This is a genomic window from Paenibacillus sp. sgz302148, assembly GCF_056120465.1.
In genome coordinates, this window is the sequence record NZ_JBVYOJ010000004.1 from 1 (window position 1) to 56,746 (window position 56,746).

Here is a 56,746-nt window from a genome sequence, read left to right on the forward strand (position 1 = left end):
CGCACCTGCGCCTCCAGCTGCCGCAGCTGCTCGTGCAGCGGCTTGCCGAACGCCGCCTGATGCAAGGCGCCGACGGTGGCCGGCGTTACCGGCAGGCCCCGCTTAAAAGCAAGCACCGCCGACTGCAGCCACTCCTCGCGGTCGACTTGCGAAGGGATCGCCGCCGCGGCTTCCTTCAATGCGTTCGCGTTCTCTTTCGTTACCGCGACGCCGTCCCGGTTCATTTGCTGGACGAGCATCCGGTTGTTTTTGTCGTCGGAGAGCCCGACGTTTCGCAGCAGGTCCGTTAACGATTCCTCGGCGATCTGCACATGCGGAGCGGAACCAAGCGGTTTCAGCACGATCGGCCCGTCCGCCGATTCCGGCTGTACCTGCAGCATCGTCGCTTGCCCTTGCTTCATCGGCGATTCCAGCCTCGCGCGAACTTGCATGCCGTTGATGTTGATCATCGCGTCATGCTCGTCCAGCATTTGCAGCAGGACGCCGCGAACCACCTGACCGATTTTCAGCTCCAGCTGCTTCGATTCGCTCACCTGCGCATCGCCGATGATGCTGCGCAGCATTGCGCCAATATTCATCACGGTTCCCCTTCCTATCCGTTTCCTATGACAACCTACTCCGTATATCGGACAAACGCCGCCGGATCATGAATTCCGACAATGGCTGCTCGCCGCCCCAATCAGAACAGCTGTTGCTGCACAGCCATGATTTTGCCGATAAAAGATCGCCGGTGCATCGGCGTCGCCCCGAACTCGAGGAGCCGCTCGCGATGCAGCTTGGTCGCATAACCTTTATGTATGCCGATCCCGTATTCCGGAAATTGCAAATCCCATTGCAAGCACAGCCTGTCCCGTGTGACCTTCGCGACGATCGAGGCCGCTGCGATCGATTGGCTGAGCGCGTCGCCGTGGATGATCGCGAGCTGCGGCGTATCCGCTTCGACCCGTTCTGCGTCAACGAGCAAATAGTCCGGTTTGACGTCCATCGACTCCAGCGCTTTTTTCATCGCCAGTCGGGATGCCTGCTTGATGTTGATCCGGTCGATAATGTCCGCCTCCACTCGTCCGACCCCAACCGCAATCGCCTTTTCCAGGATAATATCGTACAGTTCCTCGCGTTTTTTTTCGCTTAGCTTCTTCGAATCGTTAATTCCTTCAACGACAAGCCCTTCCGGCATAATGACGGCCGCCGCAACGACGTCCCCGAACAAGCAGCCCCGTCCGACTTCGTCAACGCCCGCGATATATGTAAATGACTTCGCCCATAAATCGTATTCATATTCCAGCATGAACTTCCCTCCCTACTCTATTGTAAAGGGTTGTCGAATTTTCGCCAACTCGAATCGAAAAATGTTCATCCGGACCCCACTTGCCGATTCATGAGTTACCTCCTACAATAGGCTTATCCTTATTCGAACGGAAGTGGACAAAATGGATCTGGAATCGTTGTACGAGCGATATTACAAGAAGTTGTTCGGCATCGCCTACCGGATGCTGGGCACCGTTACCGACGCGGAAGACCTTGTGCAGGACCTGTTTGTCGCATTAAAAAAGGTCGACTTCGGGTCGATCGACAACGCTGAAGCCTATTTGACCAAAATGATGACGAACCGGTGCCTGAATTTTCTCGGCTCGGCTGTCCGCCGGAGAGAGCTGTATACCGGTCCTTGGCTGCCGGAACCGTTATTCGGGCTAGCGGAATCTCCGGCCGAAACGATCGAACGAACCGAAACCGTATCCTACGCATTTATGGTTATGCTTGAACTTCTGACTCCGGTCGAACGGGCGGTATTCGTCTTGCGCGAAGCGTTCGGCTACGATTATGCGGATATTGCCGCCATCTTGGAGAAGTCCGAAGCGAATTGCCGCAAAATCATGAGCCGAGCCAAATCCAAACTACCTTCCGGCGTTATGCCGTCCATAAGCGAGCCCGACATCGTAACATCGCAGATGTCCGACATGGTTTCTGCGTTTATGGTCGCCGCGACGACGGGAAGCTTCGCGAACTTGCTCGGGCTGCTGACCGACGATGCGCAGCTGATCAGCGACGGCGGAGGCAAAGCCCGTGCGGCGCTGCGTCCGATATACGGGAAAGGCCGTGTCCAAGCCTTCCTGGAAGGCATTTCGTCCAAAGGCTCGCTCGGCAGCCTGCTCCGCATTTCAATGAACGGTCAAGAGGCCATCGCGATCGTGCAGGACGGACGTCCGACGAAGGTCATCGGCTTCGGGTACGATGTGCAAGCCCGCGCGTTCAGCCGTGTTTTTCTCATATCCAACCCCGATAAGCTGCATCATTTGCCGTTTTTCACAACACGATGAAAAGCATGTCACAAATCATTTCGCTGTTTTGTCTTACTTGTATAGCAAAGCAAATCACTTCATTTACGAGGAGAGAAACCGATGAAAACAAGAATGAACTACCGTACCGCCAATCCTGCCGCATTTCAAGCGATGCTGAAGCTGGAGCAATTCGGAAGCGTGAGCGGGATCGAAGCGAGCCTGAAGGAACTGATCAAAATCCGGGTTTCGCAAATAAACGGCTGCTCCTTCTGCCTGGATATGCACACTGCGGATTCGCGCAAGCAAGGCGAGACCGAGCAGCGCATTTATGTGCTCCCTGCCTGGCGCGAGGCTACTTTTTATACCGATCGGGAACGCGCGGCGCTTGCTTTGGCCGAAGCCGTTACGCTCGTCGCGGATCAAGGCGTCTCGCAACAGGTTTACGATCAGGCGATGAGCCAATTTACGGAAGCGGAGTACGTCGCATTAATCATGCTGATCAATACGATCAACAGCTGGAACCGTCTTGCGATCTCGACCGGCATGTTCCCGGGATGTTTTGACGAAACGAATTGACAGAAAACAAAAATCAAGTATAATATGTAACAATCTCATGATCAATTGGCAATGAAAGGGAGAGTACGCAGATCGGAAGTTGCAGAGAGCCGATGGTTGGTGCGAATCGGTACGGATGACATGCGGAAACACCCCCTGGAGCTGCGGCCCGAACATGATCCTTCAGTAGGCGCCGCCGGTATCTTCCTCCGTTATTCGGGAAGCGGGATTGTTAGATCCCTGTAGAGCGGTCGCGCTTCGAACGGAATGCGCGGCAAATTGGGTGGCACCGCGAGTAACCTCTCGTCCCTTTGTGGACGAGAGGTTTTTTGGCGTTGATGCGCTCCTCTGCTCGCTTGCCGATCTGCCGCCCCCCTTCTTGAGCATAACGGATCTTTTCTTTATACGACGAGGAGGCTTGTGTACGATGAAAATTTACCGATTAAGCGACTTGACGATGGAGCAACGAGAGCATTTCCGGCAGCGGTCCGCCAAGCAGTCGATGAACGAATCGATGTTTGAATCCGTTCGCGCTTTATTCGAACAGGTGAGGTTACACGGCGATGAAGCCGTGCTTGCGGCAACCGCGCAGTACGACGGCGTCCATTTGGAACGAAGCCAACTGCTCGTCGAGGCGGAAGAAATGAACCTTGCCTGGCGCCAACTGCCGGAGCAGCTTAAGCGCAGCCTGGAGCAAGCGATCGACAACCACCGGGCCTATAATGAAAAAATAAAGCCTCCCGCGCTCCGGATGCATGCGCTTCAACCCGGGGTCCTCGCCGGTCGCCGTGCGGTTCCGCTGGATCAGGTCGCATTGTATGTGCCGTCCGGCAAAGGCTCGTATCCGTCCACCTTCGTGACGCTTGCCGTCCCGGCTCTCGTCGCCGGCGTTCGCAACCTCAGCGTCATCGTCCCGCCCGGACCCGATGGCCGCGTCGACCCGGCTATTCTGGCAGCCGCCCAGATGCTCGGCATCGCGAATATTTACCGCGCGAACGGCGTAGCCGCAACGGCCGCCGTCACCTATGGCACGGCAACCTTTCCGCGCGTCGATCAAATCGTCGGCCCCGGCAGTCCCTTCATAATGGCGGCCCAGATGTTGGCGCAGCTGCATGGCGTAGCGGCGAAACCTTATTTCGGCCCTTCTGAATGCATGATTATCGCCGACGATAGCGCCGACCCGGAGCTCGCCGCAGCCGATTTAATCAATGAAGCGGAACACGGGATGGAAAGCTCGGCCATATTGATTACTGATAGTATGTCTTTCGCCGTCCGAACGGCCGAATGCATTCGCATGCAGCTTCCGCTGCTGCCGGAACGCCGCAGACAATTCGCCGAATCGGCGCTGGGCGTATATGGCGGCATCATCGTGGTCGACCGGTTGGACGAAGCGGTCGAACTCGCTAACGCATGGGGCAACGAGCATATTCAAGTAGCGACCGCCGACCCGTGGCCCGTCGCCGAACGAATCACAAGCGCAGCGGAGCTGCTGATCGGCCAACATACAACGTTTTCCGCCATCAGCTATGCCATCGGCGTCCCGGCATGTTTGCCGACCGGGGCGTTTACGCGAATCCACTCCGGCGTTACCGTCGATACGTTCTTGCGGTATAGCGCCGTAGCCGAACTCACCTCGCAAGGCTTGGCTCAGCTTGCGGAAACGATTGTGCATATGGCCGATCACGAGGGCTTCCCGGCACATCGCCGCTCGATCGACCTGCGTATCAGTAAAGGCTCGATTGCCATGCCGTAGAGCGCGCTTGCCGGAACCCGAACTTTTTTCCGATGCCATTATCCGCAAATCCAATATCAGGTCGCTCGTGAAAAGCATTATCGACATGCTTTTTTACCGATTTAGGTCACGAAGAAAGGAAACGACCTCCGACGAATAGAATCTATCCATCGATATAGCTATCTTCGATTCTGCTACAAACGCCAATAAGGAGGTGCCGCATGTTTGATCAATCGCCATACGCATGCCGCGTCGAGTGGGGGCAACGCGGTGCGAGGGAAGCCGCGGAGCGGGGAGATATTACGATCATCGTAGATGTGTTAAGCTTTTCTTCAACCGTTGTCACAGCTTTAAGCTTCGGGGCGATCGCTTATCCATTTCCGCCTCCGATCAACGACACAGCGAGAGCTTATGCCCTTCGTATCGGCGCGGAACTTGCTTTAGGCCGAGCGGAGGCGGCGAAATCCGGAGGACATTCGCTTTCCCCTGTGTCTTTTACTCCCGATGATAACGGCAAAAGTTTTGTACTGTGCTCCTTAAACGGCGCAGCCTGCTCCTGGATTGCTTCCAAAGTGCCGTCCCTACTTGTCGGGAGCTTCTTGAACGCGACGGCCACAGCTCGAGCCGCCAACCGAATCCAAGACGAAACCGGCGCCAATATCACCGTAGTTCCTTGCGGAGAACAATGGTCGAACGCTCTGGACAACGAAAATCGTTTGCGCCCCGGGATCGAGGACTATTTGGCCGCAGGCCTTATATTGTCCAGGCTGAATGGCGCCAAATCGCCGGAAGCCATAGTATGTATCGGCGCTTACGAATCGTGCAAAACCGATTTGCATGACCTGGTTTGGGACTGCGGAAGCGGACGCGAATTACGGGAACTAGCCTACGAGCAGGATGTACGGCATTGCATTCAGCTCGATGCTTTGGACCTAGTCCCTGTTTTGCAAAACAACCGATTCGTTCGCTTCTCCTAAGATAGAATGCCTTGTTCACGGTAGAAAGACTAATGCACGAAATTGTCCATTCAAATGTGGACACTGGCAGGTACGTTTCGATTCCGTTCGATAGTCCATACAGAACAATCACCGATTTTCGAGGCAGTTGTATCCCTATGATGGACAAATGCATGAAAATGTCCATTCAAATGTGGACACTGGCAGTACGTTTCGATTCCGTCCGACTGTCCGCGCCGTGTGAACAAATCGCCAATTATTGATGCAATTGTATCCCTATGATGGACAATTCGTTTGCATCTGCACCTCCTCCTTGTGTCCACCTTTCAAAAGACATTTACAATAATATGTCCACTCATCATGGACAAAAAGATATGCACTTGATCTCATTTTTCAATTACTTTGGTTATGCCGATTAGCTTCGGGTCGATGCCTCTTCTATGTAGATTTCATTCTGCGGAAAAACTTATGCATTAAATTCAATTTTGGTAACAAAAAAGCCTGGCAATCGCCAGGCTTTCACATTATTTATACAACTCAGGCGCCTATTTCAACCGCTTCTTACGGCAGCTCAAGCGTTACACGCCCGATTTTGCCTGCACGCAGCTCGCGAAGCAGCAATCCCGACGCTTTGTCCAGATCGATTCTTCCTCCGCTGACGACGCAGCCCCGCTTCCGGCCGATCTCTTCCATCACTTGTACGATTTCATTGATATCGGTCAAATCGTTCGGCTCGTTTTCCAGTGCAAAACGGTTCTGCAGCGCATCCCAATAATGCTCGCACAAATATTTCATCGCGTAGAAAGCAACCTCATCGACATGGAGCACATCTTCCTTAATGGCACCCGTAACGGCTAACCGGTAGCCCACGTCTTGATCCTCGAATTTAGGCCACAAAATTCCCGGCGTATCGAGCAGTTCCATTTCCGTGCCGACCTTGATCCATTGCTGTCCCTTCGTGACGCCCGGCTTGTCGCCTGTCGCCGCGATGCTTTTGCCGGCCAGCTTGTTGATCAGCGTGGACTTGCCGACATTCGGTATGCCCACGATCGATGCGCGGATCGCCCGCGGGTTGATGCCTTTGCGCAGCTGAGCTTCGATTTTGGCCTGCATCAGCTGCTTGGCGCGAACCGGAATTTCATTCACCTTCGTCCCCGAGGAAGCATCGATCGGCAGTGCGGTCAACCCTTCTTCGGCAAAAAATTGCAGCCACCGCTCCGTTGCCCGCGGATCGGCTAAATCTGCTTTGTTCAGCAGAACGAGCCGTGGCTTGCCTTTCAAAATCTCGTCAATCATCGGATTGCGGCTCGATAGCGGGATACGGGCATCCAGCAGCTCGATCACAAGGTCGATCAGCTTCAGCTTCTCCTCGATTTCTCTGCGAGCCCGTGTCATATGTCCGGGAAACCACTGAATTGTCATGCCGCTCACCTACTTTCGTCAATTTCATATTAGGATTAATGTTTCACAAAACGCAAATCTTGAATCGGCCAAAATACAAAATCTGCTCGGCCGACGATTTGATCCATCGGGATAAAGCCGAGATATCGGCTGTCTTTGCTGTTCGGCCGGTTATCTCCAAGTACGAATACTTTGCCTTCCGGCACTTTTGTTTCTTGGACGATATCGTTCGGGAACGAAAAATCCCCGCCGGTTCCGTTATAGGTTCCGCCGTTCGCGGCCGCTTCTTCTTCCACGCCTTTAATATAGCTTTCCTCAATCAATTTATCATTGACATATACGTTGTCGCCTTCGACCTTAACCGTTTCCCCAGGCAGCGCGATCACGCGTTTGATCAAATCGCGTTCCTCCTCGGGAACGTGAAATACGATGACCTCGCCGTGCTCAGGTTTGCGGATGTCGTATATGATTTTGTTCACGATTAGCCGTTCCCCGTTCTGGAAATTGGGGTGCATCGATTCCCCGTCGACGATGTAGGGGGTAAAAATAAACCAGCGAATGATAAACACCAGCACAGCCGCAATGGCCAGCGCTTTGATCCATTCCCACGCTTCTTTTTTAGCCGATTTGACGTGGGCCGAGGCAGCACTCGGTTCGGTTTGTTTGTGTTCCTGTTCCTGTTCCATCGACATCCATTGAACCTTCCTTCCTGAATCTCTACTATGTAAGAGATGAAAGAACCTAATATTGTTAAACGAAAAGGGGACTTGTATCCAACCAAGCCCCCTCTTGTTTATTAACGGATTTCTTTAATTCTTGCTGCCTTACCGCGAAGTTCACGAAGATAGTAGAGCTTCGCACGGCGAACTTTACCACGGCGAGCCACTTCGATCTTATCGATTTTCGGCGAATGAAGCGGGAACGTTCTCTCAACGCCTACGCCGTAAGAAATTTTTCTTACCGTAAACGTTTCGCTGATACCGCCGCCGCGGCGTTTAATGACAACACCTTCGAACAGCTGAATCCGCTCGCGAGATCCCTCGATAACTTTAACGTATACCTTCAGCGTGTCGCCTGGGCGAAAGCTTGGGATATCTTTGCGAAGTTGTTCCTGAGTAATCGCTTGAATGATATTCATATATGACTCCCTCCTTCCACAACAGGTGTTCGTACCGCTCTGACGAGCTTATTGCCCGTGCATCATCGCAAATAGAGGACCACCGTATTCGAACAAAACTGCAACAGAATTTATTCTACCATACAAATTCATGAAATTCAACGTTTGATATTGAACTTTTTGTTCAGAGCATTATAATAATGTAGTGCTTATTGTATCCTATAGATCCAATAAAGATGTGTTTCAAGCGGTTAGTATCCATATTTTATGACATCAAAGGTGGGAACACAATGAAAATGAAGAAAATGGTCGTATTCCTGGCAATTATGCTGCTCGCGGCACTTGCCGCAGGATGCGGAGGATCGTCGGACAAGCTTGCCGCGATCAAGGAAAAAGGAAAAATAACTCTCGGAACAAGCGCGGATTTCCCTCCTTTCGAGTTCCATCTGCCCGTGAACGGCAAAGATGAAGTCGTTGGCCTGGATATCGCTATCGCGAAAGAAGTAGCCAAGGAGCTCGGCGTGGAGCTGGAAATCAAAGACATGGATTTCGACAGCGTGCTGCTCGCTCTTGCATCCGGCAAAGTCGATTTTGCGATGTCGGGATTAAGCGTCACCGACGAACGCAAGCAAAGCGTCGATTTTACGAAAGATTATTATCAATCCGAGCAAGCGATCGTCGTCCGCGCGAACGATAAAGCCAATTATAAAACTTTGGCCGATTTTAAAGGCAAAACGATCGGTGCCCAGCTTGGTTCCGTACAAGAGGAAGTTGCCCATACGCAGCTGGCCGACGCAAAAACCGATACGCTGCCAAAAATCCCGGACCTGATTTTGAAGCTGAAAAGCGGCAAAGCAGACGGCGTAGTGCTTGATCTGCCGGTTGCCGAAGCGTTTGTTTCCAAAAACAGCGACCTGGTTATCGCCGACGCGAAACCGGACAACCAAGGCGGTTTTGCCGCTGCGGTGAAAAAAGGCGATGCCAAGCTGCTAACGGCGATCGATAACGTGCTGGACAAGCTTGCCAAAGAAAACAAGCTTGACGAGTTCAAAAAAGAAGCCGCCGAGCAAATGCTGCAGCAATAAGTTAACGGGAGGAACAGCGATTGGATTTTTCGTTTTGGAACAAATATTCCGACTTTTTCATTGAAGGCGTCAAGCTGACGATTCTGCTGTCGCTCGGAACGATCATCCTGAGCGTTGTTTGCGGCGTTCTGCTGGCGCTGATGAAGAGGTCAAGAATTGCGCCGCTCCGCTGGTTGGCCTCCTCTTATATCGAGATCATCCGCGGCACGCCGATTTTGCTGCAGGTTTACATTATCTTTTTCGGCTTGCCGTATTTGAATATTAACTTGCCGGATTACGTTTCCGGCGTTATGGCGCTGACGATTAACAGCTCGGCCTACGTCGCCGAAATATTCCGGGCCGGCATTCAAGCGGTCGACAAAGGGCAGATGGAAGCCGCTCGGTCACTTGGCATGCCGCAGCGATTAGCAATGACACATATCATATTGCCCCAGGCGGTACGTAAAATTTTGCCCGCGCTCGGCAATGAATTTGTCGTCGTTATCAAGGAATCCTCGATCGTTTCCGTCGTTGGGCTGCACGAGCTGATGTTCGGCACGAAAAACGTCGTAGCGGGCATTTATCGGCCGTTTGAGCCGCTTCTTATCGCGGCTGTGATGTATTTTGTCCTTACGTTTACGCTGACGAAGCTGCTCGGCGTTGCCGAAAGGAGGATGAGCTCCGGTGATTGAGGTACGTGGACTAAACAAATCGTTCGGCAAGCTCCATGTGTTGAAAGACGTTGGGATTCAAATTGAGCGCGGCGAGGTTGTTGTCGTGATCGGTCCGAGCGGCTCGGGCAAAAGCACCTTCTTGCGCTGCCTGAACCTGCTGGAACAGCCGACATCGGGAGAGGTACTCATTGAAGGCGAAGCCATAACAAGCAAAAAAACCGACGTCAACAAGCTGCGTCAGAAGATGGGCATGGTGTTTCAACAGTTCAATCTGTTTCCGCACCTTACCGTGCTGGACAACATTACGATTGCGCCTCGGAAGCTGAAAGGCAAAACAAAAGAGGAAGCGGAAGCAACGGCTCGCAAGCTGCTTGCGAGAGTCGGCTTGGCCGATAAAGCGTCAAACTACCCCGGACAGCTGTCAGGGGGACAAAAGCAGCGGATCGCGATTGCCCGCGCCCTTGCGATGGAGCCTGACGTCATGCTGTTCGACGAGCCGACGTCGGCGCTTGATCCGGAGATGGTCGGCGAAGTGCTCGACGTCATGAAACAGCTTGCCGGCGAAGGCATGACCATGGTCGTCGTCACGCATGAAATGGGCTTTGCCCGAGAAGTCGGCAGCCGTATCGTCTTTATGGACGGAGGCTCCATCGTGGAGCAAGGCGATCCGGCTCAATTGTTCGGCAATCCGCAGCATCCGCGGACCAAAGATTTTCTGAGCAAGGTATTGTAACATATCCAAGCGGCCTTTATTACGTTAAAAAGGATTCCTGCGTCTCTTGATTCCTTTTTAGCGTGAGGGGTCGCTTTTTTATGCAGGTTAGTTCGTTGACCAATTTGTTGATTTGTGGTCTGTTAGAGTAGCTTAGCCATTCAGCGGACAATGATGAAATGAGACGGGTTATTGCCTAAACATAAACGTGAACGTTCATAACTGCAAAACTACATTTATAAAATTGACTTTACCTCAAATAGTCGAAATAAATGTGATAATACATTTATTCTCCTCGATCCGGAACGCAAAAAGGAAATTCCCTGTAAATAGATGTACTTTTGCAGGCTTTCGTTCTTCTTATCATTCCCATCAGTAAATAACTGCATTTTATCATTTACTGGATTTTCCATTTGCTGTTTTCAACCCATATACAGTTGTCACATTAATAAAAGGACCTCATATCCCGCCAACATAGGGGAAACGAGGTCCTTCGCGTATATTTATTGTCCGCCGCCGTTTTTTATTTCCTCCAACCACTTTTTGTCCTTGGCGGTCAACGGCATATCATTCAGCAGATCGGGACGGCGTTCCCACGTCCTGCGCAAAGCTTGCTTGCGGCGCCATTCTTCGATCTTCACATGGTGGCCGGATAACAGTACCTCAGGGACCTCCCAATCCCGGAATACAGGGGGACGCGTATAATGCGGATGCTCAAGAAGCCCCGTGCTGAACGAATCCGTGATCGCCGACGTTTCGTTGCCGAGTACGCCTGGCAATAGCCGAACGACGCTATCGATAACGACCATCGCCGGCAGCTCGCCGCCGGTCAGCACGTAATCGCCGATCGACAGCTCGTCCGTCACCAAATATTGGCGAATCCGCTCGTCATAACCTTCGTAATGACCGCAAATAAAGACGAGATGCTCTTCCCGAGACAGCTCCTCCGCTTTACTCTGGGTAAATGTTTCTCCCTGCGGGCACATCAAAATAACGCGTGGCTTCTTTATCCGAACATGAACAGGCTGTTCGTGTTCTAGTGCGTGCTGCCGCTCAACATCCTGAACAAGCTGCTCATCGGCAGTCAGCGCATGCTGATCCCTATCTCTCGGCATGTGCTCCTTAGCATCATCTGCTTCTTGTCGCACGGCTCCCTGCGCAAGCGCCCGCGCCGAATCCGAAGTCACCGCCCCCTTGGAAACCTCGGCATCGAGCCACCCGATTTCCTGCCCTTGCTCCTGCCTAGCATCATGCGAATGTTGCAAAACTGCATCCCGCGAAAGATGATGTTCCGCGTCTTGCACGAGCTGCTCCACTGCGGCAAAAATCGGCTCCGGCTTCAATACCATGCCGCCGCCTCCGCCATAAGGATAATCGTCGACCGTATTGTGCTTGTTGTTGGCATAATCGCGAAAATTAACCGTATGTAACGAGACGATGCCTTTTTCCTTCGCTTTGCCCAAAATGCTGGCCCCGAATACGCCCTCGAACATTTCCGGAAACAACGTCAATACATCGATGCGCATCGTTACAGGAGCCCTTCCATGAGATGAACGAGCACCTTTTTGTTCGAAACATCGACGTCCAGCACAACTTCATCGATCACGGGAATGAGGAGCTGCTTGCCGTTCGGGCGGGTAATCGTCCATACGTGGTTGGCTCCCGGCGTTAAAATTTCCGTAATGGTGCCGAGCTCCTCGCCTTCCTCGGTTACGACCGTACAACCTACGATTTCATGGTAGTAATATTCGCCCTCGTCCAGCTTGGCCAAATCGCGTTCGGATACTTTCAGCATCCAGCCTTTATACGGTTCGACCTGGTTGATGTCCGCATATTGCTTGAACTTGACGATGAACACGTTCTTATGCTCCCTGGCCGACTCCACTTCGACAGGAACCGTCGTTTTCAAGTCCGGTGACTGCATGATCAGCTTGCTTTTGGGTTTGAATCGAATATCCGGAAAATCCGTCTGCGAAAGTATTTTAAGCTCGCCCCGAAGGCCGTGCGTATTGACGATTTTTCCAACCGAATATAAAAGTTCGGACATGACGCCCTCCTAATCAAGACAAATACAATATATAAAATCGTTCTGTTACAAGCATGTACGAAAAAAGGCTAGGAAATTCATCCTAACCTAATCTCTTCATTCTGTTAAGAATCGTTATGAAACGATTTCCACGGTAACCCGTTTAGTTTCTTTCACTGCTGCTGATGTGACGACCGTGCGCAGCGCTTTGGCGATACGCCCCTGTTTGCCGATCACTTTGCCGACATCGTCGGGGTGAACGGATAATTCGTAAACAATGGCGCTATCGCTTTCCACAGCCAGAACGCGCACGTCTTCCGGATGATCGACTAAAGCTTTGGCGATAACCGTTACTAACTCCTTCATCTCGGACCCTCCGCACAACAGTTTACATCTTACTTCTGTTGCTTCAGCTCGTGGAATTTCGTCATAATTCCAGCTTTGCTGAACAGGTTACGAACCGTATCGGACGCTTGCGCCCCGGTTTGCAGCCATTTCAACGCTTTTTCTTCGTCAAGCGAAACTTGAGCCGGTTGAGCTACCGGATTGTAAGTTCCGATTTCTTCAATAAAACGTCCATCGCGCGGGGAACGGGAATCCGAAACAACGACGCGGTAGAACGGAGCTTTATGAGCACCCATGCGTTTCAAACGAATACGTACTGCCATGAAGTTCACCTCCTTTAAAAAATATGAAAAGCTTCTATTCGAAGCCTTCTCCACGAAGAATGACCCTGCGTAAGAGGAAGCTTTTCATGCCAATAAGAATTTCGGTTCCCGTAAAGCTCGGAAACTATAAATTCTTATGTGGTAAACATGCTTTTCAATTACCCGAACGGGAACTTGAAGCCTTTGCCGACTTTATTCTTCAGGCTCTTCATCATTTTGTTGCCTTTAGGCCCCATCATCGACGACAGCTGTTTCATCATTTTGCGCATATCCTCGAATTGCTTGATCAGTCGGTTTACGTCGGCGATCGACGTGCCCGATCCGGCGGCAATCCGTTTTTTGCGGCTGATGTTGATGATTTCCGGCTTTTGCTTTTCTTCCTTGGTCATCGATTTGACGATCGCTTCGACGCGGCCCATCTGCTTCGGATCGATCTTCGCATCCTTCAGCCCTTTCATGTTGCCCATGCCGGGCATCATGTCCAGCAGCTGATCGATCGGCCCCATCTTCTTGATTTGTTCCATCTGATCAAGGAAATCCTCGAACGTAAATTCGGCGTTGCGCATTTTGCGTTCCATCTCGGCCGCTTTTTCCGCGTCGATGTTCGCTTGCGCCTTCTCGATCAGCGACAGCATGTCGCCCATGCCGAGAATCCGCGACGCCATCCGCTCCGGATGGAACGGCTCCAGCGCCGAGTCCATCTTCTCGCCCATGCCGGCGAACTTGATCGGACAGCCGGTTACTGCCCGTACCGACAAGGCGGCGCCGCCGCGCGTATCGCTGTCCAGCTTCGTCAGCACGACGCCGGTCAGCGTCAGCTGCTGGTTGAAGCTTTCGGCCACGTTCACGGCCTCTTGCCCCGTCATGGCGTCTACGACGAGCAGCACTTCATCGGGACTTGCGAGCTTGTGGATTTCTTTAAGCTCTTCCATCATCGTCTCGTCGATATGCAGGCGTCCCGCCGTATCGATAATGACGTAGTCATTGTTATGCTCTTTCGCATGCTGGAGACCCGCTCTCGCAATTTCAACCGGGCTCACCTGGTCGCCCATCGCAAAAACCGGCACCTTGATCTGCTCACCGAGCACCTGCAGCTGTTTGATCGCCGCAGGACGGTAAATATCGCCTGCAATAAGCAGCGGACGGTTATTTTGCTTCAGGAGCAGCTTCGCCAGCTTGCCGCTTGCCGTCGTTTTGCCGGCGCCTTGCAAACCAACCATCATAATGACCGTCGGCGGTTTGTTCGCCTTCGCCAGCTTGCTTTGCGTGCCGCCCATCAGAGCGGTTAACTCTTTGTTTACGATATCGATGACGACCATGCCCGGCGTGAAGCTCTTCATCACTTCTTGCCCGACGGCGCGTTCCTTCACCTTGGCGATGAAATCTTTGACGACTTTGAAGTTAACGTCCGCTTCCAGCAAAGCCAGGCGCACCTCGCGCATCGCTTCGTTAACGTCATCCTCGCTGACCTTGCCTTTGCCTCTCAGCTTATTGAATACGCTTTGCAGTCTGCCTGATAATCCTTCGAAGGCCATGCCCGCTTCACCTCCAGATCGATCGTACGTTAATCGATGTCAAGCAGCATCCGAATCGTAACCTTCAACTCTTCCGCTTGCTTGCTTTCTATATGTTGAATCTGATCGTTTAATTCTCGTATCAACTGCGTCCGCCGCTCATGCTTGCCAAGCAGCTGCAGCTTCTGTTCGTAATCCTCCAGTACATGCTCGGCCCGCTTCACATGCTCGTACACGGCCTGTCGGCTAATGTCGAACTCAGCGGCAATTTCGCCAAGCGAGAAATCCTCATGAAAATAATGCCGGAGCACCGTACGTTGTTTCTCTGTCAGCAGCGGTTCATAAAAGTCGAACAGCAGATTAATTCGGTTCGTCTTCTCAAGCACGTTGTCTTCCGCCATAAGTGCGCTCCCTTCTGTCAAGGAAAAACACTTTACACAATTCAACCTTCATCATCATACTGAAAATAAAAAGAGATGTCAAGCATTTGTACTTGTCATCTCTTCGATTCTTTCGACGCTATCGAATTACGATTCGGATTCGCCCGAAGCTTCCGTTTCTTCCTGGATCAAGCCGGCGAATAGCGCATGCACGAACTGTTCGGAGTCGAACTGCTGCAGGTCGCCCATCTTCTCGCCCAAGCCCACGAACTTCACAGGCAGGTTCAGCTCTTGGCGGATCGCGACGACGATACCGCCCTTCGCCGTGCCGTCGAGCTTCGTCAGAACGAGGCCGGTGACGCCGCTTTTTTCTCCGAACAGCTTCGCTTGGCTAAGCGCGTTTTGCCCGGTCGTTGCATCCAGCACTAGCAGCACCTCGTGAGGCGCCGTCGGAATTTCCCGCTGAATGACGCGGTAAATTTTGTTCAGCTCCTCCATCAGGTTCGTCTTGTTCTGCAACCGACCCGCCGTATCGCACAGCAGAATGTCCACACCGCGCTGCTTCGCCGCCTGTACCGCGTCGTACATGACCGCGGCAGGGTCCGAGCCGGCCTGCTGCTTGATCACGTCAACGCCGACGCGCTGCCCCCATACTTCGAGCTGCTCGATCGCCCCTGCCCGGAATGTGTCGCCCGCGGCGAGCAGCACCTTTTTCCCTTGCTGCTTGTAGCGGTGCGCCAGCTTGCCGATCGTCGTCGTTTTGCCGACGCCGTTGACGCCAACGAACAAATAGACCGTAATGCCGGATTCGGCGACTTTCATCGAATTGTCCTGATCGCCGCGCAGCAAGCCGACAAGCTTCTCCGACAGGATCGGCTGAAGCTCCGAGGCCTCCTCGATTCTGCGTTTGCGCACTTCGGTGCGAAGCTCGTCGATGAGCTTCAGCACCGTATTCACGCCAACGTCGGCGCCAATAAGGATTTCCTCCAGCTCCTCATAGAACTCCTCGTCGATTTTTTTGCGGCGCATGATCAAATCGCTTACTTTTTCGACCAAGGCGGTTCTCGTCTTGCTGAGACCGTCCTTGAAAATATTCGTGACCGCTTCGGTTTTGGCCGCGATGCTTTCTTTTAATTTTTTGAAAAAGCTCATAGTTTCCCTCCATCTATCAATTACGATCCAATAAGGATGATTGCTTTATTCGGCCTGGACGATCAAGCGGATACCGGCTCGTCGTCTTCGAGTCGGACGGATACGAGCTTGGACACGCCGCCTTCCTCCATCGTTACCCCATACAAGACGTCGGCCTCTTCCATCGTTCCTTTGCGGTGCGTAACGACGATAAACTGCGTCTGCTGCGAGAAATCGCGGAGATACTGGGCGAATCGGGAAACGTTCGCTTCGTCGAGCGCCGCTTCCACCTCGTCGAGCACGCAGAAAGGCACCGGCTTCACGAGCAAAATCGCGAACAACAGCGCAATGGCCGTCAAAGCCCGCTCTCCGCCGGATAGCAGCTGCAAGTTTTGCAGCTTCTTGCCTGGGGGCTGAGCGACGATATCTACACCGGATTCCAGGATGTTATCCGGCTCCGCGAGCACGAGATCGGCACGGCCGCCGCCGAACAACCTGGCGAATACGACGACAAAATGGCCGCGGATCGCCTCGAACGTCGTGCGGAACCGTTTCGACATTTCGTCGTCCATTTCCCGGATGACTTGGTACAGCGTCGTTTTCGCTTCGATAAGATCCTGCTTCTGCTCGCTTAGGAACGAATAACGCTCGCTCACGCGCTCATATTCTTCAATCGCTCCGAGGTTGACGATGCCGAGCGAAGCTATTTGCCGCTTCAGATCGCGCACGCTGTTCTGCGTGCCGAGAACATCCTCGGGAACCGGATAACGTTCCTTGGCCAGCTCGAAGCTCAAGTCGTATTCTTCGGCCAGCTTCTTCAGCAGGTTCTCGAGCTCGACGTCAAGCCGTCCGGCACTGACTTCGGCATGACGGAGCTTGTCTTCGACTTGGCGCAGTTCGGTCCGCTGCTCTTTCGTTTCGTTTTCACCCTGCTCCAGCTCACTCAGCCAATCGGCCCGCTCCGCACGCTTGAAGTCGATCTGTTCGGTATATTGCTGTCTCTTGATCCGGTAATGGTTCAGGTCCTCGATTTGTTTGACGCTTTCCTTCTCGTTCGTTTCCGCATCCGAATCGGCCTGCTTAAGCAAATGCTTCGTCCGTTCCAGCTCCTGCTCCTCATGACGAAGCTCTTCCTTGATCCGGGCGAGCTGCTCCGACAGCGATTGCTGCTCCTGGCTGAGAGCGGCGACCTTGACCTTCATGTCGGTCATTTGCGTCTGCAGCTCTTCCTTCGCCGACTCGTTCGCCTTCCGCGACAATTCCGCATCGCGAATCATCTGGTGCAGCCTCTGCTCGCTAGCTTGATGCTCGGCCAGCTTCGCCTCGGCTGCCGCTTTAGCACGCGCATGCTCGGCAATTTCCTGCTCATAGACGCCGCGATCTTGCGCGTACAACAGCAGCTGCTCCTCGGCATGGCGCATTTCGGTTTCGAGCTGGTTCAGCTCGGCCCGCAGTTGTTGCTCCTCAAGCCGCTTCTGCTCGCTCGATTCGCGAAGCTGCTCGATGGATTGGCCCGCTAACGACAAATCCTTCTTCAGATCGAACAGCTTATTGCGCAGCTCGGAAATTTGCTTCGTCGTCGTGGCGATTTCGTCCTCCAGCTGGTCGATCTGCCGTTGTCTGCCGAGCAGGCTCGCGCCTTTCTTCTGCACGCTGCCGCCCGTCATCGAACCGCCCGCGTTGACAACGTCGCCGTCGAGCGTAACGATCCGGAACCGGTATTGGCACTTCGCCGCAATCCGGTTCGCCTGCTCCAGCGTTTGCGCGATAACGACATTGCCGAGCAAGCTGTAGACGATCCCTTCGTAGGTCCGGTCGAACGAAACGAGCTCCGCACCGATGCCGACGAATCCTTCCGCGCTTGCGATCGACCGCTTGTCCGCGTCGCTGATGTATCGGCCTTTGATGACATCAAGCGGCAGGAACGTCGCCCGACCGAGCTGGCGTTTCTTCAGGAAGCCGATCGCTTCCCGGGCCGTCAGCTCGTTTTCCATGACGATATGCTGCAACGCCGCGCCAAGCGCCGTCTCCATCGCGGTTTCGAGCTCCTGAGGCACTTTGACCAGCTCGGCTACCGCACCGCGGACGCCTTTAAGCCCACCGTCCTTGCCGCGCGCCTTCAGCACTTCCTTGACCCCATGCATAAAGCCGTCATAGTCGTTCTGCATCTCCTGCATCGTGTCTTTGCGAGAAACGAGTGCATCCATCTTCTGCTCCCATTTGCGCAGCGTCTGCTGCACTTGATCGAGCATCGTTTGCGTATTCCGCTGCGTGTCGCCCAGCGCTATGTATTTGTTGCGCATCTCGCTTAGTTCGGCGGCGGTTGCGGAGATCGCGGCTTCGAGTTCCTTCTTGCGCTTCTCCACCGTATCCTTCTGCTCTGTCCATTTACCACCGTCTTCATTCAGACGCTCAACCCTGCGGCCGATCGTCTCCGTCTGCTGCTCCGCGTAGCGAATCTCGTTGCGGAACTGGGCCATCTCGTTCAGCATTTCCAGCAATTCGCCTTTGAGACGCTCCTCGGTTTCGCTGCTTGTCCCGCCCGCGACGCCAAGCAACCTTTCCTCTTCGGCATATAAGCTCGCCTTTAGCTTCGTCAGCTCCGCTTGGATGGCCTGATGTTTCGTCTCATACAGCAACTGCTCGCTGTGTTTGTCTGCGATCCGCTTCGTGGCCGTAGCGGCCGCAATCGTCAGCTGCTCCCGATTCTGCTTCAGGTTTTTGCTTCGTTCCTTCAGCAGTTCGCCATAGCCTTCGCACTTCTCCAGCTCTTCGATGACTTGCACCATAGCCGTTTGGAGCTGTTCCAGCTCATCCTCCAACCGCCGTGTCTCCAGCCGATGCTTCTCCAGCTCGGCGTCATGCTTGTTGACGACGGAAGCCAGCTTCATTTGCTCTGACCTGAGCGCGGTCAACTTTTCATTCGTTTCCGTCCACGAACGGTGAATTTGCTCGATCTGAAACACGTACATCGAGATTTCTTTGGATTTTAACGTATCTTTAAGTTCAATGAAATGCCTTGCTTTCCCCGACTGTTCCTTTAGCGGCTCGATCTGGTCCTCCAGCTCGCTGACCAAATCGTGAATGCGCAGCAAATTTTGTTCCGTTTCCTCAAGCTTGCGGCGCGCATCTTTCTTGCGCGATTTATATTTAACAATGCCGGAAGCCTCTTCGAATATTCCGCGGCGATCTTCCGATCTTGTGCTTAAAATCTCTTCAATTCTCCCCTGTCCAATGATGGAATACGCTTCTTTCCCGATGCCCGTATCCATGAACAATTCGGTAATGTCCTTAAGCCGGCAAGGCTGCTTATTGATCAAATAATCGCTGTCGCCGTTCCGGTGCACGCGGCGCGTAACCGTCACTTCGCTATAATCGAGTGATAGCGCTTGATCGGTATTGTCGAGCGTGAGCGACACTTCGCCGTAATTAACCGCTTTCCGCGCGTCGCTGCCCGCAAAAATAATATCTTCCATTTTGCCGCCGCGCAAGCTTTTCGCGCTCTGCTCGCCGAGCACCCAGCGGATGGCGTCGGAAATGTTGCTTTTTCCGCTGCCGTTCGGGCCAACGACGCCTGTAATGCCTTGCACGAATTCAAGCTCCGTTTTATCGGCAAACGATTTAAAGCCCGAAAGTTCTAGACGTTTCAAAAACATCCTTCTTCTTCACCTCATTGCCTATTGTACCATAAGTACGGTATTTTCACAGCGGACCGGGAAAAGTAGGTCTGCGGGTCGCGTGGGATTGGTTCCATGGACGGAAGGGCTTTTTAGGGGATTGGGTTGCTCGTCGTTCGATAAAAAAAACAAGCCGCAGCGGCACTCGGGCCGAAACGGCTCTGACAAACGAATCGCCAATACCGTTAGGTATTGGCGGTCAGCTTTTCCAGCGCCATGGCTGCGGCTTGCTGCTCGGCTTCCTTCTTGGACCGTCCGGTTCCCGTGCCCAGACGATTGCCATCCATGTGCACTTCGGACACGAATTCCCGCTCATGGGCGGGACCCCGCTCATCGACGATCCGGTATTCTACGATTCCGAGTCCGTGCTGCTGCGTCAGTTCCTGCAGCTGCGTTTTGTAATCGTTCAGCTGCGTTTTGCCGTCGAATATAATCTGAGCGAACATGACCGACTGCAAAAACTGCTGCACGGCGGCAAAGCCTTGATCCAAATACAACGCGCCCACAAACGACTCGAATACGTCGGCCAGCAAGGCGGGACGCGTTCTTCCTCCCGTCAGCTCTTCCCCTTTGCCGAGAAGCACATAGGTGCCAAACTCCAACTGCTCGGCAAACCGGACGAGAGACGGCTCGCAGACGATCGCCGCACGCAGCTTCGTCAGTTCGCCCTCGGGCCGATTCGGATACGTACGGAACAAGTGCTCCGAAACGGCTAGTTCCAGTACCGCATCGCCTAAAAATTCCAAACGTTCGTTATCCTTAAACGAGCTTGCCCGATGTTCGTTTACGTAAGATGCATGCGTAAAAGCTTGCTTCAGCAGCACCTGATTCTGAAACCGGATTTGCAGCCTTTGCTGCAGCTTTTTTAAATCTGCACTCACTGCCATCACCGTCCTATCGTGAAACTTGAGAACCGTAAGCGATCCGCATCGCAGTTGCGGGACGAGATGCTACGGCAGGTTCGCTCATTAGGATACCCAACATCCAAGAATAAACGACTTTCGCCGTTCGATTCGGCGGATCCGAAACCGCCTACTGAACAAAAATCCCGGACCCGTATGCCGAGATCCGAGATTTCATTCATGCAGCGTTATTCCGCGAATTTCTTGAGCACGATCGTCGCATTATGCCCGCCGAACCCGAACGAGTTCGACATGACGATATTGAGGTCGGCTTTGCGCGGCACATTCGGAACATAATCGAGATCGCATTCCGGATCTTGATTGTCCAAATTAATCGTAGGCGGGATGACCCCGTTTTTGATCGCCAGTCCGCAAATCACCGCTTCAACGCCGCCCGCCGCGCCAAGCAAGTGGCCGGTCATCGATTTCGTCGAGCTGACAGCCACCTTGTAAGCGTGGTCGCCAAGCGCCAGCTTGATCGCCGTCGTTTCCGACTTGTCGCCTACCGGCGTCGACGTGCCGTGCGCATTGATATACTGCACGTCTTCAGGTTGGATGCCCGCGTGTTTGATCGCGCGAGTCATGCAACGCGCCGCGCCTTCCGGATCCGGCTCGGTCATGTGATGGGCGTCTCCGCTCATCCCGTAGCCGATCACCTCGGCGTAAATATATGCGCCGCGTTTTTTCGCATGTTCGAGCGACTCCAGCACGAGAACCCCTGCGCCTTCGCCCATAACGAAGCCGTCGCGGTCGATGTCGAACGGGCGGCTCGCTTTCTCCGGCTCGTCGTTGCGCGTGGACATCGCGCGCATCGCGCAGAAGCCGGCCATCCCCGTCGGGCGAATCGTCGCTTCCGCGCCGCCGCAAATCATGACGTCCGCATCGCCGTATTGGATCAGCTTCAGCGAATCGCCGATGGAATGCGTTCCGGTCGCGCATGCCGTCACCGCCGTTGTGTTCGGGCCTTTCGCGCCGGTAGCGATCGATACTTGTCCGCTCGCCATGTTCGCGATCATCATCGGAATGAAGAACGGGCTCACGCGCTTCGGACCTTTCTCCAGCAATATGCTGTGTTGGTCCTCCCAAGTGCCGAGACCGCCGATACCGGACCCGATCATAATGCCGACCCGCTCCGGATCGGTATCTTCCCGAACGTTCAGCTTGGCGTCTTTAAGCGCCTCCAAAGCCGCCGCCGTCGCGAACTGGACGAACCGGTCCATCCGGCGGGCTTCCTTCTTGTCGAGGAAATCTTCGGGATTAAAATCTTTTATAGAAGCCGCGATACGCGTCGGATATTCACTTACATCAAATGACTCCACTTCGGAAACGCCGGACTTGCCTTCCATGAGGCTGTTCCACAAAGTGTCCAAATCTTTGCCGAGCGATGTCATAACGCCCATGCCGGTAATGACCACTCTATTCTTCAAACCAGTCACCTCTATCTATGCACCGTCTACGACCCGCCTGTAAAGCTGGCTGATAACGAAAAATGTTTTGCCTGAGCGAAATGAGGAGAAGTCCCGTTACTTTCGAACGGGACTTGCAATCGATGTTACACGTGTGACTTTATGTAATTCACAACTTCTCCTACACTCGTAATTTTCTCTGCGTCTTCATCAGAGATTTCCAGGTCGAACTCATCTTCTAATTCCATCACCAATTCTACAACATCTAGAGAATCAGCGCCCAAATCATCTTTAAAAGATGCTTCTAGAGTGACTTCAGCTTCGTCGACTCCGAGGCGATCGATGACAATACGTTTCACTCGATCAAAAATATCGGACATCCGGCTCACCTCCTCTTTGGTATTATACGAGAATTGTGGACAAATTACCATAGTGCAAATTTTGTTGCCCGCAATTGCGGAAAACCCGCTTCCTACATGTACATTCCGCCATCGACGTGAATCGTTTGACCCGTCATGTAAGCGGCATCGTCGGACGCCAGGAAGCGCACCGTACGAGCGATATGCTCAGGTTGGCCAAGTCTCGCGAGCGGAATTTGTTTCAGCATTTGCTCCTTCAGCTCGTCTGTCAGCTTATCGGTCATATCGGTTTCGATGAACCCTGGAGCGACGCAGTTGACCGTAATGCCGCGGGAAGCCAGCTCGCGCGCCGAAGCCTTCGTCAGGCCGATGACGCCCGCTTTGGCCGCCACGTAATTCGCCTGGCCCGGATTGCCGAGCACCCCGACGACGGAAGAAATGTTGATGATTTTGCCCGAGCGCTGCTTCATCATCGGCCGGGTTACGGCTTTAATGCAGTTGAACACGCCCTTCAAGTTCGTATCGATCACGTCGTCGAATTCTTCTTCTTTCATGCGCATGATCAGATTGTCTCTTGTAATGCCGGCATTATTCACTAATATATCCAATTTCCCAAAATGGTCTAACGTAAACTTGACCATTTCTTCCACATCGTCGGCTTTTGCGACGTTGGCGCGAATTTTGACCGCTTTGCGGCCCATCGCTTCGATCTGCTGCACGACTTCGGCGGCAGCGGCTTCACTGCCCGCATAGTTCACGGCAACGTCGGCGCCGGCTTCCGCAAGGGTCAGCGCGATCGCCCTGCCGATGCCCCGGGAAGCGCCCGTGACGAGCGCTACTTTACCTTCCAGCATGAAAGTTCCTCCTCGCATGAATGGAGTTAATAAAATCGAAACGTCCGGTTAAACGGCAGAAGCGACGGCCTCGGCCGACTCCGCGCTGTTCACCGAGATGACGCGAACGTTGCGGTCGATCTTCTTGATCAGCCCGGCCAGAACCGTACCCGAGCCGATTTCGACGAAAGTGTCGACGCCTTCCGCGATCAGCCAAGCGATGCTATCCTCCCATAGTACAGGGGAATACACTTGCTCGACAAGCAGCTTGCGAATGTCAGCCGCCCCGGATACCGGACGTGCCGTCACGTTGGCGACGACATGAATTGCGGCTTCTTGCATCGATACGCCTTCGAGCTTCTCGCCAAGCTTCTCGGCGGCGGGCTTCATGAGCGAGGAATGGAACGGACCGCTCACTTCGAGCGGAATAACGCGCTTCGCTCCGGCTTCCTTGCCCCGTTCGACGACGGCTTGTACACCCGCTGCGCTGCCGGATACGACGATTTGCCCCGGGCAATTGACGTTCGCCAGCTCAACAAGGGCACCGCCCTCGGAAATGGAGGCGCACAATGCCGCGAGCGCTTCGCGTTCCGCCCCAAGCACGGCCGCCATCGCGCCTTGTCCGCTTGGCACGGCCTGCTCCATATATTCGCCGCGCGCCCGCACGATGCGGACGGCATCGTCGAAGGCGAGAACGCCGGCAACGACAAGCGCGCTGTATTCGCCCAAGCTGTGTCCGGCGACATAGTCCGGAGCAAGTCCTTTCGCCTTCATCGCCTCGTACAGCGCAATGCTCGTTGTAAGCAGCGCAGGCTGCGTGTTGTAAGTGATTTTCAACTGATCGTCTGGCCCATTAAAAATAATGTCCGTCAGCTTGAAGCCAAGCGCTTCGTCCGCACGATCGAATATTTGACGCGAGCCTTCGTATCCTTCGTACACGTCGCGTCCCATGCCGACCGCTTGGGCACCTTGGCCCGGGAATACAAATGCAATTTTACCCATTGATGATGAGGCTCCTTTCTTCTACCAAATCAATACGGACGCGCCCCAGGTCAGGCCGCCGCCGAAGCCTACGAAGACGAGGCAGTCGCCTTCCTTCACCCGGCCTTGCTCAACCGCTTCGGCAAGCGCGATCGGAATCGAGCCTGCCGATACGTTTCCGTACCGATCCAGATTGGTGACGCATTTCTCCGGCGGCAGCTCCAGGCGATTGATCGCCGATTCGATAATTCGGATATTCGCTTGGTGCGGGATCAGCAGGTCGATATCTTCCTTGCTCTTCCCGGCTTTGCGAAGCGCCTCTTCCGCCGCGGAGCCCATGATGCGGACGGCGAACTTGAACACGTCGCGGCCGTCCATGTGAATGTAGTGCAATTTGTTCTCCAAGCTTTCCGCCGAAGCCGGAACGCGCGAACCGCCGCCGCAAATTTTCAGCAGCTCTCCGCCGGAGCCGTCCGCGCCGAGCTCGAACGACTTGAAGCCGCGGCCTTCCGGGACGCGTCCGAGGATAACGGCCCCCGCGCCGTCGCCGAACAAGATACAGGTGTTGCGATCCGTATAATCGGTAATGCGGGATAACGTTTCAGCCCCGATGACGAGCGCGTATTGGTACGTGCCCGTAGCAATGAAATTCGCCGCGTTGGCCAATCCATAAATAAAGCCGGAGCAAGCCGCCGACAAATCGTAAGCCGCTGCTTTTTTCGCGCCTAGCTTATCCTGCAAAATGCAAGATACGGAAGGAAACGCCATGTCCGGCGTAATCGTCGCGACGACGATCAGGTCGAGCTGATCGGCCGTAATGCCCGCAGCCTTAAGTGCTTCTTCGGCAGCAGCCAGCGCCAGATCGGAGGTCGCTTGCTCGGGAGATGCAATTCTCCGTTCGCGGATGCCCGTACGGGTGACGATCCACTCATCGTTTGTTTCAACCATTTGTTCAAGCTCTGCATTCGTTAAAATACGTTCGGGCGCATATTTGCCCGTTCCAATAATGCCGACAGGATGCAAATTCATTATGACACACTCACTTCCCGCTGATTTCCTTTGAAATTGCTCGAACCAAGTCGCTCTGCACCGCTTCTCTCGCTTGCCGCACGGCGTTTTTGATCGCTCTAGCGTCAGAGGAGCCATGGCTTTTCATGCAGATGCCGTTAATGCCGAGAAGCGGTGCGGCGCCGTGTTCCTTGTAGTCGAGCTTTTTGAAAAATCGTTTTAAGCCCGGTTTTAGTATGGCCGCCGCAAGCTTCGTATACCACGTGCTCATAAATTGTTCCTTCAGCGCGGAGATGATAGCCCCAGCCGTTCCCTCCATCGCTTTCAGCAGGATGTTTCCGGCGAAGCCGTCGCATACGAGCACGTCGCAGTTGCCGTCCATGACGTCGCGCGCCTCGACGTTGCCCACAAAACGGATCGGCGCCTCGGACAAAACCGGAAACGCCGCTTTGGTCAGCTCGTTGCCTTTGTTCTCCTCCGTGCCTACGTTAAGCAATCCGATCCGCGGGTTGCTCACTCCGCCGACCTTCTGGCAGTACAGGCTGCCCATGATCGCGTATTGCCTCAGTTGCTCGGGCGTTGCATCCATATTGGCGCCAAGATCGAGCGCCAAAATGCCGCGGCCGTCCTTCGTCGGCAGCATCGGCGCGAGCGCCGGCCGGTCGATGCCGTCGATCCGCCCGACGATGAGCAGCCCCATCGTCATGAGCGCCCCGGTATTGCCGGCAGAGATCATCGCATCGGCCGCATTTTCCCGGACGAGCCTTCCGGCAACGACCATGGACGCGTCCTTCTTGCGGCGAACCGCCTTCACCGGCTCGTCGTCGGCGGATATGACTTCACTGCAATGATGGACGGTGACATTGACGGGCTTCGAAGTCAGCAGCGGCTCAATGCGCGCCGCGTCGCCGACGAGAATAATCTCGACATCGCTCCATTCGGCGGCGGCTTGCAATGCTCCAGCCACGTTCGCCTCAGGGCCGAGGTCCCCGCCCATTGCATCAATTGCGATCCGCATTCATGTCTCTCCCTTCGTCAGTATGTTCCTTTGCAGAACGATAAATGATGAAATTGCCCTGAAACACCATCTCTTCAACGACATATGTAAACACTTCGACCTTGGCTTTTCCCTTCTGACCCGAAATGGATCGTACGTAAGCTTTGGCGATACATTTCTCGCCCAGATGCACGGGACGGATGAATCGAATGTCCGCGGATGCGGTCAAAGCGATTTCTTCATTGATGATCGCGACGGCAAGCGAATTCGCTTGGGCGAATACATGATGCCCCCGCGCGATTTTCGTTCTGGAGAACACGTGCTCTTCGCGAATTTCGAATATGGATATGCCGCTTTTGTCCAGCTGCAAGTCGACGATTTCGCCGATCACCTCGTGGAGCGGCAGCGAGCGTACTTGGTCATACGATCGTTCGGCCATCATTTTAATGCGTTCCCGCAGCTCCGGAATGCCAAGCTCAAGCCGATCCAAGCGAATCGTCTGGATGCTTACCTTCAGTTGGCGCGTCAGTTCCTGGTCGGTTATAAACGGGTTGTCTTCGATCAGCTTTGTCAACTGTTGCTGGCGTTGTCGTTTTGGCAGCCGTTCGATGGCGGGCACCACCTTTTACTCGGATAATTTTCCAGGGTATTAACTTTTTGGGGTTTTTATTACCTGGTGCTAAAGGTAGTATATATAATTCCCCGCGAAAAGGAAAGCCGATTCTCAAATCCCCTCAGAACAGTCGGGCTTACGGCAAGTTCCGCACAAAAAAAATAGCACCTCACCAAAGATGAAGTACTATCATTGCGATTATTGCTTGATGATTTCTCTCGCTTTATACGTTCCGCAAACGCGGCATACGCGGTGAGAAAGTTTCAATTCTCCGCATTGCTCGCATTTTACCATGCCCGGAACTTCCAATTTGAAGTGAGTACGGCGCTTATCGCGGCGAGTTTTGGACACTTTTCTAAATGGTACTGCCATATTCCCACCTCCTTAACAAATATCCGAACGCTTCATTCCTTGAAAAAATCTTTGAGACCTGCAAGTCTCGGGTCGATTTTTTCGCCTTTGCAGCCGCAAGACTGCTCGTTTCGATTCTGTCCGCATTCCGGACATAAGCCCAAGCAGGCTTCGTCGCAAAGCGGAACGAACGGAAGGTTCATTAAAACACTCTCTTCAACAAAAGGCCGCAGATCGAATTGCTCGTCCGCAATTTCAATCACGTCGTCTTCGTCTTCTTCCTCGTCAGAGAGCTCACTGACTTGCTTGAATTGTTCGTGGAAAGGAATGTCTAGCGACTCCTTGACCGGATTCAAGCAGCGGGAGCAGACGAGCTCGACGTCAGCCTTAATTCGGCCGTCGATGTCGGCGATGCCGTCTACGACTCGAACGGATAAATCCGCCTCGACCGGTCCAATGCCGGTTATATCTCTGCGCCCGCTAATCAGCGAGGTCGCATCGATTCGTTCTTGAAACCGGACAACGTTCCCTTTGGAAGCTAAGTCACGAAAATGAATTCGCATAGGTTATCACTCCAAACAAACAAAAATAATTATAGCGATTTTGCCGGCCTTTTGTCAACATTTCCACGTTTTTTTGTAGATGAAAGTTTTCCAAACGTTCTGGCGCAGCATCCTTAATAGTAGTTTTGCTTCCTCCATGGTATAGTGTTGGCAGGAGGTGCCCCATGCGCACAGTAGGGATTATCGTAGAATATAACCCTTTACATAACGGACATTTGTATCATTTCCGGCAATCGAAAAAAGAATCCGGCGCCGACGCAGCCGTCGCGGTTATGAGCGGACATTTCCTGCAGCGCGGCGAACCGGCGATCGCGAGCAAATGGGCGCGGACGGAAATGGCGCTCGCCATGGGCGCCGATCTCGTCATCGAGCTGCCCGTCGCTTACGCTTCCCAGCCGGCGGAATGGTTCGCCTATGGCGCCGTGGCTTTGCTGGACGCGACAGGCGTCGTGGACAGCCTCTGCTTCGGCAGCGAAAGCGGAGATATCGATTCGCTGCGCAAGCTGGCGAAGGTGCTCGCGTCCGAGCCTGAACCGTTTCGCCAGCTCGTGCGGCAGCAGTTGAAAACCGGGGCGAGCTATCCCGCCGCCTACAGCGAAGCGGTCCGGCTGTACGCGCAGGAGCATGCCGTGCTGCCTCCCGAGCAGCAAGACGCGGCGGCGATGCTGGCGATGCCGAACAATTCGCTTGGCCTTCATTACTTGTTGGCTCTCGAGCGCATCGGGAGCCAAATCCAGCCGCTCACCATTACCCGGCAAAAGGCCGGATACAGCCAAACGGACATTACCGACCGGGATATCGCCAGCGCCACCGCGATACGCCGTTTAGTATTCGAGCGGGGCAACCTGGAGGAAGCCGCCGCTTATATGCCGGAAACGACGTTGGCGATTTTGCGCCGCGAACGGGACGCCAGACGCGGGCCGATGAGCTGGGACAACTATTTCTTGCCGCTGCTGCATCAGCTTGCGAGCAGGTCCGCAGAAGAGCTTACAGGCGTCTTCGAAGTCAATGAGGGGCTTGAGCACCGACTGAAAGCCGCCCTTCCGGAGCTGCGCGAGCAGATGACGTTCGAAGCGCTGCTAACCGCATTGAAGACGAAGCGGTACACGCGAACGAAGCTGCAGCGCACGCTGCTCCGCATCCTGCTGAACCATAGCAAATCCAGTTTAACGTCCGATTCGCTCCATAACGGAGCCAACTACTTGCGCGTACTCGGCTTTAGCTCAGCCGGCCGGGAGCTTCTGCATCGGATGAAAAAAACGGCTTCCGTGCCGGTGATCGCCAACGTGACGAACGAGGCTTGCGAACGTCATCCTTTCCTCGCAATGGACGTTGCCGCATCGCAAATTTATGCATTAGGGTACGCAACGCCACGCCGGGACGAAATGTTCCGCGACTATTTTCAGCCGCCGATCAAGTTCTAGCCGCTCAAGCTGCAAGCTCAAACTTCATGAAGCTTTGGGCTGCAGCTTCTCCAAGTAATTCAGCGCGTCGTCCATCTTATCCACGACGACGATTTTCATCTTCGTCCCCATTTTTTTCGCTTGATCGGTCGCTTCCTGCAAGTTTTTGCGCGGGGCGAAGAAAATTTCCGCTCCTTCGCGGTCGGATGCCATGATCTTGTACTTGATGCCGCCGATCGGGCCGACCGTGCCGTTGGCGTCGATCGTCCCGGTTCCCGCGATCTGGTAGCCCTTCGACAAGTCGCCCGGCGTCAGCCGATTGTACATTTCCAGCGAGAACATCAATCCGGCCGAAGGTCCGCCGATCGCCCCCGCGTCGATATGAATTTGCTTTTTGGCATCGTCGGCTTTGACCGACAGCATTTGCCCGATGACGATGCCGATCGCAGGCGTCTTGCTTGCCGGTTTTCCTTTCTCCGGAGGCAGCGTGGATAAAGGCAATGCAACGGTAACGTTCTTTCCTTTGCGCTCGACCGTGACGTTGACGGTGTCGCCGACTTTTTTCTTCTGCAAATACGCGTGCAAATCATCCGCGCTGACAATTTTGACATCGTCCACGCTAACGATGCGGTCTCCCGCTTTCAGCAACTTTTCGGCGGGCATACCCGCCGTCGCCTGCATGACCAGCACTCCTTCGGGAGTGAGCTTAAACGGCGTACCCGCTTTGCTGTAGGCGGCTTGCATCGCGTTCGTTTGCGAGCCCTGCATGATGAACACTTGCCGGGTGTCGTATTCCGCCGGCGACTCATCTTTGAAAATATCTTTTTTGTTATATACTTCGACATCGGGATTAAAGGCCGTCAACATGTAATTGAACAAGTTCGTGTACAGCATCCGCACCGTCGTCAGCATGAACGCCCCCTTCTCTTCGGGATCGTCCTTCTCGATCTTCACCATCGGCTTGATCGATTCGGCCGTTCCCGCCGTATAGATGACGTATGGCGTCGGCATGTAAAACAATACATAGAGGATCGCCGCACCCAATACGAACAGCGGTACGATCCGCAGCATTCGCTTCCTATTGTCTCTCTCCATGATCGTTTTGTCTCCCTATAGCTTGGTCTAAACGTCCCGCCGGACGCGTAAACATGTACAATCACGAACCCCTACGAAGAGGTGAAGCCATGATTCGCGCCGGTTTACACCGCGAAAGTCAGAATATTACGCTCCTGACGGGCATTTCGGCAGCCGTTCTCGTTGTTTGTATCGTCTTGTTCCCGGAACAAGCTTTTTCCGCATCGCTGCAAGGTTTAACCGTATGGTGGAAAATCGTCTTCCCGGCCTTGCTGCCGTTTATGGTTGCTTCTGAGCTGATGCTTGCATATGGACTGGCCCAAGGGCTTGGCACCTGGCTGGATCCGCTCATGCGCTTCTTGTTCAAGATTCCCGGCATTGGAGGCACCGCTCTCGTCATGGGGCTCGCGGCAGGAAGTCCTGCGGGCGCCGAAATGACGGTCAAGCTGCGCAAGCAGCAGCAGCTAAGCCAAAGCGAAGCGGAGAAGCTGCTCGCGCTGTCTCATGTAAGCAGCCCGGTATTTATCGTCCTGGTCGTCGTAACGGGATTTATGCAGAAGCCCCAATACGGGTTGTTTCTTGCCGTTGTTTATTATATTTCCGCGATCGTCATGGGATGCCTTATGCGGAATGTTTCTTCTGCTTCTCAAACGGACACGCTCCCCGGTGAAGCAAGCGGTGCACCGCCCGCCATTCCGACCAAGAGCAAAGCCGCAGCATTGTCGTTCCGAAGCGCAGGGGCCGCCATGCGCGATGCGCACCGGCTTGACGGCCGTACGTTCGGAAAGGTGCTTGGAGACGCCGTCGGAACAGGTGCGCAGAAGCTTTTTATGATCGGCGGACTCATGATGATGTTCGCTGTTCTCATTCGCGTGCTGCAAATATTGCTTACGCCGCTTCACATACCGGATGCTTGGCTGCAGCCGCTGTTATCCGGTTTGCTGGAGGTCCATATCGGCTCGTATTCGCTCAGTCAAGCTTCGGCCGAGCCTCTCGTCTGGCAAATGGCGGCAATCGCGGCGATTCTGGCCTGGAGCGGCATTTCTTCTCATGCGCAAGTCCAAAATTTGATTCAAGGTACCGACCTGCGATATTCGACGTTTCTTCGAGCGAGACTGGTCCATACTCTGATCGCCGCGATTTTGGCCGTCGTATGCTGGAAACCGTTTATCAGCTTCATCCAGCCGAAGTTGACCGGCTTTTTGACATCGAAGCTTGCAAGCTGGTCTATGCCAACCGGATTCGCGCTTGACGACTTTGCCGTCACCGCGTTTGCCGAGCCGGTCGACATTTGGCAGTGGAGCGGCTGGAAGCTGTTTTACCCCATGGCGCAAAGCTTGCTGTGGATCGTCCTTATTTTAACCGGATTGTCGTTATGTATCGCTTTCGTTCAAAAAATAACCCGTTTGTTCCGTTAAAATATTTCCGTTACGCTTTTGGGTATTTGCTCTTGAGCGCCTCTTGAACAACATCCGGCACCAATTCGTCGACCGGCCCGTGGAACCTTGCAATCTCCTTGACAATGCTCGAGCTTAAGTAAGAAAACTTCGGATTCGTCATCATAAAAATCGTTTCCACATCGCCGTTCAGCTTATGGTTCGTAGAGGCCATCTGCAGCTCATATTCAAAATCGGTGACCGAGCGGATGCCGCGGACGATCACTTGCGCCCGTTTCGAACGCATATAGTTTACGAGCAAATCGCGGAAACTGTCGATTTCCACATTCGGCATGTCTTGCGTTACTTGCTTCAACAAACGAACCCGCTCTTCCACCGTAAAAAGCGGATTTTTGCTGGAATTGTTCAATACGGCAACGATCAGACGGTCGAATTGCTTCGCGGCCCGTTGGATAATGTCCTCATGTCCGCAAGTTACCGGATCAAAGCTGCCTGGATATACTGCGATTCGTTCTACTGGATGTACCGAGTTCACGGTTCGTTCGCCTCGCTCTCAATCTTAGGATCGTGCGCCCTATGCGCGTCGTAATGATATATCGTAACGGCGATTTCGCCGTATACCGCCTTCTTGCCGCAACGGAAACCGGAGAAATTCTCCGGGTACACATGGTCCGAGTCATGCTCGACCATCATGATCGCCCCGTCGTTCAGAAGCTGCTTTTCGGCCATGTCGAGCATGAGCTCGTCGACGTTCTTCAATTTGTACGGAGGATCGAGAAATACAAGATCGAACCGCGCTTCGCGTTTCATCAGCGCCTTGAGCGCTTTCGTCGCTTCATTGCGGTAAATCTCGGCCCGATCCGCCACTCCCGCAGCTTGTACGTTGTGACGAATGACCTCGATGCTCTTCGGCTCCAAATCAACGAAAATCGCGCGATCGATTCCGCGGCTTAATGCTTCGATTCCTAAGCCTCCGGTTCCGGCGAACAAATCAAGCGCTTGTCCCCCATCGAAATACGGTCCGATCATGCTGAATATCGCTTCCTTGACCTTATCCGTCGTCGGCCTCGTCCCGCTGCCGGGCACCGCTTTTAACGGCCTGCCTTTGGCCGTGCCTGATATGACCCTCAACCTTTCGTTCCCCGCTTCCTTCTATGGATGTCAGTTTGCTTTCTGTATCGTATCACATTCGGAAAAAATTGAAAAACGCATCCTGCGATGCGCTTTCGTGAAAATTTTTTTTGGCCGATGTATAAAAGTGCTAATATCGGCAATGATATGATTATCGACATCACAAATGTCGTAGACAACCGCGGAGAAGACTTACGTTTCCCCATAAGTTCTTCGTCCGGTTTCTCCTCTCCCATGAATGGGCGTCCCGAAAGGGGCGCCTAATTCGTTTTATTCGAGTTAATCTTGCGCAAAAGGCTACCGATTTCCGGCAGCCTTTTGACGTATACTTCTGATTATTTTGTATAATGACGGTAAAACGCCGTATGCTTGTCAAACTTCCTTGATTGTTCAACTGCTTGTTCAAGCGTCATTCCTTGGACCAAAAAATAAAATAAATGCATACAAAAGAAAAGCGTAGCATCGCCACGAATACCTTCTGTCGGAGCGATATAATGATTGCATCCGCCATCAATAAACGCTTTGGCAATATGTTCTCTGCCTGTTTCGCAACCCATGTTGACAAAAAGTCGTCCAGGTAAATGAACAATACGCGATAATTCTTCAGCGCCGAGCGAAGGCTCTCCAGACCCTGGAATTATTCCATCCTCGTCACCGTGACAGTCCAAAACAATGATATTGTGTGTTGGAATCTCGCCGCTCAAAAGCCCGTACACGCGACCCCTTATTTCGGATCTAACAATGTTACTGTCTTATTCGACTTATCCCATTGCACCTTTAAGCCTAATGCTTCCGCTAACCGCCGCACCGGAACATAGCCGGTATTTTGAATGAGCCGCGTCTCGATCGGAACGCCGTTAATCAGAACCTGTTTCCCGTCCCATTCCACCAAGGCTCCCGCCGCTTGGCCAATCACCCTCGCGGGTACCCAAGTCAGCGAATCCAACAGTTGACCGCTTACGGTCATATCTTTATAGAATACGTCCACTTTTTGCTCGACTTCAGCTTCCTCCTCCGTCACGTCGAATCGCGTTAATTGATAACGGCGGACGACCGCCATTATTTTTTCGACGTAAGTCGGATCCGTTGCATATCCCGCTTTTTTAAGCGCATCCGCATACGCTTCCGGCGTTCTGGCTTCCCAAACCCCGGCTCTCACATATCTCGGTTTTTTCAGCAGCTGCAGCTGATCGTCGATCGATTCGCCATAATTGTGATACGCCTTGAACGTATCCATGATGAGCACTTCCGTTAATGCCGGATTTTTTTTGGCGGGACCAACAATTCTTACCAGCATTCCGGCTGACCGCACCCATTCGACTTGCCTTTGCGTGTAATACTCCCTCGTATAAATGACGACACTCCCCGCCGGACCTACCCCTTTTATATTGCCGAGGTTATATGATTCCCGTCCCGTAACGATATCTTTTGGCGTCTTCAGTTCAAAGCCGACCTCCAGGATCAGCTGACCGATCGCTCCCGAAGGACAAGGGTATTTGCCTTTGACAAGCGATGCGAGCAGCTCTATGACTTCCCACGGTTTCATTCCGCTTCCTCCTTCCATGACCGAATCTTGTTTAGAACAAGCTCTATGCATCATATTCGGAAAAAGGCAATGAGGAAACGGCGGATATGGGGTAAAGCTCATTCAGAAAAGATTTTCTTAAATTCAGCACTTTTTTTCTGAATTTTACGGCAAAAGTGCGATTCAGAGCATCATTCAGAAAATATTTTCTGATCTTAGCCAAAAATTTCTGTATTTAAGAAAAAATTTTCTGAACGATCGAGAAAGCGGGATTTCTGGGCATTATTTAAGCCAAAATTTTCTGATTTTCAGCCAAAATATTCTGAATTGGTGCCTGCCCAACTACCTCACTCAAGTCATCAGCATCCCTGCCGCTGCGGCAAGCAACACGACGATCCATGGCGGAGTCTTCCATAGCGTCAGCAGCGCAAAAGCGACAAGAGCGATGCAAAAATCCATCGGCGTGGAAATCGTGCTCGTCCATACCGGCGAATATAGGGCTGCAAGCAATATGCCGACAACCGATGCATTGACACCCATTAACGCGGATCGGAAGCCGGAATGTCTGCGAAGACTGCTCCAATAAGGCAAAGCTCCGACGATCAGCAAAAAGGACGGCATAAACACGGCCAAAACAGCTATTGCGGCAAGCAAGGCCCCCTCCCATCCCCCGGCCATCGATGCTCCTAAATAAGCCGAGAATGTAAACAACGGACCGGGTATCGCTTGGGCTGCGCCGTAACCGGCAACAAACTGGTCTTCGGTAATCCAGCCGGCAGCCACGGTTTCGTGCTCCAGCATCGGCAAAATGACATGCCCGCCGCCAAACACAAGCGCCCCAACGCGATAAAAGCTGTCGGTCAGCGCAATCCATAGACTGGGTACCGCAAACCGAAGAAGGGGCAGCGCCGCAAGTAAGCCAAAGCATAGGATCAATGATGCTTTTGCGGTTGTTCTGCTCATACGGCTCATACGGCCCTCATCCCGATCTTGCGAGGGGTCTGCCGTTTCTTCCGCACCAGGCTTGAAAATGAACCAGCCAAGCAGTCCCGATATCGCTAACGGCACGATTTGCCCCCAGCCTGCAGGTAGCAGCAAAGCGGCGATCGCTGTAGCGGCCGCAATCGACCCGCGCACCCGATCCGGCGCTAAGGTCCGGGCCATTCCCCACACGGCTTGCGCAACGACGGCAACGGCGACGATTTGCAGTCCGCGGATCCATCCGGCCCCGGCGAAATCCCCACTCCCGACCCAATATGCGAACAGCCCCATCGCCAGCGCCGAAGGGAGCGTAAAGCCAAGCCATGCGGCGATGCCGCCGGGAAGCCCGGCCCTGCCGATTCCGATGGCCATGCCCAACTGGCTGCTCGCCGGACCGGGTAAAAACTGGCATAGCGCAACGAGGTCGGCGAAGCTGCGTTCGTCAAGCCAGCGGCGGCGTTTGACATATTCGTCGCGGAAATAGCCGATATGGGCGATCGGCCCGCCGAACGAAGTTAACCCGAGCTTGAGGGCGACAAGAAAGGTTTCGATAAACGAGCCGCCTTCTTTTGCCGAAGCAGCTCCAATTTGATCATCCACTTGTTTTTCCAAAAGTTTCTCTCCCCACTTTGGTTGATCGGAAGGTCAATCTGTCTCTCCTAACGACGTCCTTCATTTTTAATTCCAGCCGAATTGATGTACAATGTGAAACGTGTGTAAATAGATGCCAATCCCATTAAACTTTGCAGGAGGAATTATCATGACAGAGCAACTGCCGCCAAAAACATGCTCCATCGACCGTCTGATCACCGTACAAGCCGATATCGAACGCGTACTTCGCGGCGAAAAAACCGCAACGCGCCGCAACGGGCGCTATGCCGATCCTGGCGAGGTCATGGAGCTGGAAGGCCGCTCCTTCGAAGTCTATAACGTCTTCCAGCAGCCGCTCGGCGAAATAACCGATGCGGATGCGCAAGCCGAAGGCTTCGCCGATTTTGAATCGTATAAGCAATATATTTTGTCCATGCACAAAGGCATGCCTTGGATTCCGCAAGCAAAAGTATGGGTTCACGAATTCCGTCCGGTGCAGCACGCGCAATAATCAACGAAACCGATCCGCGAGCCCGGAGGAAAGTCCTCTTTCCAGCCGGCTCGCATCCCTTACTTCATCATGCGGAGGTCATCTATGTCCATCGATTTGTGGCTGTACAAACTCATATTATACGTGCATATTGTTAGCGTTGTGTTATCGCTTGGTCCTTTTTTCGTCCTTTTTCCGCTGCTCAAAAAGCTGAAGACGATCCCGCAGGACTTTCTGGATACGTCCTTGCAGGCATTTACCGTCACGGTGACGCTGTCCAAGCATTCGGGCCATTTATTAACCGTATCCGGCGTGCTGTTATGGATGCTGGGCGGCTGGTCGTGGAGCGAGTCCTGGATTATCGTGACGCTGGCAATCCTGCTCGGATCTCTCTTCTTTATCGCCCGTGCTTTCTCGCCGATTATACGAAAAATGAAAAGCACGGAAGCAGAGAGGCACTTACTCGTTGCCAAACTGTCCCGCGCTGTTTTATGGTATGTGATCATTTTGCTCGTGATGATGTGGTTTATGGTCGCCAAGCCTACCTTATGGTAAATCCGGTTCAATCGGCGCTTAGGACCTTTGAGCCGCCTTGTGCGACCATTCCTCAACGTCCCAAACCTTCGTAATCCAATCCTCGTAAAAATCCGGTTCGTGCGATACGAGAATAATCGTGCCTTTATACTCTTGCAGCGCCCGCTTCAACTCCGCTTTGGCGACGACGTCCAGATGGTTCGTCGGTTCGTCGAACAGCAGCCAGTTGCTTTCGCGCATGAGCAGCTTGCACAGCCGGACTTTCGCTTGCTCTCCGCCGCTCAGCATGTTCAGCGGCCGCGTAATATGCTCGTTCTTGAGTCCGCAGCGCGCAAGCGCGGCACGAACTTCATGCTGGTTCAAGCTTGAATATTCATTCCATACGTCGTCGATCGGCGTAATATTTCCCGCTTTCACTTCTTGCTCGAAATACGCCGGGAACAGGAAATCGCCCAAATACGTTTTGCCGCTGAACGGCTCGATTTTTCCGAGAATCGTCTTGAGCAGCGTTGATTTGCCGACGCCGTTGCAGCCGACGATGGCGATTTTGTCGCCCCGCTCGATCGTCATGCTCATCTTAGGCAGCAGCGCATACGTGTAGCCGATTTCCATATCGACGCCTTCGAATACGATCCGGCCGCTTGCGCGCGATTCTTTGAATACGAAGGTCGGCTTCGGCGCCTCCTCCGGACGATCGATCCGTTCGATCCGGTCCAGCTGCTTCTCGCGGCTTTTGGCCCGGCCGGACGTCGAATATCTCGCTTTGTTCCGTTGAATGAAATCTTCCGTCTTTTTGATAAATTCCTGTTGTTTCTCGTAGGCGTCGATATGCTGCGATTTGTTCATATCGGCCATCTGGAGAAACTTCTCATAGTTCGCCGAATAACGGGTCAGCTTGGCAAATTCGAGATGGTAAATGACGTTAACGACATCGTTCATAAATTCCGTATCGTGAGAAATGAGCATGAACGCGTACGGATATTCCTTCAAGTACGTTTTCAGCCAATCGATATGTTCAACGTCCAAATAGTTCGTCGGCTCGTCGAGCAGCAGTACCATCGGCTTTTCGAGCAGCAGCTTCGCCAGCAGGACTTTGGTCCGCTGTCCGCCGCTTAATGCGGAAACGTCCCGTTCCAGCCCGATCGCGTTTAATCCGAGTCCGTTCGCCATCTCTTCGACTTTTACGTCGATCAAATAAAAATCGCCGATTTCCAGCTGCTCTTGAATATCGCCCATTTGCTCAAGCAGCAGCTCAAGCTCCTCGGGACTCGCATCGGCCATTTTGGCCGTAATGTCGTTTAATTCGTTCTCCAGCTCAAGCAGCGGCAAAAAAGCGTCCTTCAGCACGTCGCGGATCGTTTTGCCCGGCGTCAGCTTCGTATGCTGGTCCAAATATCCGTAGCGGACCTTCGGTGTCCATTCTACCTTGCCGTTATCTTTCAACAATTGACCTGTCAAAATATTCATCATCGTCGACTTGCCGACGCCGTTCGCCCCGACCAAACCGACATGCTCTCCGGCCAGCAGCCGGAACGATACGTCTTTGAACAACGTACGGCCGCCAAAGCTATGGGATAAATCTTCTACCGTTAAAAGACTCATGATTCGTTCGAATACCCCTATCCTATTAATCTATTCGCATTAATTCGCATTATAGCACAGGCTACTGCGATTCCGTGAGCAAAATTTCTTCCACACCGATTTCCGTCTTGAACAAGTTGTCATACGCCGTTACGCGAAGCCGCTGCGATTTGTCGATCGCATACGTCACGCGGATTCGGCTCAAGTCCATCGTTTGCTCGTGCGGCTTGATGTTCATCCGCCAACAGACGGGGCTGCCGTTCTGCCTCAGCGGTTCGAACCGGTCGCCTTTGCGTACCATCGGCACGATTTCGATGCGCGTCTGGTTCGATTTCGTCGTGGCGACCCGCTTTACCTTCTGCACCGGATACGGCTCGTTATGGTCGATCATGACGATCGTTTCTTTCCCTGCGTGGTTGTATATGCCGTAAGCGGCGCCGATGAAATCGCCGACCAGAATTTCGCCTTCGCTTCGCGTATAGCGGGCATTCCCACGGGCGATCCGCGTTTGCAGATGTTCTTCGTCCCAGACGATTCGCGCGTTCGGATATAGCTCTTCTAGCAAATCGGGCACGAACGAAACCAAGCTGCTCCCCCCCGACAACAGAACCGCTTCGATGCCTTCGCGGGATAATCCCGTTTGTTCGTGGAACAAGTCGTTCAGCTGCTTCAAACCGTGCAGCATACGTGCGCGGATCGACTCCGTCGCAAGCATAAACTGCTCGTAAGTGACGGTTACGCCTTTGATCCCTTCGTCTACGCCGGGAATAAGCGGCGGGATATTGACCGCGAACTGGTCGTTCGACGACAAATACCGCTTCGCTTGCTCGGCAATATGCTTCAATTGATAATAAAACGTAAACTTCGGATGGTTTTTCAGCTTGTGCAGCCGCTCCGGATCGTCGAATACATCGAGGCTGATGCTCTCGCACACCGGATTGCCCTGCGCCTTGCCTTGCTCGACGAATAGCTTGACGATGACGTCATCGAGATCGTCGCCGCCGAGGTCCAGCCCGATTTTGGCCGTCACTTTGCCTTTGTACCGGTTGTCGCCTTGTCCGGTCAGCTCGCGCAATGCACGGGAAGCTCCATCCTTCATATCTTCGGTTTCGTATTTATCGATGATCGCGAGGTCAAGCGTACCGCCGCCAAAATCAAAAATAAGCGCGTAATGGGCCTGAATCTGCTGGCAATCCCACAATACCGAAATCGGCTCGTCGAGAAACCAGACGTTTTCGACCGGTATGCCAAGGCGAACGGCGGCGCGCTCCATGACGCTTTTGCGATTGTCGTCAAAATTGACCGGAACGCTGAGCGCAAGACGCTCCACCCGCCGCGGATTGTCGATGCCCGCTTTGCGCAGCAGCTCGCGAATAAAAATTGCATATAGCTGTTCCAGATCGTACGTCTCGCCATCAACCGTTAACGTATATTTCATATCGCGGCGCAGCTCGGTTTTGATCGAAAAGACGGAACGGTTCCGCAGCCGGTCGATCGCCGCCGCTTGATTGCCGATCATCCATTCGCCGTTTTCGTCGATCGACAAAATCGAACGGATCAAGTTCGGCGTTTCGCCGACGTCGACCTTTTTGATTTCCACCTTATCCGAATGCGGGTCGAATACGGCTACCGACGAATTCGTCGTGCCGAGGTCGATGCCGACATAATATTTGTTCATGGGAACCTCCTAAAAGTTTTCCGTAGGAAAACTACTTCACCTATATCATACTCAAATCGTCAAGCACCTGCTGCACCTCGTCCGCCGATTTCGCGGAGTATAAAGCGATTTTCGCCTTCACGAGCGCAGCTTTATTTATCGTATCGCGAATGCCGGGGGCGACGACCTGGATGGTCGCCTCCTCCAGCCGAACGTCTGCATCATGCGTAATAATCGTATAATTCGCGGGATATCGGCCGATGTCTTCACGGATACGGGCTTCAAACGCCTTCTCGCCGGAAGCGTCATCCGTGCCGCCGGGAAACCATTCCCAGCCTACCCCGGATTGCCCGAGCAAGCGGACGGGAAACGCGATGTCCGGAAAATGCTTCTCGAGCTCCGCTTCGCGCAGTTTATAGCTTGCGAGAAGCTGAATCAAAGCTTCGGCCTGCGCCGTATTTAAACGCACAGTGCCTTGCCGATTCACGTCGCCCCGAAAAGCTTCCTTTCCCGCCTTCCACGCCCTTTTCCATCTTTCCAGCATATCGAACGTTCATCCTTCCCGGTTGCCTGCAAAATCGTCACGTTCTATTCTAAATGCTGCGCAAATCGTCCAACAAGTCTACAATTTGTTTTTTATCCGAAATTTCCGGCCGTACGATCATTCTGGCAATGACTTGCCCGCTCCATTCATCCAGCGCGCCCGGGCGAACGATGCGGTATTTCACCGAATGAGCCGAGCTTAACGCGCCGGCCGCATCCGTCTCGAACTTGATCCGTTCGCTATGTCGGTCAAGCCATTCGCGAACGAGCGAATCGTCGTCCCGCCGCGAATCGGGTTCTCCAAAAAAGCGGACGCCAAGCGCCTCCGCCAGAAGCTCCGCTTGGTCCGCCGGCCAGCGCAGCGGTTCGCCGTCTGCCGATAACCGGTCGAGCCACAAGGCCGCAAGCTTTTCTTTATCCTCCGCAAGAAGCTTGCCGAGGCGCAGCAAACGATTTCGATCGTCGCCGGAGGCTGATCCGCACCATTGCAGAAAAACATCCCAAACCGACTGCCGCGCGGACTGGGCCCGAATCCCTTCGCCCCCGAACAACGACGAAGCCGAGGGCATATCCAGCTCTAGCAGCGGAGCCAGTTCTGCCGGCTGCTTGATTTTATAAATATACGCATACACAGTATCTTTGCCGTGGGCCGTCAAGTAAGCGAATATCGGCACGATAAGGCTACTCGGCAGCCCCGCTTTGATCCCGTCCGCAAAAATATCGCAGCACCGTTCCATGATCGATTCCCGGTCGAACCGGCCCGATTGCCCGGTTGCACCCCGGTCAAGGCGGAGCAGCCGCTGCTCGATGCTGATCGGATCGAGACAAAGCACCCAGCTTAGCGAGTCGAAGGAATACTTCGGCTGCGCGAACAAACCCGCGAAGACGTTCCAGTGGCGCAGGATGATTTTGTCCTGCAGCCATTTGCGCCGTTTCTCGTCGTGCAGCGACCGGCGCACAAGCTCGGGGAAATAGGCTGGCAGCTCGTCGCCTGCGATTAGATAATCTTCGAAACCGATCGTTTCATAAATGGCGGCAAGACATTCGATATGTGCCTCTGGAAAACAGTAAAATGCATCCTTGTCGCCCAACAGCTTGTCGAAAGCCGACTGCCGGGGCTCAGGGTCGATCGTCCCGCGGGTCATGTTCGTCTTCGATGCGTACGCCGTCAGCCATCGCAAAAATCGTCTACGCTCCAGGTGCTGCGGAAAAATTTCCTCGCGCAGCTTCCCGTTGTTTTCCTGCCGGAGCGCATCGACATAAGACGGACTAGCGGCCGCATGAAGACGCTCGAGCAACCCTCGTATTCGTTCTTCCGGACGGTCCCATTGCTTTCTATGAATAAACGCGACGAAAGGCCACTCCGCAAAAGGTTTGGCAAGCAGCTTGCGCGGCGCCTCTTCTTTTTTCCGCTCATGCGACTCGAAAGCCGTACTCTTCCGCTCGCGCTGCTGCTCCTCATCCGCTGCGTACTCGATTTCGATTTGACGAATATGTTCTTTGTATTCGTTTTCCAATTTGTCATATTCCTTCTGCAGCTGCTGCGCGAAGGCGGCGTGTTTCTCCACCGATTCAGTCATGCGCTGTTCGAAGGCATCAACCGCCCGTTCCCAAATCAGGCTATGATAGTACGCCTTCATATCGAACAGGGCCGTATCCAGAAGCGGCTCTTCATCGGCATCGGCCATCGCCGCGAAAGCGATGTCGTACAGCAGCTGCTGGAAAAACACTTCATGGAAGGAAACGTAGCTGTTCTTCCACATTCCCGGCGAACGAGGATACCGAAGCTCCTCGACGATTGTAGACGAAGGCGGGAATAGCAGCCATTCCAACAAATAATAAGGGTTCTTCTCCGCCCGGATTTGGGCGAGCTTGTCGGCATACGAGGCATTGCGGTACAAATTCGTATATTTGCGAAGCCAATCGTACGTTATCCACCGTTCCATCCGTTCACCTCCGCATGATTGTCGCGATGCGAGTTCCCGTCGCCGCCCAGAAGCCGTTCCGCCGCCTCCGCAGCGCGGCGGTAAGCCGGCGCCAGCACCTGATGCAGCGGCGTCGGCTTGTTCCAGAACTTCGGCGGTGCCGCCAAGGCGAGCGGCGGCGCGGCTTGCGCTGCCGGAGCCGCTTCAGCCGGCGGCACGGCGGCGTCCTGCGCGGCCGGCACGTTCGCGCCGAAGGCGGCTGCGCCAGGCGCGTGCGCCTGCGCGGCGAGCTCGCTGCGACGGCGCCGGAGCGCCGCGGCGAACTGGCCGCGGCTTAGCCCGCGCAGCGCGAGCAGCCGGAGCGGCGATGCCGCCAGCTGCGGCGCAAGCGCGTGCAGCGCGGCGGCCGCGTGCGCGCACAGCTCCGGCGACGCCGCGCCGCAGGAGCAGCGGATGCGCCAGGCGGCGCGCTCCGCCGGAAACAGCGCCGCGCCCGCATCCTCGAGCCGGGCGGCGTGGCGCTCCAGCAGCCGCCCGTTCCACAGCGCGGCGCCAAAGGCCGCCTCGGCGGCGGTAACGCGGCATGCGGCATCCCGCTCCGCTTCCGTGAACGGGGCGAGCCCGATGTCCACGACATACGGCCGAGTCGCGTCGCCTTTCACCTTCGCGGAAACGGAAAACCATTCGCTCTCGGCGTCAAGCTGCACCTGGCCCTGCTCGGCTAAGCGCCGGCCCTCCTGCATGCGGCTCGTTCCCGTATAGGCAAGCGCGGCTTCGAACCAACGCTCCGCCCACCATGCGCCATGTTCCATCGTTAATCCTCCCCTTCCACGAACAACTCCCGCCTAAGCGTGACGATTTGCTTCAATTCCTCGGTCGACAGCTCCGTGAGCCATTGCTCGCCAGTGCCGACGACATGCTCGGCAAGTTCTTTTTTCGCTTCGATCATGCCGTCGATGTTCTCCTCAAGCGTACCGGAGCAAATAAACTTGTGCACCTGAACGTCCCTTTGCTGCCCGATGCGGTATGCACGATCGGTCGCCTGGTTCTCGACGGCGGGATTCCACCAGCGGTCGTAATGAAACACATGGTTCGCCCCGGTCAAATTCAATCCGTACCCACCCGCTTTGAGCGACAACACGAACAAACGCGGCGAATCGGGATCATTCTGAAAATGCGACACCATCTCGTCCCTGCGTTCTTTGCGCGTTCCTCCGTGTAGCAAATAAACTTCTTGCCCGAAACGCTGGGCCAGAAATTGCTGCAGCATTTCCGCCATCTTTGCATATTGCGTAAAAATCAATGCTTTTTCCCCGTTCGCGACGACTTCGTCAATCATTTCCGCCAGCCGGATCAGCTTGCCCGAACGCCCTTCGCTAACGCGCCCGTCCTGCAAATAATGCGCCGGATGGTTGCAAATTTGCTTCAGCTGCGTAATCGCCGACAGAATCGCCCCCCGGCGCTCCATCCCTTCCGCACGTTCGACGCTCTGCAGCATGCTGCGCACGCAAGCTTCATAGAGCGTGACCTGCTCCCGCGTTAACGGACAATATTCTTTCATTTCTTGTTTATCCGGCAAATCTTGAATGACATTTTTGTCCGTTTTCACTCTGCGCATGACGAACGGCTGAATCATCCGCTGCAGCGTTCGCGCACGCTCTTGATCACGCTGACGTTCGATCGGCTGCACGAATTTGTGCCGAAACTGCTCCTGCGAGCCGAGGTAGTCGGGATTAAGAAAATCAAGGATCGACCAAAGCTCCGACAACCGGTTTTCGACCGGGGTGCCCGTCAAAGCAATCCGGTGGCCGGCGCGCAGCTTGCGGATCGATTTCGTTTGCTTCGAAAAAATATTTTTAATGTTCTGCGCTTCGTCCAGCACGACGACGTCCCACACAACCGCTTCCAATTGTTCCGCATCCCGCTGAGCAATGGAATACGAGGTCATGACGATGTCGCACGACGCCAGCTTCTCCTCCAATTGCTCCCCGTACAAGCGGGAAGTACCGTAATGCAGCCATACGCGCAGCGACGGCGCAAACCGGGCCAGCTCTCGCTGCCAGTTGCCGAGCACCGAGGTAGGACATATAAGAAGAGCCGGTCCGTGAAGCTGTCCGGTTTCCTTTAAGCGCAGCATATAAGCGATCCACTGGATCGACTTGCCGAGCCCCATATCGTCGGCCAAGCAAGCGCCCATACCGAGCGTACGCATCGCCGCAAGCCAGGAATAGCCCTTCTGCTGGTAGGGACGCAGCAAACCTTGCAGCCCCGCAGGCTGTTCCAGCATCGGCACGGCATCCATCTCGCGCAGCTGCTCCATCCATGCGCCCAATTGCGCATCGGCCGTCACGCCGGCGAACGGCATGCGCGGCAAGGGCAGCTCGTCGACCAGCTCGTTCACCGCGAGCGGCTTGCTTCCCTCGGCGCGGCCGCCTTGCAGCGAAAGATGGAGTGCTTCCGCAAACGTCATCCTGCCGAATTCGTTGTTCGCCGCATATTCCAGCATTGCCTTCGCGACGTACGGCTGGAATTCCACCCATTGTCCGCGCAGCTGGACTAGCGGCATCTTCAGCTCGGCCAGCTGCTCCAGCTCCGATTGCGTCAAAGTGTCGCCGTCCATCGTCATTCGCCAGTCATAGTGGACCAGCGAATCGAATCCGACCATGCCGGGAGCGAAAGAACGGTCCGCAGAACGGTCTCCCGGCTCATCGGCGGTATCGGCCGCTTGCAGTCTCATCTGGAGGCCGAAACGAGATCCGCGGTTTCGCCACCAGGCGGGAACGTACACCGAGAAGCCTTCGTTTTGCAGAAGGGACGCCCCCTCGCGCAAAAATAAATACGCCTCCTCCTGCGTTAACGTGCAGGCTAGCGGAATCGCATCTCTCAAGCATCGCTCCAGCGGGGCAAATTTCCGTGCCGCGGCATCCAAATCACGCAGAAGCCGCTCCTGCGGTTCATGCCATAACGCGCTTGCCGCACGTCTGTCGCCACCGGCTTCCTCATCCCGCCAAATGGACTCGGCCGGATACAGCAGACCCGGATCATCCTTCGACTGAAGCATAAATTCGAGCCGCCATCCGGCCGAGCCGTCATTGCCGGAAGTTTGTTCATCACCGCGCGGCGGCTCTGCTAACCGAAAACACGTCGTAACCGTCCGTTCCGCCTCGGCATCGTTTAATCGCTGCCGCCATTCGGCCGCATCGCCCGCGATCCATTCCAGGGCTGGAACGTTAAGCGGCGCTTCCGGCGAGAGCAAGGCCGCCAGCCAATGCTCGATAGGGGTAAGCGGCGAAGCGTAACGGGGATTTAATGTTTTGATCATCTGCCGTGACTCTTCTTCCGATTGGGCACTTCGAACGACTGCATCTACGATCGTACGTACAAAATGCTTGACGGTATCCTCCCATGGTTCGGAATCGCCGCGCTCTGCCGCACCCGATGCCCGCTGCGCATTTCGGCTAGACAAAGGCATCGTCACCGCCAATCGTTCGATCTGATTCTTAACCGAAGGCGCCTCCAGCAAAGGTTCCCAGACAGCCTGGTGCTTTGTCGTCACGCCGAGATCATCTTCGACTTTCCCGGACATCGTCCGGACCGCAGGAACGTACTGCTGCTTCGCAACTAATTCAAGCGCGAGCAGCACGCATTGCCTCCAATACCGAATGCTGTCTCCTGCCGCAATTCCTTGTTCCTCCGCAGTATCGGCGCCAAAAGCAAGCAGCATACGTACAAGATCAAGCGCATATTCCGCTTGAAATGTCAGTTTTAAAGCCTCCATATCATGATGCTGCAATCCGTCCGTGTAAGATACCGGCACAACTTCACGGGCATGCTCGAATAAAGCCGGATCTATAGCATCCGACCTTTCGGCCAAAAGAGCGACGAGTTCTTCGGAACGGGCCATCCTCCGCTCCGAGCCCGTTCTATCGCTTTCTCCCCATACGGCGAAAAAAGGTCGCTCGCCAGGCAACGGCGATGCAACCCAAGAACCATGCAGCTTGAACAAATGCTCTACCCCTTATCCGAACGGAATTAGTTATTCCTTCAGCTTATCAAACTTACGACCCGGAAACAACGGGTAAAGCTCATTTTCAGCGATGAGAGTCATTTTTTCCATAATAGAATTTATAAGTTTTCCGCAGATAACGCAGTAGTCAGCTCAACGTCTCCCATTTCGCCCAAATTTCCCGCGGGTTCATTTCATAAATTTCCTGCTCGCGATACAAATACTGGTGCATGATGAATTCCCGGCGAATCGTCGCAAAATCGGGATGAAACCGCTGAATGAACGCGTTGATCTCTTTTTCGGCATATTTCTTTCCATGCTCCAACTGCTCCACCATATACTCCAGTACGATCAGCTTTTTCTTCAGTTGAGATGGAATTTGCTTTAACGTGCCGTCCTTTGCAAAAAAATTACGCAGCACGGCATCGCGAAGCTTGTCGTTTTTTTCGGTTGCCGATTCCATGTCCGTTTCCTCCTTTCCCTTGTAAATAAAATCAAGCAGCGCCGAGGAATGCGCGCGGAGCATGTAATCGTGCAGCGAAAAATAAATCGTATTCTTGTCTCTGCGCTCCGACACGATGCCGACTTCGCGAAGCTTGGCCGCATGATGCGTAACGGTTGCCGGCGTAACGCCCAGCTTATCCGCGAGCGTTTGTCCGTTCAATTCCCCGCCGGACAACAAATGCAATATTCGAATGCGGTTCGGGTCGGCCAGCGCTTTATGGAATTGAACCAGCTTCTGCAGCTGCATGAGCAGGCATCTCCTTTCACAGCCATCTAATTTAATAACTATCTAATTAGATAATAATCTAATCTCGAGTGCGCAGTCAAGTTACTTTTCCGGCCACATTATAACGAACAAATACCTTTGACCGTATAGCTAACGTTTATTCGATATAATTTTTCCCGCGAATGTCTATACTGCTGAACAAAGGCATGTTTTTCCAATCGGGGAGCAGGTAAAACGGGCTCTATGCAAAGTACAAAAAAGAGGTGATATTCGTGATGAATTGGATGAACCGCGTCCGAATCGCAGTCCTATGCAGCGCATTGCTTGCGATGATGAGCTTTGGGTTCGAGACGGCAGCCTTCGCGGCGGAAACGCCGTCCGAACGACACGAGGAAATCTTTTCGATTCAATTCCTGAACGCCAGAGTGGGCTTTGCCGGCGGAAATGGTTTTATATCCCGAACATCGGACGGAGGGCGGAGCTGGAGCAAGCAATACGAAGGGAAAGAACGGATCGGAAGCTTGTTTTTCCTTAACTCGAAGCTCGGTTGGGCGATCGGAACGCCGGAAGATGGACAAGAACCTCTCACCGTGCTTCATACGACGGACGCCGGGCGGCATTGGGCGCCCATAGCCCGAGTGGACATCGGCTCGACAATCCGTTTCGTCAACCGGAAAGTCGGATTCAGCGGAGGCTGGATGACGGCAAACGGGGGCAAAACATGGGGACGGCTGCATGTGCCCGACCAAGTCGTAGGAGAACCGTTTTTTTATGACCGGATGCATGGCTGGGCCGTAACGTCCGATGCTAGCCGTTTCCGCATCGCGTTCACGACAACGGGAGGCGAACAGTGGAAAACCGTTCTCGAGAAAAAAATAGAAGGACCGCTTGGCGGAGCCGTCGTTCGGTCTACCGGGCAGAAAAATGCCTGGGTCCTGTTGATCGGCGGTTCCGGCATGTCGCAGACGTCCTATACGCTGATGCATACGCCCGATGGCGGACGCAGCTGGACAACGCCGGTAGTCCAATCGACCGCAGGCGGAGGTCCCGCCCCTGGATATGCGACCGGCGAGGCAGTCGATCGTCCGGGACCGAACATAAAGCCCGGCATGCTGCTGGCTTTGAACGGCACAACCGCCTTCTTAACAGGCGAATGCTCACCGTGCGGCGATGCAGGGGAAATTACGATCGGCTGGACACATGACGGGGGCAAGTCTTGGACGAATCAAGCCCGGAAGCTTCCCGGCCAACAAGCTGCGATCAGCTTCGTGGACGCGAAACGCGGTTGGCTTGCGACAAGAACGTACGGCAAACCGTCGGTGCTTTATGCAACGGATAATAGCGGACAAAGTTGGAAACCCGTCTATTTGTTTCGATAAAGCACGGTTACGGCTTGTTTCGCGATTTCGACGGCGAGCGGTGTTTCGCCGAACAGCTCTCCGTCGCCATGCGCCAGCATCGGACTTGCCGATGTGACTTCAAGTCGGCCTGCCCGATACATGGACACCGCGGGATGGCTCACATGCGTCCCGCGAAACACTTGCGGAAAAACGCGGAGTAATTCCATTCGTCCGACTCCGCTTACGACACACACATCCATGATGCCGTCGGATACCGAGGCTTGCGGGCATATGTTCATCCCGCCGCCGTAGGATGTAAAGTTCGCGGCGGCGATCAACCAAACATCGCTTACGGTTATGGCGCCGCCCTCGTCGAGTCGCAACGTAACGGCCCGCGTCTTGTAGCGAACTAGCACCTTGAGCAAACTGAAAACGTAAGCGAGCGAGCCGAGCCGGAGCGTATTAAACCATTTTTTGAGCGACGATTGATTGACCTCGTAAGCGACCGTGCCGTCGATCCCTATGCCAATGACCGTCACGCATAGTCTGCCGCCTACCTTCAGCAGGTCGATCCGCTGGCCGGCGGCGGTTAGAAGCGCTTCCAAAGCTTCCAATGGCTTCAGCGGCAGCTTCAGCCCTCGGGCGAAATCGTTGCCTGAACCTGCCGGAATAATGCCAAGCGGAATATCCGTATACGCGAGCTCTTGGACGACGCTTTGCACCGTGCCGTCCCCGCCGATCACGATAAATCCTCGAATGTCCCGTATATCATCTTGTTTCATGGTATGTATAAAGCGGGCAGCCTGCTCTTCGTTTTCGCTGAATGCCGCATGATAACGGATCCCTTTGCGCCGTAGAGCCCGCTCGACTTGCTTCCAAGCTTTTCCGCCTTTTCCGCTGCCGGATTTCGCATTGATCAAAAAGTAATACAAAAGGCGTTCCCCCTGCCGATGTCTCTATGTACATTCAAGCTACATGGGGAAACGCCTTTTGTCAATCGTTTCGGCCTCGGTTGTTTTTTCGGTTATGTTGCTCGTTAGTTTTCGTTCGTTGTTTTGCTTCGGTTCGTTTACCGGTTCCGATTCGCGTATGCTTCAAGCACGTGCCCGATTTGACCGATGTGGCCTTCCAGGTGCGTGACGGCTTTATGCGCGATATCGGAGAAGGTTAGCTTGCCCGCCTCCGTGTGGATGCCCGCGCGCTGCCAATCCTCAGGCTTCAAGCGGCGAAGTGTCGGCAGGAAGCTTTCGCGCTGCAGCCGAATCAGTTCCAAGGAAATGAATACATCCGCGCCTGCGTAATCCAGGCGTTCCGCCCATAAATCCTGATCGAACGCGGTCAGCAGCGGATTGTCCTCCGCGAGCACTTTTTTCATTCGTTGGATGAGCACTGACTCGGTATCGGCCAAATGAACGATAATTTCTTTTACCGACCACGAGCTCGGATTCGGTTTGAAGTTGACCGCCTCCACAGACAATCCCTCGACCGCTTGCGCGACCTTCGAATACCCGCTTGCGAAACTTTCGACAACCTGTTCCATTCCCCCACAATCCCTTCCGCCGCCTTCGGCATTATTGTTTCCGCAAATATAGGGTGAATTCTTCGCGGTTATGAAATAATTGCTTCGCCTTGACCAGCGTTAGCGGCGGACTCAATTTATCGAGCACGTCTCTCAGCGTCTGGAAAGGCTTCTTGTGCATCAGCTTGACGGTGATGATCGCGATGCCGCCCGGTGCGAGCGCGTAGAGCAAATCGGCGATCAGCTTCGCCATCAGCTTCGGATTCCAGCTCATATCGCATACGAGCAATTCGAATTGATCGTCTTGAAATTTGACCGCATCCGCCGTCTTTCGCAAGAAGGTTAACCGCGGATGGCCGTTCAAGGACGGGTGCAATGCCGCGGGATCGATCGCCGTGACGCGCAAGCCGCGCTCAAGCAACAGCGATGTCCAGCCGCCCGGCGCCGCGCCGATATCGACTGCGTTCCGGCAGGAGGCGAAATCGAGTCCGAACGCCCGCTCCGCTTCCAGCAGCTTGAATTTGGCACGGGATATTTGCTCTTCTTCTTTTTGGAAGCGAACGGCGCCGCCCGCCCAATCGGATAAATTATCCTCCGGCCGCGAAATGCCGAAGTACACTTCGTTTTTGCCGGCAAACACGGATACGATCCAGTCGGCATGGCGCACGGCCGGTTCCGCCTCGATCGCGCGCAGCGTCTCGTCCAGCGCCGCTTTCGCTTCATGCGCCGCGAACTCGAACGGACTGCCCGGCGCTTTGCGGATTTGTGCCGCGACGCGCGAACCCGACAAGTCCACCCGTCTTGCGGTCAGCAATGACGCGAGCCGTGCCAGATCGGCTCCAGGCTCGGTCAAGGCAAACCGCTCCTCCACCGGCTGGATGTGCCGGATGAAGATCGGTTCATTGTCCAATATCGTGCGGACGGCCTCAGCCCGCGGTACGGGGACCTCGAACATGAAAATTTCCGCAGGAACCAATAAGGTCACTTTGATCTCCGGAAACAATCGCCGGATTTCCTCTTGGCCGTATTGGGCAAAACCGCTGTTCGCCGTCGCGATCCAGGCCGATCCGGCGTTCCCTTGCTCCGTTATGTAACCGCCCACTTATTCAACCCCCGATAATACGCGTATCCAAGGACGTTCGCCGAACCATTCCATCTCTACTGCCACTTGGTAAGCCTTCTGCAAGTTTTCCGCGTTTAGGACCGATTTTTTCGGACCCGCCGCAACAAGCTTGCCGCGTTCGATCAACGCAACGTGCGTGAACACTGACGTTATCTCTTCGATATGATGCGTCACGTACACGAGACTGATTTGCTTCCGGCCAAGGGCATTAATGTCGGCCAGCAGCTTTTCGCGTTCGTACAGGTCGAGTCCGGCGCACGGTTCGTCCATGATCAGCACTTTCGGCTCCGACATGAGCGCGCGGGCCAGCATCACTTTTTTGCGCTCGCCTTGCGACAAGGAGCCTAGCGTGTTGTTCCGCAGGTGGCCGAGCTTTACTTCATCGAGCAGGGCGAACGCCTTCGCTTGAACCTCGTCCGGAATCGCTTCGTAAAACCGGAGGAAGCCATATTCTCCCGTCGCTACGACCTCCCAAACCGGATCGCGCAGCGTCATTTTTTCCAGCAGCGATTGGCTGATGTAGCCGATTTTTTTGCGCACCTCGCGGACGTCGCATTCGCCATACACGTTGCCCAGCACCTCGATCGTACCGCTCGACGGGAACATGTACCCGGTCATCATTTCCAGCAGCGTCGTTTTGCCTGAACCATTTTTGCCGAGGATAACCCAATGCTCCCCTTCTTTCATCTCCAGCGAGACGCCGTCCAAAATTTGATGCTCCTCGCGGCGCAAATATAAATTCGATAATTGAATCATGGCATGAATCATCCTTCCTCTATCAGTAACGGCGTAAGCAGCCGGAGCAAATGATCGACCGATCGCATGGCGTACGTTTTCAGCACCGGACGGCCTTGATGAATGACAAGCAGGCAGGGAATGCTTTCAATTTGCCATTCTCTGACGAATGCGGGCATGTAATTGACGTTCGCCTGAGCAATCGGCCAAGCGGGTCGCATATGCTGCACGACCTCCAGCATCCTGGCCCCTGCCTTGCACGTTCCGCATAGCGGCGTAAAAACGAATAGCGCAAACGGCTCCGAGCCGCCGCTCATCCGATCGCGCAATTGTTGTTCCGACCATTCGGCGATCATCGCGCCCGCCTCACTTGCTCCAGAAGCGCCTCCGGCATCGGCCCGTTGACCAGTTGAACGTTCTCCGGTTTATGCTGGTAGAGCAGCTGGTACATTTGCATCCTGCCCGATGGACTGGAGGTGTGCAGGTAGATTCGCTTGGCGAATACCCTGTTCTCCACCATATGGCGGACGACGTCAAAGCCGTTCGGCTGCCCCCATCCCAGATCATAATCCAGCGATAAAATGTCGACCTCACAGCCGTTTAGCAGCTCGATGCACTCCATCACGTTTTTCGCGGCAACAAAACCTTCGGGACAAGTCCGGTAATCGTCCAAATAGACGTGTATCATAAAAATCTCATCCTTCCGTCAAGGATTCACGGTCGGCTCCAGCCTAATTGGCGCCGCATCCGATCCTGTCGTTCCCCGCCGCGGTACCTGGCATTATTCCGTCAGCCTTCGCAATTGCGCGATCTGCCCCCGATGCGTGCCGTCTTCGTCATAAGGCGTTTCCAGTACGATCGGGATGTGTGCGGCAAACGGAGAACGAAGCAGCTCCGCAATCGGTTCGGCGCCGATAAAACCATCGCCGACGCGGGCATGCCGATCTTTTTTCGAACCGCTCGGGTATTGGCAATCGTTCAGGTGAATCGCGCGCAAATGCTCGAAATACCCAAGCTTCGTCCCTTTCTCAAGCAGCTCTTGCCAATTGCGTCCGTTCCAAATGCCGCTGGCAAATGCATGGCACGTGTCGAAGCAAAAACCGATCCGGTTCGGCGCGTCCGTCAAGCTGCGCACTTGAGTCAATTCCTCGAACGTCGTGCCCATGTCGCCGTCGCCCGCCTGGTTTTCAATCAGGATTTGGGCGTTCCCGCTCCAACGCGCAATGACTTGATTTAAACATTGTATTATATTTTTGTAGCCTTGTAACCTATCTTTCCCTTTCTCCTTGTAGATGCCGAAATGAACGACGAGGCCTACGGAACCGCAAGCCTCGGCGATCGTTAAATCGTTGAGCAAAGACTCCGCCTGCAAATCCCGGCGATCCGCCGATTCCGCCGCCAAATTGATCGGATATGGAGCGTGTGCGATGGACCGAATGTCATGCTGCCTGCAGTAGCTTGCACAAGCCTCGGCGTCTTGCGGATCAAACGATTTGATCGTAACGCTTCTCGGATTTTTCGAAAAATATTGAAAGGCGTTCGCGCCTAGCGCATGCGCCGTGCGCGCCGCACCGGAATAGCCGTTGCGAATGCTGACATGACTTCCGATCCAATACACGACATTCACCGCCCGTGCTGGCAGCCGGCGCAATAAAACAGCTTTCTGCCCGATAATTCCTCTTGAACGACAGGCGCTCCGCATCGGTAACACGCTTCGCCTCCGCGATCGTATACTTTGCACCGATCATTATAGCCGCCGGTCAGCAAATCTCCGGCATATGTAGGGGATTCGATATAACCGCCGTGCGCCATCGCCTCCCGCAGCACCGTCCCGATGGAGCGGTACAGCCGTTCGACGGTTTGCGGCTCCAAATCCGGCCACTTGGCATGCGGCAGCACGCCTGCGTCAAAACAGATTTCGTCGGCGTAACAGTTGCCGATGCCGGCAATAAAGCTCTGGTCGACAAGCGCCGTCTTGAGCGTGCCTTTTTTGGCGGCAGCCATCTTCGCGAATTTCTCCGGCGTAAAGTCCGGCTGAAGCGGTTCGGGGCCGAGCTCGGCCATTTTTTCCTTCGCTTCCTTAGCCGTCAGCAAATGCAAATATCCTAATCGGAGACCGATGAAATACAAATGCTCCTCGCCAAAAGAAAGAACAATTTGAGTCGTCCGGTCCGGTTTCTCCTGCTCCGTTCCGTAGAACATCCAGCCGCCGAGCATCAAATGCAGAAGCAGCCGTTTTCCGTTGTCCAAATGAAATAATAGGTGTTTCGCTCGCCGTTCGATGAACAAGATGCGCGTATGCAGCACGTCCGCTATAAACGCTTCGGGATCGACGTTGATCGATTTTGCCCGGTTCACTTGGACGGCGGTAATCGTTTTATCGACAACGCGCTCGGCCAGCAGCCTCCGGTACGTTTCCATTTCCGGCAATTCGGGCATGGGAAATCCTCCTAAAAGATTATAAACTTCGAACTTTTATGATCACTTATTGCCCAATCGTCTTTGAAATATACACGCTTAACGCCTCTAGGTCGGCGCAGGTGACATCCGGCTCGCAGCCCGCCTGATCGGCCATCGCGCGGTAGTTGTCCTCCGTCGTAATGCCGGTCATGACAAGAACGGTGCGACAGTCCGCAGCATACCCTGCCGCAATATCGGTCAGCATGTTGTCGCCGATCACGATCGTATGCTTCGCGTCGCTGCCGAGCCGCTCCATCGCATACCGCATAATAATATTCGAAGGTTTGCCGATGACGACCGGCGTGACGCCGGTTGCCGCGCGAATGGAAGCCGACAGCGTACCTGCGCCGGGGACGAGCCCTTCGTCGGTCGGCAGCAGCAAGTCGGGATTCGTCAGCACGTAAGCTGCCCCCTCGCGGATCGCCCGAACGGCATGCGCCAGTTTTCCATATGTAAACGAGCGGTCGATTCCTTGTACGACAAAATCCGGTTGCTCCGCGCCCATCTCGAGCACGTTCAGGCCGGCAGCGCGCAGCGCGGTTTCCAGTCCGATTTCGCCGATCATGGCGATGCGGGCTGAAGGCTGATGCTCGGCAATATACTGCGCCGCAGCTTGTGCAGCCGTATAAACATCGTCAGCCGACGCCTCGATTCCCATCTCCCGCAAATGCTCGGCAACCGCCTCCGGGGTACGCGACGAATTGTTCGTGACGAACAAATACGGCACGCCGTCTTGCTTCAACTGCTTCACGAATCGGTCGGCAAACAGGATCATCGATTTGCCGCGATATAGCGTTCCGTCAAGATCAATCAGTAACGCATCACGTTTATTCATGCTATGCTCTCCTGTTCTTCCATGCGGCCGCCCGGGGCTTCGACGTAAACAGATAAACGCCCGCAATGACGATTGCGGCGCCTGCGATCTGACTCGCCCCCATGTTCTCCCCAAGCAGCACGAATGCCAGTATCGCTGTAAAAACCGGATTAAAATTAAGAAATATGCCGGAGTTCGTACCGCCGATCGCCTGTACGCCGATGTTCCAGAACAGCATGGCCAGCACCGTCCCCCCAAGGCTCATATAGATCACGGCAATCCAGAATGTCGCCGTCCCGTTCTCGATTCCGAATGTAGGAAGGTTAAACGGGATTAGGATCAATGAGCCGAAAATCCCCGCCCATAACGTCGCCATGTAGGGTGACACATGCTGCATCGCTTTTTTGCCGGCAACGGAGTAAAGCCCCCAAATGCCTACCGCGGCCAGCATCCATAAATCGCCGACATTAAAATGGAACCGCAGCAATATGCCGAGATCGCCATGCGAAATGACGACCAGCACACCGATCAGCGATACGATCACGGCCAGCAGCTGACGGCGCGTCATTCGTTCCCGCAAAATCAAAAACGATGCGATTGCAATCGCAACCGGATTGAGCGCCGACAGCAGGCCGACATTGTCCGCCGTCGTTCGTTCCAATGCAAAAAACATAAATACATTAAACAAAACCACCCCCGTCAGTCCCATCAGAAAAAGCGGCAGCAGCGCCCGAACCGGCGGCAGCAGCCGTTTCTCTTTGAACCAAACGATCGGCAGCAGGAGCAGCGTTGCGGAAATCCAGCGCAAATTCGTTAATGTCATCGAGTCCGCATGGCCTACCGCAAATTTGCCGGCCACAAAATTTCCCGCCCATAGCAGGCTCGTGCATAACAGTAGCACGTAATAAACGACTTTCATCGAAGTCCTTCTTTCAAGTTATCGCTTATTCTGCTGCAATACGCGTTCGATCCATTCTTCAGTCTTTAAGCAATCCTCGAAGGATGGTGCGATACCTTCCCAGCGGTCTTCGCCCGCAATGCGGTGCAAGAAATGATTCAATGCGCCGAAATGGCTGTCGAGCGACATGCCCATCGTCGATTTGTCGTCCGGAACAAGGACGAGTTCAGCGGGAACGGGGAGCTTCGGCGACGAACCGTCGAGCAGCTTGACAGCCGGGACGTATTCCTTCTCCAAATCGCAAACGATGCTGCCCTTCGTGCCGACGATTTCCACATCCAGCGCATCGGCGCCCCATGCGATTCTTGAAACCTCCGCGACGCCTTGAAC

The 56,746-nt window shown here is 54.2% G+C and carries 58 protein-coding genes, 1 pseudogene and 1 other annotated feature (1 of these 60 cut by a window edge); of the genes and pseudogenes, 12 read left to right on the top strand and 47 right to left on the bottom strand.

Going from position 1 to position 56,746, the window contains the following annotated elements:
- Window positions 1–578 (bottom strand): annotated as a pseudogene (locus tag AC0LWM_RS07135) (hypothetical protein); the annotation flags it as partial.
- 101 nt (window positions 579–679) lie between these two features.
- On the bottom strand, window positions 680–1,288 hold the full coding sequence (locus AC0LWM_RS07140; protein ID WP_474674223.1) for a ribonuclease HII: 609 nt from the start codon (window positions 1,286–1,288) through the stop codon (window positions 680–682).
- 142 nt (window positions 1,289–1,430) lie between these two features.
- On the opposite strand from AC0LWM_RS07140, the gene AC0LWM_RS07145 reads away from it, so the two are divergent.
- From AC0LWM_RS07145 to AC0LWM_RS07160, 4 genes are all read left to right on the top strand, one after another.
- Complete coding sequence (locus tag AC0LWM_RS07145; RefSeq protein ID WP_474674224.1) at window positions 1,431–2,318, top strand: sigma-70 family RNA polymerase sigma factor; 888 nt, start codon at window positions 1,431–1,433, stop codon at window positions 2,316–2,318.
- An 81-nt stretch (window positions 2,319–2,399) separates the two neighbouring features.
- Complete coding sequence (locus tag AC0LWM_RS07150) at window positions 2,400–2,855, top strand: carboxymuconolactone decarboxylase family protein (RefSeq protein ID WP_474674225.1); 456 nt, start codon at window positions 2,400–2,402, stop codon at window positions 2,853–2,855.
- Window positions 2,856–2,897: 42 nt separating this feature from the next.
- Window positions 2,898–3,148, top strand: a binding site (T-box leader).
- Window positions 3,149–3,261: 113 nt separating this feature from the next.
- Window positions 3,262–4,587 (top strand): histidinol dehydrogenase, encoded by a 1,326-nt coding sequence (gene hisD, locus AC0LWM_RS07155; protein WP_474674226.1) that lies wholly within the window; start codon window positions 3,262–3,264, stop codon window positions 4,585–4,587.
- A 200-nt stretch (window positions 4,588–4,787) separates the two neighbouring features.
- Complete coding sequence (locus AC0LWM_RS07160; RefSeq protein WP_474674227.1) at window positions 4,788–5,543, top strand: 2-phosphosulfolactate phosphatase; 756 nt, start codon at window positions 4,788–4,790, stop codon at window positions 5,541–5,543.
- 540 nt (window positions 5,544–6,083) lie between these two features.
- Here AC0LWM_RS07160 and ylqF read toward each other — a convergent pair.
- From ylqF to rplS, 3 genes are all read right to left on the bottom strand, one after another.
- Window positions 6,084–6,944: a ribosome biogenesis GTPase YlqF gene (gene ylqF / locus AC0LWM_RS07165; protein WP_474674228.1), complete on the bottom strand. Its 861-nt coding sequence runs from the start codon at window positions 6,942–6,944 to the stop codon at window positions 6,084–6,086.
- Between the two features lie 35 nt (window positions 6,945–6,979).
- Window positions 6,980–7,609, bottom strand: a complete 630-nt coding sequence (gene lepB, locus AC0LWM_RS07170; protein WP_474674537.1) for a signal peptidase I — start codon at window positions 7,607–7,609, stop codon at window positions 6,980–6,982.
- Between the two features lie 110 nt (window positions 7,610–7,719).
- Entirely contained in the window at window positions 7,720–8,061 is a 342-nt protein-coding gene (rplS, locus tag AC0LWM_RS07175) for a 50S ribosomal protein L19 (protein ID WP_474674229.1), read from the bottom strand.
- Window positions 8,062–8,330: 269 nt separating this feature from the next.
- Between rplS and AC0LWM_RS07180 the strand changes: the two genes are divergently transcribed.
- The 3 genes from AC0LWM_RS07180 to AC0LWM_RS07190 are packed head-to-tail and all read left to right on the top strand — an operon-like array spanning window position 8,331 to window position 10,511.
- Window positions 8,331–9,125 carry a transporter substrate-binding domain-containing protein gene (locus AC0LWM_RS07180; RefSeq protein ID WP_474674230.1) on the top strand — a complete coding sequence of 265 codons (795 nt, stop codon included), beginning with the start codon at window positions 8,331–8,333 and terminating at the stop codon, window positions 9,123–9,125.
- A 20-nt stretch (window positions 9,126–9,145) separates the two neighbouring features.
- Entirely contained in the window at window positions 9,146–9,796 is a 651-nt protein-coding gene (locus AC0LWM_RS07185) for an amino acid ABC transporter permease (protein WP_474674231.1), read from the top strand.
- The gene (locus AC0LWM_RS07190; RefSeq protein ID WP_474674232.1) at window positions 9,789–10,511 is read left to right on the top strand and encodes an amino acid ABC transporter ATP-binding protein; all 723 of its coding nucleotides are present in this window, start codon (window positions 9,789–9,791) and stop codon (window positions 10,509–10,511) included. The genes AC0LWM_RS07185 and AC0LWM_RS07190 overlap by 8 nt, the downstream gene beginning before the upstream one ends.
- 482 nt (window positions 10,512–10,993) lie before the next feature.
- On the opposite strand, the gene trmD is transcribed toward AC0LWM_RS07190, so the two are convergent.
- The 18 genes from trmD to AC0LWM_RS07280 form a co-directional block, all read right to left on the bottom strand.
- A complete protein-coding gene (gene trmD / locus AC0LWM_RS07195; RefSeq protein WP_474674233.1) occupies window positions 10,994–12,016 on the bottom strand; it encodes a tRNA (guanosine(37)-N1)-methyltransferase TrmD in 1,023 nt (340 codons plus the stop codon).
- A 2-nt stretch (window positions 12,017–12,018) separates the two neighbouring features.
- Entirely contained in the window at window positions 12,019–12,537 is a 519-nt protein-coding gene (rimM, locus tag AC0LWM_RS07200; protein ID WP_474674234.1) for a ribosome maturation factor RimM, read from the bottom strand.
- Window positions 12,538–12,651: 114 nt separating this feature from the next.
- Entirely contained in the window at window positions 12,652–12,882 is a 231-nt protein-coding gene (locus AC0LWM_RS07205; protein WP_474674235.1) for a KH domain-containing protein, read from the bottom strand.
- A gap of 29 nt (window positions 12,883–12,911) precedes the next feature.
- Window positions 12,912–13,184, bottom strand: a complete 273-nt coding sequence (rpsP, locus tag AC0LWM_RS07210) for a 30S ribosomal protein S16 (protein ID WP_474674236.1) — start codon at window positions 13,182–13,184, stop codon at window positions 12,912–12,914.
- Window positions 13,185–13,342: 158 nt separating this feature from the next.
- Window positions 13,343–14,719 carry a signal recognition particle protein gene (gene ffh / locus AC0LWM_RS07215; protein ID WP_474674237.1) on the bottom strand — a complete coding sequence of 459 codons (1,377 nt, stop codon included), beginning with the start codon at window positions 14,717–14,719 and terminating at the stop codon, window positions 13,343–13,345.
- A 29-nt stretch (window positions 14,720–14,748) separates the two neighbouring features.
- A complete protein-coding gene (locus AC0LWM_RS07220; protein WP_474674238.1) occupies window positions 14,749–15,099 on the bottom strand; it encodes a putative DNA-binding protein in 351 nt (116 codons plus the stop codon).
- A gap of 126 nt (window positions 15,100–15,225) precedes the next feature.
- On the bottom strand, window positions 15,226–16,230 hold the full coding sequence (gene ftsY, locus AC0LWM_RS07225) for a signal recognition particle-docking protein FtsY (RefSeq protein WP_474674239.1): 1,005 nt from the start codon (window positions 16,228–16,230) through the stop codon (window positions 15,226–15,228).
- 62 nt (window positions 16,231–16,292) lie between these two features.
- Entirely contained in the window at window positions 16,293–19,865 is a 3,573-nt protein-coding gene (gene smc / locus AC0LWM_RS07230; RefSeq protein WP_474674240.1) for a chromosome segregation protein SMC, read from the bottom strand.
- Between the two features lie 206 nt (window positions 19,866–20,071).
- Window positions 20,072–20,767 carry a ribonuclease III gene (gene rnc, locus AC0LWM_RS07235; protein WP_474674241.1) on the bottom strand — a complete coding sequence of 232 codons (696 nt, stop codon included), beginning with the start codon at window positions 20,765–20,767 and terminating at the stop codon, window positions 20,072–20,074.
- A gap of 209 nt (window positions 20,768–20,976) precedes the next feature.
- Window positions 20,977–22,215: a beta-ketoacyl-ACP synthase II gene (fabF, locus tag AC0LWM_RS07240; RefSeq protein WP_474674242.1), complete on the bottom strand. Its 1,239-nt coding sequence runs from the start codon at window positions 22,213–22,215 to the stop codon at window positions 20,977–20,979.
- A gap of 125 nt (window positions 22,216–22,340) precedes the next feature.
- Entirely contained in the window at window positions 22,341–22,574 is a 234-nt protein-coding gene (gene acpP, locus AC0LWM_RS07245) for an acyl carrier protein (RefSeq protein ID WP_474674243.1), read from the bottom strand.
- A gap of 92 nt (window positions 22,575–22,666) precedes the next feature.
- Window positions 22,667–23,407: a 3-oxoacyl-[acyl-carrier-protein] reductase gene (fabG, locus tag AC0LWM_RS07250; protein ID WP_474674244.1), complete on the bottom strand. Its 741-nt coding sequence runs from the start codon at window positions 23,405–23,407 to the stop codon at window positions 22,667–22,669.
- 48 nt (window positions 23,408–23,455) lie between these two features.
- The gene (gene fabD / locus AC0LWM_RS07255; RefSeq protein ID WP_474674245.1) at window positions 23,456–24,388 is read right to left on the bottom strand and encodes an ACP S-malonyltransferase; all 933 of its coding nucleotides are present in this window, start codon (window positions 24,386–24,388) and stop codon (window positions 23,456–23,458) included.
- Window positions 24,389–24,409: 21 nt separating this feature from the next.
- Window positions 24,410–25,396: a beta-ketoacyl-ACP synthase III gene (locus AC0LWM_RS07260; protein ID WP_474674246.1), complete on the bottom strand. Its 987-nt coding sequence runs from the start codon at window positions 25,394–25,396 to the stop codon at window positions 24,410–24,412.
- Window positions 25,397–25,406: 10 nt separating this feature from the next.
- Window positions 25,407–26,393 carry a phosphate acyltransferase PlsX gene (gene plsX, locus AC0LWM_RS07265; RefSeq protein ID WP_474674247.1) on the bottom strand — a complete coding sequence of 329 codons (987 nt, stop codon included), beginning with the start codon at window positions 26,391–26,393 and terminating at the stop codon, window positions 25,407–25,409.
- Window positions 26,377–26,973, bottom strand: coding sequence for a transcription factor FapR (gene fapR / locus AC0LWM_RS07270; protein WP_474674538.1), 597 nt, complete (start codon window positions 26,971–26,973; stop codon window positions 26,377–26,379). Before fapR ends, plsX begins: the two co-directional genes overlap by 17 nt.
- A 210-nt stretch (window positions 26,974–27,183) precedes the next feature.
- Window positions 27,184–27,357 (bottom strand): 50S ribosomal protein L32, encoded by a 174-nt coding sequence (gene rpmF, locus AC0LWM_RS07275; protein ID WP_474674248.1) that lies wholly within the window; start codon window positions 27,355–27,357, stop codon window positions 27,184–27,186.
- A gap of 32 nt (window positions 27,358–27,389) precedes the next feature.
- Window positions 27,390–27,899, bottom strand: coding sequence for a YceD family protein (locus tag AC0LWM_RS07280; protein WP_474674249.1), 510 nt, complete (start codon window positions 27,897–27,899; stop codon window positions 27,390–27,392).
- Between the two features lie 164 nt (window positions 27,900–28,063).
- On the opposite strand from AC0LWM_RS07280, the gene AC0LWM_RS07285 reads away from it, so the two are divergent.
- Window positions 28,064–29,323 carry a nucleotidyltransferase gene (locus tag AC0LWM_RS07285; protein WP_474674250.1) on the top strand — a complete coding sequence of 420 codons (1,260 nt, stop codon included), beginning with the start codon at window positions 28,064–28,066 and terminating at the stop codon, window positions 29,321–29,323.
- 24 nt (window positions 29,324–29,347) lie between these two features.
- On the opposite strand, the gene AC0LWM_RS07290 is transcribed toward AC0LWM_RS07285, so the two are convergent.
- Window positions 29,348–30,397: a YlbL family protein gene (locus AC0LWM_RS07290; protein WP_474674251.1), complete on the bottom strand. Its 1,050-nt coding sequence runs from the start codon at window positions 30,395–30,397 to the stop codon at window positions 29,348–29,350.
- Between the two features lie 89 nt (window positions 30,398–30,486).
- Between AC0LWM_RS07290 and AC0LWM_RS07295 the strand changes: the two genes are divergently transcribed.
- Window positions 30,487–31,794, top strand: coding sequence for a nucleoside recognition domain-containing protein (locus tag AC0LWM_RS07295; protein ID WP_474674252.1), 1,308 nt, complete (start codon window positions 30,487–30,489; stop codon window positions 31,792–31,794).
- A gap of 10 nt (window positions 31,795–31,804) precedes the next feature.
- Here AC0LWM_RS07295 and coaD read toward each other — a convergent pair whose 3' ends face one another.
- From coaD to chrA, 5 genes are all read right to left on the bottom strand, one after another.
- A complete protein-coding gene (coaD, locus tag AC0LWM_RS07300) occupies window positions 31,805–32,308 on the bottom strand; it encodes a pantetheine-phosphate adenylyltransferase (RefSeq protein WP_474674253.1) in 504 nt (167 codons plus the stop codon).
- Complete coding sequence (gene rsmD, locus AC0LWM_RS07305; RefSeq protein WP_474674254.1) at window positions 32,305–32,904, bottom strand: 16S rRNA (guanine(966)-N(2))-methyltransferase RsmD; 600 nt, start codon at window positions 32,902–32,904, stop codon at window positions 32,305–32,307. Before rsmD ends, coaD begins: the two co-directional genes overlap by 4 nt.
- Before the next feature lie 335 nt (window positions 32,905–33,239).
- On the bottom strand, window positions 33,240–33,620 hold the full coding sequence (locus AC0LWM_RS07310; protein WP_474674255.1) for a hypothetical protein: 381 nt from the start codon (window positions 33,618–33,620) through the stop codon (window positions 33,240–33,242).
- An 8-nt stretch (window positions 33,621–33,628) separates the two neighbouring features.
- A complete protein-coding gene (locus tag AC0LWM_RS07315) occupies window positions 33,629–34,450 on the bottom strand; it encodes a glucosaminidase domain-containing protein (RefSeq protein WP_474674256.1) in 822 nt (273 codons plus the stop codon).
- A gap of 330 nt (window positions 34,451–34,780) precedes the next feature.
- A complete protein-coding gene (gene chrA, locus AC0LWM_RS07320; RefSeq protein ID WP_474674257.1) occupies window positions 34,781–36,022 on the bottom strand; it encodes a chromate efflux transporter in 1,242 nt (413 codons plus the stop codon).
- A gap of 148 nt (window positions 36,023–36,170) precedes the next feature.
- Here chrA and AC0LWM_RS07325 point away from each other — a divergent pair, with 148 nt between their 5' ends.
- Both AC0LWM_RS07325 and AC0LWM_RS07330 read left to right on the top strand, forming a co-directional pair.
- Window positions 36,171–36,512, top strand: a complete 342-nt coding sequence (locus AC0LWM_RS07325; RefSeq protein WP_474674258.1) for an ASCH domain-containing protein — start codon at window positions 36,171–36,173, stop codon at window positions 36,510–36,512.
- An 84-nt stretch (window positions 36,513–36,596) separates the two neighbouring features.
- Window positions 36,597–37,046, top strand: a complete 450-nt coding sequence (locus tag AC0LWM_RS07330; protein ID WP_474674259.1) for a hypothetical protein — start codon at window positions 36,597–36,599, stop codon at window positions 37,044–37,046.
- A gap of 18 nt (window positions 37,047–37,064) precedes the next feature.
- Here the strand turns inward: AC0LWM_RS07330 and AC0LWM_RS07335 are convergent, their stop codons facing one another.
- From AC0LWM_RS07335 to AC0LWM_RS07365, 7 genes are all read right to left on the bottom strand, one after another.
- On the bottom strand, window positions 37,065–38,627 hold the full coding sequence (locus tag AC0LWM_RS07335; RefSeq protein WP_474674260.1) for an ABC-F family ATP-binding cassette domain-containing protein: 1,563 nt from the start codon (window positions 38,625–38,627) through the stop codon (window positions 37,065–37,067).
- 61 nt (window positions 38,628–38,688) lie between these two features.
- Window positions 38,689–40,284 (bottom strand): Hsp70 family protein, encoded by a 1,596-nt coding sequence (locus AC0LWM_RS07340; protein WP_474674261.1) that lies wholly within the window; start codon window positions 40,282–40,284, stop codon window positions 38,689–38,691.
- A gap of 40 nt (window positions 40,285–40,324) precedes the next feature.
- Entirely contained in the window at window positions 40,325–40,807 is a 483-nt protein-coding gene (locus AC0LWM_RS07345; RefSeq protein ID WP_474674262.1) for a hypothetical protein, read from the bottom strand.
- A gap of 49 nt (window positions 40,808–40,856) precedes the next feature.
- A complete protein-coding gene (locus AC0LWM_RS07350; RefSeq protein ID WP_474674263.1) occupies window positions 40,857–42,752 on the bottom strand; it encodes a hypothetical protein in 1,896 nt (631 codons plus the stop codon).
- Window positions 42,737–43,543: a hypothetical protein gene (locus tag AC0LWM_RS07355; protein ID WP_474674264.1), complete on the bottom strand. Its 807-nt coding sequence runs from the start codon at window positions 43,541–43,543 to the stop codon at window positions 42,737–42,739. The genes AC0LWM_RS07350 and AC0LWM_RS07355 overlap by 16 nt, the downstream gene beginning before the upstream one ends.
- A gap of 2 nt (window positions 43,544–43,545) precedes the next feature.
- Window positions 43,546–46,737: a DEAD/DEAH box helicase gene (locus tag AC0LWM_RS07360; RefSeq protein WP_474674265.1), complete on the bottom strand. Its 3,192-nt coding sequence runs from the start codon at window positions 46,735–46,737 to the stop codon at window positions 43,546–43,548.
- 148 nt (window positions 46,738–46,885) lie between these two features.
- Entirely contained in the window at window positions 46,886–47,488 is a 603-nt protein-coding gene (locus AC0LWM_RS07365) for a DUF2087 domain-containing protein (protein WP_474674266.1), read from the bottom strand.
- Between the two features lie 251 nt (window positions 47,489–47,739).
- Here AC0LWM_RS07365 and AC0LWM_RS07370 point away from each other — a divergent pair, with 251 nt between their 5' ends.
- Complete coding sequence (locus AC0LWM_RS07370) at window positions 47,740–48,846, top strand: hypothetical protein (RefSeq protein WP_474674267.1); 1,107 nt, start codon at window positions 47,740–47,742, stop codon at window positions 48,844–48,846.
- On the opposite strand, the gene AC0LWM_RS07375 is transcribed toward AC0LWM_RS07370, so the two are convergent.
- From AC0LWM_RS07375 to AC0LWM_RS07425, 11 genes are all read right to left on the bottom strand, one after another.
- Window positions 48,831–49,739 carry a diacylglycerol/lipid kinase family protein gene (locus AC0LWM_RS07375; protein ID WP_474674268.1) on the bottom strand — a complete coding sequence of 303 codons (909 nt, stop codon included), beginning with the start codon at window positions 49,737–49,739 and terminating at the stop codon, window positions 48,831–48,833. The two genes, AC0LWM_RS07370 and AC0LWM_RS07375, sit on opposite strands and share 16 nt — an antisense overlap.
- A 137-nt stretch (window positions 49,740–49,876) precedes the next feature.
- Entirely contained in the window at window positions 49,877–50,347 is a 471-nt protein-coding gene (locus tag AC0LWM_RS07380; RefSeq protein ID WP_474674269.1) for a DinB family protein, read from the bottom strand.
- Between the two features lie 31 nt (window positions 50,348–50,378).
- Window positions 50,379–51,428 carry a 23S rRNA (cytidine(2498)-2'-O)-methyltransferase RlmM gene (locus tag AC0LWM_RS07385; protein WP_474674270.1) on the bottom strand — a complete coding sequence of 350 codons (1,050 nt, stop codon included), beginning with the start codon at window positions 51,426–51,428 and terminating at the stop codon, window positions 50,379–50,381.
- Window positions 51,429–52,205: an ABC transporter ATP-binding protein gene (locus AC0LWM_RS07390; RefSeq protein ID WP_474674271.1), complete on the bottom strand. Its 777-nt coding sequence runs from the start codon at window positions 52,203–52,205 to the stop codon at window positions 51,429–51,431. It lies immediately after the preceding gene.
- A gap of 8 nt (window positions 52,206–52,213) precedes the next feature.
- Window positions 52,214–52,540 carry a thioredoxin family protein gene (locus tag AC0LWM_RS07395; RefSeq protein ID WP_474674272.1) on the bottom strand — a complete coding sequence of 109 codons (327 nt, stop codon included), beginning with the start codon at window positions 52,538–52,540 and terminating at the stop codon, window positions 52,214–52,216.
- Window positions 52,537–52,872 carry a cyclic-phosphate processing receiver domain-containing protein gene (locus AC0LWM_RS07400; protein ID WP_474674273.1) on the bottom strand — a complete coding sequence of 112 codons (336 nt, stop codon included), beginning with the start codon at window positions 52,870–52,872 and terminating at the stop codon, window positions 52,537–52,539. Before AC0LWM_RS07400 ends, AC0LWM_RS07395 begins: the two co-directional genes overlap by 4 nt.
- A gap of 93 nt (window positions 52,873–52,965) precedes the next feature.
- Window positions 52,966–53,802 (bottom strand): deoxyribonuclease IV, encoded by an 837-nt coding sequence (locus AC0LWM_RS07405; RefSeq protein ID WP_474674274.1) that lies wholly within the window; start codon window positions 53,800–53,802, stop codon window positions 52,966–52,968.
- A 5-nt stretch (window positions 53,803–53,807) separates the two neighbouring features.
- Window positions 53,808–54,623, bottom strand: coding sequence for an Fpg/Nei family DNA glycosylase (locus AC0LWM_RS07410; protein WP_474674275.1), 816 nt, complete (start codon window positions 54,621–54,623; stop codon window positions 53,808–53,810).
- Between the two features lie 46 nt (window positions 54,624–54,669).
- Window positions 54,670–55,479: a TIGR01457 family HAD-type hydrolase gene (locus tag AC0LWM_RS07415; protein WP_474674276.1), complete on the bottom strand. Its 810-nt coding sequence runs from the start codon at window positions 55,477–55,479 to the stop codon at window positions 54,670–54,672.
- Between the two features lies 1 nt (window position 55,480).
- Window positions 55,481–56,377 (bottom strand): DMT family transporter, encoded by an 897-nt coding sequence (locus AC0LWM_RS07420; RefSeq protein WP_474674277.1) that lies wholly within the window; start codon window positions 56,375–56,377, stop codon window positions 55,481–55,483.
- 18 nt (window positions 56,378–56,395) lie between these two features.
- Window positions 56,396–56,746, bottom strand: the 3' end of a protein-coding gene (locus AC0LWM_RS07425; RefSeq protein WP_474674278.1) for a Gfo/Idh/MocA family protein. Its footprint extends 732 nt past the window's final position; the window shows 351 of its 1,083 coding nt (coding positions 733–1,083); its start codon lies beyond the right edge, outside the window; the stop codon is at window positions 56,396–56,398.

Excerpts from the sequence above, each read along its gene's own strand:
- rpmF (WP_474674248.1), bottom strand. The coding sequence starts at position 27,357 with ATGGCAGTACCATTTAGAAAAGTGTCCAAAACTCGCCGCGATAAGCGC.
- lepB (WP_474674537.1), bottom strand. The coding sequence starts at position 7,609 with ATGGAACAGGAACAGGAACACAAACAAACCGAACCGAGTGCTGCCTCG.
- AC0LWM_RS07280 (WP_474674249.1), bottom strand. The coding sequence starts at position 27,899 with ATGCGAATTCATTTTCGTGACTTAGCTTCCAAAGGGAACGTTGTCCGG.
- AC0LWM_RS07350 (WP_474674263.1), bottom strand. The coding sequence starts at position 42,752 with ATGGAACGGTGGATAACGTACGATTGGCTTCGCAAATATACGAATTTG.
- AC0LWM_RS07290 (WP_474674251.1), bottom strand. The coding sequence starts at position 30,397 with ATGGAGAGAGACAATAGGAAGCGAATGCTGCGGATCGTACCGCTGTTC.
- rplS (WP_474674229.1), bottom strand. The coding sequence starts at position 8,061 with ATGAATATCATTCAAGCGATTACTCAGGAACAACTTCGCAAAGATATC.
- AC0LWM_RS07390 (WP_474674271.1), bottom strand. The coding sequence starts at position 52,205 with ATGATTCAATTATCGAATTTATATTTGCGCCGCGAGGAGCATCAAATT.
- AC0LWM_RS07295 (WP_474674252.1), top strand. The coding sequence starts at position 30,487 with ATGATTCGCGCCGGTTTACACCGCGAAAGTCAGAATATTACGCTCCTG.
- fabG (WP_474674244.1), bottom strand. The coding sequence starts at position 23,407 with ATGCTGGAAGGTAAAGTAGCGCTCGTCACGGGCGCTTCCCGGGGCATC.
- AC0LWM_RS07365 (WP_474674266.1), bottom strand. The coding sequence starts at position 47,488 with ATGCAGCTGCAGAAGCTGGTTCAATTCCATAAAGCGCTGGCCGACCCG.
- fabD (WP_474674245.1), bottom strand. The coding sequence starts at position 24,388 with ATGGGTAAAATTGCATTTGTATTCCCGGGCCAAGGTGCCCAAGCGGTC.
- AC0LWM_RS07395 (WP_474674272.1), bottom strand. The coding sequence starts at position 52,540 with ATGATCGCCGAATGGTCGGAACAACAATTGCGCGATCGGATGAGCGGC.
- AC0LWM_RS07140 (WP_474674223.1), bottom strand. The coding sequence starts at position 1,288 with ATGCTGGAATATGAATACGATTTATGGGCGAAGTCATTTACATATATC.
- AC0LWM_RS07400 (WP_474674273.1), bottom strand. The coding sequence starts at position 52,872 with ATGATACACGTCTATTTGGACGATTACCGGACTTGTCCCGAAGGTTTT.
- AC0LWM_RS07335 (WP_474674260.1), bottom strand. The coding sequence starts at position 38,627 with ATGAGTCTTTTAACGGTAGAAGATTTATCCCATAGCTTTGGCGGCCGT.
- rimM (WP_474674234.1), bottom strand. The coding sequence starts at position 12,537 with ATGTCCGAACTTTTATATTCGGTTGGAAAAATCGTCAATACGCACGGC.
- rpsP (WP_474674236.1), bottom strand. The coding sequence starts at position 13,184 with ATGGCAGTACGTATTCGTTTGAAACGCATGGGTGCTCATAAAGCTCCG.
- trmD (WP_474674233.1), bottom strand. The coding sequence starts at position 12,016 with ATGCGCATCGATGTATTGACGTTGTTTCCGGAAATGTTCGAGGGCGTA.
- smc (WP_474674240.1), bottom strand. The coding sequence starts at position 19,865 with ATGTTTTTGAAACGTCTAGAACTTTCGGGCTTTAAATCGTTTGCCGAT.
- ffh (WP_474674237.1), bottom strand. The coding sequence starts at position 14,719 with ATGGCCTTCGAAGGATTATCAGGCAGACTGCAAAGCGTATTCAATAAG.
- AC0LWM_RS07345 (WP_474674262.1), bottom strand. The coding sequence starts at position 40,807 with ATGCTGGAAAGATGGAAAAGGGCGTGGAAGGCGGGAAAGGAAGCTTTT.
- plsX (WP_474674247.1), bottom strand. The coding sequence starts at position 26,393 with ATGCGGATCGCAATTGATGCAATGGGCGGGGACCTCGGCCCTGAGGCG.
- ftsY (WP_474674239.1), bottom strand. The coding sequence starts at position 16,230 with ATGAGCTTTTTCAAAAAATTAAAAGAAAGCATCGCGGCCAAAACCGAA.
- acpP (WP_474674243.1), bottom strand. The coding sequence starts at position 22,574 with ATGTCCGATATTTTTGATCGAGTGAAACGTATTGTCATCGATCGCCTC.
- AC0LWM_RS07420 (WP_474674277.1), bottom strand. The coding sequence starts at position 56,377 with ATGAAAGTCGTTTATTACGTGCTACTGTTATGCACGAGCCTGCTATGG.
- AC0LWM_RS07380 (WP_474674269.1), bottom strand. The coding sequence starts at position 50,347 with ATGGAACAGGTTGTCGAAAGTTTCGCAAGCGGGTATTCGAAGGTCGCG.
- ylqF (WP_474674228.1), bottom strand. The coding sequence starts at position 6,944 with ATGACAATTCAGTGGTTTCCCGGACATATGACACGGGCTCGCAGAGAA.
- AC0LWM_RS07415 (WP_474674276.1), bottom strand. The coding sequence starts at position 55,479 with ATGAATAAACGTGATGCGTTACTGATTGATCTTGACGGAACGCTATAT.
- AC0LWM_RS07325 (WP_474674258.1), top strand. The coding sequence starts at position 36,171 with ATGACAGAGCAACTGCCGCCAAAAACATGCTCCATCGACCGTCTGATC.
- AC0LWM_RS07160 (WP_474674227.1), top strand. The coding sequence starts at position 4,788 with ATGTTTGATCAATCGCCATACGCATGCCGCGTCGAGTGGGGGCAACGC.
- AC0LWM_RS07285 (WP_474674250.1), top strand. The coding sequence starts at position 28,064 with ATGCGCACAGTAGGGATTATCGTAGAATATAACCCTTTACATAACGGA.
- AC0LWM_RS07260 (WP_474674246.1), bottom strand. The coding sequence starts at position 25,396 with ATGAATTTGCATCCTGTCGGCATTATTGGAACGGGCAAATATGCGCCC.
- AC0LWM_RS07410 (WP_474674275.1), bottom strand. The coding sequence starts at position 54,623 with ATGCCCGAATTGCCGGAAATGGAAACGTACCGGAGGCTGCTGGCCGAG.
- AC0LWM_RS07220 (WP_474674238.1), bottom strand. The coding sequence starts at position 15,099 with ATGGCGGAAGACAACGTGCTTGAGAAGACGAACCGAATTAATCTGCTG.
- AC0LWM_RS07205 (WP_474674235.1), bottom strand. The coding sequence starts at position 12,882 with ATGAAGGAGTTAGTAACGGTTATCGCCAAAGCTTTAGTCGATCATCCG.
- AC0LWM_RS07355 (WP_474674264.1), bottom strand. The coding sequence starts at position 43,543 with ATGGAACATGGCGCATGGTGGGCGGAGCGTTGGTTCGAAGCCGCGCTT.
- AC0LWM_RS07330 (WP_474674259.1), top strand. The coding sequence starts at position 36,597 with ATGTCCATCGATTTGTGGCTGTACAAACTCATATTATACGTGCATATT.
- AC0LWM_RS07180 (WP_474674230.1), top strand. The coding sequence starts at position 8,331 with ATGAAAATGAAGAAAATGGTCGTATTCCTGGCAATTATGCTGCTCGCG.
- AC0LWM_RS07340 (WP_474674261.1), bottom strand. The coding sequence starts at position 40,284 with ATGAACAAATATTATGTCGGCATCGACCTCGGCACGACGAATTCGTCG.
- AC0LWM_RS07315 (WP_474674256.1), bottom strand. The coding sequence starts at position 34,450 with ATGAAACCGTGGGAAGTCATAGAGCTGCTCGCATCGCTTGTCAAAGGC.
- hisD (WP_474674226.1), top strand. The coding sequence starts at position 3,262 with ATGAAAATTTACCGATTAAGCGACTTGACGATGGAGCAACGAGAGCAT.
- AC0LWM_RS07150 (WP_474674225.1), top strand. The coding sequence starts at position 2,400 with ATGAAAACAAGAATGAACTACCGTACCGCCAATCCTGCCGCATTTCAA.
- AC0LWM_RS07145 (WP_474674224.1), top strand. The coding sequence starts at position 1,431 with ATGGATCTGGAATCGTTGTACGAGCGATATTACAAGAAGTTGTTCGGC.